Here is a 55177-nt window from a genome sequence, read left to right as displayed (position 1 = left end):
CACGACCACCGCGACCGGCGTACCGACGAGCTCGGGTGCGCCCTCGGCGGGACCGTCCGACATGGCGATCTGCTTGGCCGCCTGGGCAGCGTCCTTGGGCCCGAGCTCGGCCAGCGCACGGACGCCGCTGCGGCTTCCGTTCGCGGCGATCACGACGTCGGCGCTGGTGCACTCGGTCGCGTACGCGGTCCGCAGTTCGCGCATGGTCGGCTCCACTGCGGTCGAGCCGATCACCCGGAGCTGGCCCGACGAGCAGTCGTCCGGCGGCTTCAGCACGTCGACGAGGAAGAACGCGACCAGTGCTCCGACCAGGACGAGCGACAGCGCGCCGAACAGCAACGTACGACGACCCGGGCCGCGCGGGCGTGGTTCGTGATAGACCCCGCCACCGGTCGAGCCGCCGGCCAGGTAGCCCGAGTGGCTGACGCCGGTTCCGGTACCGGACAGCACGAGCAGGAACTTGAAGTGGTCGCCGCGGTTGATCGCGATCCGCGGCAGGACGAGTTTGCTGGTGTCGACGAAGTTCGCCGGTGCCAGCCGCCGTTCGAGCATCTCGCCCAGCGACTGCGGGTAGGCCTCGGTCACCTTCAGCCCGACGATCTTGCGATCGGGGAACGCGAAGGCGACCTTCTCGTGCATGTCGTGCGGATCGATGTCCATCCCGCCGGCGTTGTCCAGCCGGAGCAGCACGATGCTCGGATCGGGTACCACCGCGCCCTGGTGGCGGACCTCGACGTCCACCATCCGCTGGGTCTGGTCGGCCCGCGGGTAGACGCCGATCCGCGCGTCGACCTGGACGCGGTAGACGAGACGCTTGCGGCGGAGCAGGTAGCGGTCGACCAGCCAGGCGACCGCCGTACCGATCAGGGCGATGGCAGCGATGACGGTTTCGAGATTGACGGACGCGAAACCAGAGAAGTCGAACAACGTGCCCCCACTTCGATGAGTGCAGGACGCTAGTCCGTCGCGGTGAACGCCCGCTTACCGTCCGGTGACCGTCTCGGTGAGCACCGCCTCGAGGGGCGTTGCGGTGACGCCGAGGACGTCTGAGGTGTGAGTGGAGTCGAGTAGCAGCGGCCGCCGGGTGAGGTACTGCATCTCGATCAGCTCCGCCATGATGGGGTCCCGCTCCAGCTCTGCCACCGGCATCGCAGCGAGTTGCGGGTACGGCGCCCGAGCGGCCGCGGCCAATGCCGTGGTCAGCGCGCGGACCGGGAGCGTCGAGGTGGACGGGACGTGCCACCCGCGTCCCCACGCACCAGGATGCCGAGCGGCCGCGATCATCGTGCGCGCGGCATCGACGACGTACGTCCAACTGTGTTCGACGTCGAGATCGCCGGGATAGGCAGCCGCGAACCCCGCCAGGACGGCAGGCGGGACCAGCAGGTTGTACGCCGACATCGCGCCCGCGCCGAGGAAGTCGCTGGCCCGAACCTCGGTGACCCGGACGCCGCTCGCCGACGCGTCCAGCCACATCTGCGCCCGGACCGAGCCCTTCACCGTGGTCGGCGCCAACGGGTGATCCTCGGTCATCGGTCCGTCGACCGGTCCATAGCCGTAGACATTCCCGAGCATCACGTAGTCCGTGCCAGTGCGTTCAGCCGCGCCGAGCAGGGCGGCCGCGAGCGGTGGCCAGTCGGTGGGCCAGCGGTTGTACGGCGGCATCGCGCAGTTGTAGAGCGTGGTCGCGCCTTGAACCAGCTCGCTGAGCCGGTCGAGAACGGTGGCATCGGCGGCGACCCGTTCGATCCCGGCGTGCTCGGGTCCGGAGCCGCTGCGCGTGATGAGCCGGACGCGCTCGCCGCTGTCCGCGAGCAGCCGGGCCAAGGCCAGGCCGGTTGCTCCGGCGCCGACCACGGCAGAGAAGGTCATCTGCATCTCCCGAAAGGTTGTTGGAACTCGAACCTACGAAGACGGCAGCGCTCTGGGACATGGCCGCGACGCTCGGCACCATGTCCGAGCGTCTGGCATGCTGGCGTGGTGGACGTACTCAGCGACGTACTGACTGCCCTCCGCACCGGCCGTCCGCACGCTTCGCACACCCAGGAGCAGGCGCCGTGGGGGATTCGCTTTCCGGCGGGTGCTGGAGCCGGGTGCCATGTGCTGCTCAAGGGCTCCTGCTGGCTGCTTCCCGCGCGCGGCGAGCCGATCCGGCTGAGCGTGGGTGATGTGGTGTTCGTCCCGCACGGCGCGGGCTACGCGTTGGCCGATCATCCGGACAGTCCGCTGACCGAGTTCCGGTTCGACACCGCCGTACCGGCCGACGCGGTCACGGATCAGGACGCGCCGATCCAGCTGCTGTGCGCGGCCTACTACTTCGACCGGTCGAGCAGTCACCCGCTGCTCGAGGAGCTGCCCGACGTTGTGCATCTGTCCGGCCGGCAACCGGCTCTGGCCGCGGCGATCGAGCTGCTGGCCGCAGAGCTCAGCGATCCGCGCGCGGGTACGTCCGCGATCTTGTCCGGGCTGGTCGACATGCTCTTGCTGTTCGTGCTGCGCGCCTGGTTCGACGACGAGCGATCCACCCAAGGCTGGGCGACCGTGCTGGCAGACCCGGGGCTGATGGCCGCACTCCACGGCATCCACGGCACGCCTGAGCACCCGTGGACCGTCGCCGAGCTTGCTGGGCTGTCCGGGATGTCGCGCGCGACCTTCGCCAAGCGGTTCAACAGCGCGGTTGGGCGGACGCCGCTGGGCTACCTGACCTGGTGGCGGATGACGCTGGCGGCTCGCCGGTTGCACGATTCCGATGCGCCGCTGCGCGCGATCGCGGCGCGGACCGGATACGGGACCGAGTTCGCGCTGGCGAAGGCGTTCAAGCGTGCGTACGGCGTGGCTCCGGGGGAGTACCGTCGCCGACGCCTTACCGGCTGATGACGCGCCGGGGTGGGGCTTGGTCGGGGGGATGGGGTCTGAGAGATTGGCGCCATGGCTGAACAGGTTGACGTGGTCGTGATCGGGCTGGGTGTGGGCGGCGAGGAGGCCGCCGGGCGGCTGGCCGAGGCGGGGCTGAACGTGGTGGGGATCGAGCCGCGGCTCGTCGGCGGTGAGTGCCCGTACTACGGGTGCATCCCGAGCAAGATGATGATCCGCGCCGCGAACCTGATCGCCGAGACCCGCCGGGTCGACGGCATGGCCGGTACGGCGACGGTGCAGCCGGACTGGGCGCCCGTGGCCAAGCGCATCCGCGACGAGGCGACCGACAACTGGAACGACCAGGTAGCGGTCGACCGGCTGGTCAAGAAGGGCGTCACGTTCGTCCGCGAGCACGCGACGATCACCGGGCCGCGCAGCGTGAAGGCGGGCGACCGAGAGTTCGAGGCGTCGAAGGGCATCATCGTCGCGACCGGCACGGTGCCGCTGGTGCCGCCGATCGACGGCCTCGCGGGTACGCCGTTCTGGACGAACCAGGACGCGGTCCGGGTCGAGACGCTGCCGGCGTCGCTGATCGTGCTCGGCGGCGGCGCGATCGGTGTCGAGCTCACCCAGGTTTTCGCGCGCTTCGGTGTCGCGGTGACCGTGGTCGAGGGCGCGGAGCGGATCCTGTCGATGGAGGAGCCGGAGTCCGGCGACCTGGCCCGCGAGGCGCTCGAGCGGGACGGCGTGACCGTCAACACCGGCGTGCACGCGTCGAAGGTCGCGCACGACGGCAACAGCTTCACCGTCACGCTGGATGACGGCCGTTCGGTCTCGGCAGAGAAGTTGCTGGTGGCAACCGGTCGTCGGGTCGACATCAAGGGCCTCGGGCTTGACCAGGTCGGGCTCGACGCGGATGCCCGCCGGATCGAGGTGGACGAGCACGTCCGGGCCGCCGACGGCGTCTGGGCGGTCGGTGACGTGACCGGGGTCGGTGCGTTCACCCACACGGCCATGTACCAGGCGAACATCGCCGTACACGACATCCTGGGCACGCAGGACGCGCCGCTGGCGCGGTACCACGCGATGCCGCGGGTCACCTTCACCGATCCGGAGATCGGTGCGGTCGGGCTGACCGAGAAGCAGGCCCGGGAGCACGGTCTGAACATCGCGACCGGCGTGACGCAGATCCCGTCCTCGTCGCGCGGCTGGATCCACAAGGCCGGCAACGAGGGCTTCATCAAGCTCGTCGTCGACACGGATCGCGGCGTACTGGTCGGTGCGACGAGCGCTGGGCCGACCGGTGGTGAGGTGCTGAGCGCCCTCGCGATCGCGGTGCACGCCGCCGTACCTGTGCACTCTCTGCAACAGGTCATCTACGCATACCCGACGTTCCACCGGGCGATCGGTGATGCGCTCAAAGATTTGTTCTGAGTCAATTGTGACGGGCGCTGTTGCGATCCGGTCGCAACAGGATCAAGAATGTCCGCGTGCATGTTCCTGATGGCTTCTTCGACGCCCCGACGTCCATCGCCACCGGCCTGATCGCGGCCGGTGCGGTCGGCTTCAGCCTCCAGCGCGCGAACCGGGAGATCCGTGAGACGGGTCCCGCGCTGGCCGGGCTGACGGCGGCCTTCGTGTTCGCCGTACAGATGGTGAACTTCCCGGTCGGCGCCGGGACCAGCGGCCACCTGCTCGGCGGTGCGCTGGCAGCCGCGCTCGTCGGCCCGTGGACCGCCGTACTGGTGATGTCGACGGTGCTGCTCGTCCAGGGGTTGCTCTTCGCGGACGGCGGGCTGACCGCGATCGGTACGAACATCACGCTGATGGGCCTCGTCACGGTCCTGGTCGGGTACTTCATCACTCGCGCGCTGCTGCAGGTGCTGCCGCGCCGGACGGGCAGCGTCGTACCGGCGGCCACCGTTGGTGCCCTCGTCTCGGTGCCGGTTGCGGCGCTGTGCTTCACCGGCCTGTACGCGATCGGCGGCGCGGTCGACATCCCGCTCGGCAAGCTCGCCACCGCGATGGTCGGCTGGCACATCCTGGTCGGCATCGGTGAGGCGGTCATCACGGCCGCCGTGCTCGGTGCGGTCGTCGCGACCCGGCCCGACCTCGTGTACGCCGCTCGGCACCTGCAGCAGGATCTCGTCCTGGTCGATGCCGACGGCAACACATCCACGGTGTCCCCGGACAAGCCGATCGCGGCCAAGCCCGCCGGTCGTTCACTCGGGATCGCCGTCGCCGTCACGCTCGTCGTTGCCGGTGGCGTCAGTCTGTTCGCGAGCGCGCATCCGGATGGGCTCGAGTTCGTCGGCGCCAAGCTCGGGTTCGAGTCGGCGGCCAAGGGCTCCGCGGTCGCCGGGAGCCCGCTGGCCGATTACGGCGTGAGCGGGATCGGCAACGCTCAGGTGTCCGGTGCGCTCGCTGGGATCATCGGCGTACTGGTCACGATCGCTCTCGGCCTCGCGATCGCCAAGCTCGCCTCGCTGCGCAAGGCCTCGTGAGCGGCGACGGCCTGCTCGTCGCGGTGGACAGCAAGGTCCACCGGATACCGGCCCAGGTCAAGATCGTCGCCCTGTTCGTCTTCGTCTTGGCCGTCGTCTCCACCCCGGCCGCGCACTTCTGGGCCTTCGCCCTGTACGCCGCTCTGCTGGTCGGCGCGGTCATCGTGGCTCGGCTGCCACTGCCGGTGGTTTCCCGGCGGCTGGCGGTGGAGACGCCGTTCATCGTATTCGCGCTGCTGCTCCCGTTCGTCGCGACCGGGCCGACCGTCGACGTACTCGGCGTGCAGTTGTCGGAGTCCGGCGTACTGGGTGCTTGGAACGTGCTGGCCAAAGGCACGCTCGGGGTGATTGCCGCGATCTTGCTCTCGGCTACTACCGGGCCGCGCGAACTGCTTGCCGGGCTTGAGCGTCTGCGGTTGCCGTCGACGTTGGTGGCGATTCTGTCGTTCATGGTGCGCTATCTGAACGTCGTGTCCGACGACCTGCACCGGATGCGGATCGCACGCGAGTCTCGCGGGTACGTCGGCGGCCGAGCCGGGCATCTGAAGGCGATCGCCGGGGGAGTGGGTGCGCTGTTCGTCCGCAGCTTCGAGCGCGGTGAGCGGGTGCACCTCGCCATGCGGTCGCGCGGTTACAACGGCCGGATGCCGCTGCTGAGCGAGGTCGGCGCGAGTCGCTCCCAGTGGGTCGAGGGGCTGACGATCTCCCTGGCTGCGGTGGCCGTCGCGGTGGCCGCTAGGGTTGTCGGCTTGTGAGCGGACCAGCGATCCATGTCGAACGTCTCGTCTTCGCGTACCCGGACGGACGGCAGGCCCTGTACGGCGTGGACTTCACCGTCGAGCGTGGCGAGCGAGTCGCGTTGCTCGGGCCGAACGGGGCGGGCAAGACCACGCTCGTTCTGCATCTGAACGGGATTCTTGGTTCGGTCGCGGGCGGTTCCGGGAGCGGGCGGATCGAGGTCGGCGGGACCGGTCTGCATCGCGAGCATCTGCCGGTGATTCGGCGCAAGGTCGGGCTGGTCTTCCAGGATCCCGATGACCAGCTGTTCATGCCGACCGTGCGCGACGACGTCGCCTTCGGCCCGGCCAATCTCGGGCTGCGCGGCGCCGAGCTGGAGGACCGGGTGCGCGAAGCCCTGGTCCAGGTCGGCATGCAGGATCACGCGGACCTCGCGCCGCATCACCTCTCGTACGGGCAACGGCGTCGGGTTGCCGTCGCGACCGTGCTCGCGATGCGACCCGAAGTACTGGTCCTGGACGAGCCGTCGAGCAACCTCGACCCGGCCAGCCGGCGTGAGCTCGCCGACATCCTTACCGGACTCGACGTCACGCTGCTGATGATCACCCACGATCTGCCGTACGCGCTGCAGCTGTGCGAGCGCAGCCTGCTGATGGACAGCGGCCGGATCGTCGCGGACGGCCGGACCCGGGACCTGCTCGGCGATGCGGACCTGATGAGCGCGCACCGGCTGGAGCTGCCGTACGGGTTCGACCCGCTGTCGGTCCCCGGACCGGAAGGCCGCTGACCTACTCCAGAAATATGCCGTCAGTTTCTTACCAAGACCTTGTCTGTTACCCGCGAGTCGGCCATCGTGACTTTGAGTACTGCAGTCGCCACCCCTCGCACACAAGGCGGTCCGCCCATGAAGACCATCGCCAGTGTTCTGTCCGCCGCGGCCCTCGGCGCCGTGACGCTACTCAGCCCCGGCATCGCCCACGCCGCAGTCAACTACGTCGCCCTCGGTGACTCCTACGCCTCCGGAGTCGGTACCCGCACCTACATGGCTGACAGCGGCAACTGCCAGCGCTCCACCAAGGCCTACCCGTACCTCGACGCCGCCCGGCTCGGCGCCTCCCTGAAATTCGTCGCCTGCTCCGGCGCCCGCGTCGCCGACGTCACCGCCAACCAACTCAGCGCGGTGACGAGCGCGGCCAACCGCATCACCGTCCAGGTCGGCGGAAACGACGCCGGCTTCTCCTCGGTGATCACCGAATGCGCCAAACCCGCCTGGCTCGGCGACTGCGACACCGCGATCAACAACGCCCAAGCCACCATCAACAACGCGATCCCAGGCCGCCTGAACGGCCTCTACAGCTCGATCCGCAGCCGCGCCGCCTCGGCCAAAGTGATCGTCGTCGGCTACCCGCGCCTCTTCAACGGCACCGACTGCAACGCCGGCACCTTCTTCAGCCCCGCCGAAATGACCCGCCTCAACGCCACCGCCGACCTCCTCAACTCCAAGATCTCCACCGCCGCCGGCGCCGCCGGCTTCTCCTTCGTGAACCCCACCGCCGCCTTCACCGGCCACTCCGTCTGCGGCAACCCCGAATGGATCAACGGCCTCTCCAACCCCGTCAGCGAGTCCTACCACCCCAACACCACCGGCCAAGCCCAATACGCCAACCTGGTAGCCCCCGCCCTCAAATAACCTCCCGGTACGACGGCGCCGGTTCCCCGCCGATCGCATGCGGCCGACTCGGCCGCCCTGAGCCTCCGGCCTTTGGCTGCTGCGGGCGCTTGAACGACGCCGATCGCGAGATCCACGGGGATCTACTGCCGCTGGGTGGCAGCAGATCCCCGCAAACCCGCGTTTCTGCGCGCTGGCATGCGGCCGGCAGCCGATCACCTGCCACGACCGATCACCTGCCGCGATCCCGCTCCCCCAAACCGCAACAAGCAACTACGTGCCAGTAGATCCCCGGTGGAGCGAGTGAACGTGCCCCCGATTCCCGCCGCACCGGACAGGCCGGACACGAACGCGGTGGCTGGCCGCCGCGGCGGCCGTTTCACTGAAGCGCCAAGCGGGCGCCGCGCCGGCTGAGGGGGATGGTGCGGTCGGCGATCGCGTGTCCGTTGTCTGAGCTTCCGGGCTTCGGTTGCGGTCGGTGAGTTGAGGTCGCCTGAAAGTGCGGGTTGCGAGATGTGCGGGGATCTGCTGCCGCTCCGTGACAGTAGATCCGCGCAAAGGCGCAGCAAACGGGCGCGCTTGCCGGTTCACGGACTTCTGCTGCCACAGAGCGGCAGTGGGCGTCCGTGAATCGGGCGGAATGCGCCTGGGTGAACCGTTTTGGGGTGGGTGGGCGTGGACTTGGGACGGGTGTTGCGGAGGGTGGAGACGGATGTTGAATTACGGGCTTGAGTTGACGGGTACTGAGCGGGATGAGGCGGTGTGGGATCTGGTTGCTGAGGGGGCGGCACTGGATGAGGTGGTTGCGGGGGAGGCGGACTGGGATCAGTTGACGCCGGCGGCGGGGTGGACTGTCGCCCATCAGATCGCGCACCTGGCGGCGGCCGATCGGAACACGTTGCTGGCGGTGAAGTCGCCGGAGAGGTTCTCTGAGGTCATCGGGCGGTCGGCGGATCTGGATGCTGAGGCGGGGGCTGCGCTGCCGCGGGACACACTGCTGGAGCAGTGGCGGGCGGGGCGGGATGAGCTGGCTGGAGTGTTGAAGGATCTGCCGGCTGATTACGCGTTTCCCTGGTATGGCTCGGATCTGACTGCTCCGATGATGGCGCCGATGCGGGTGATGGAGACCTGGGCGCACGGGCAGGACATCTACGACACGCTCGGCGTGGAGCACCCGCCGAGCGATGCGTTGCGGCATGTGGCTGCGCTTGGCGTGGCTGGGCGGGCGCTCGGGTTCGTTGCCGGCGGGCTGCCCGTCCCGACCGAGGCGGTCCGGGTTGAGCTGACTGGTCCGGGTGCGGGCACCTGGGGGCCGGAGGATGCCGAGCAGCGGGTCGAGGGGAGTGCCCTCGACTTTGCGCTGCGCGTCACCCTCCGACGCTCCCGCAGTGAGACCGACCTGAAGGCGGTCGGCGAGGACGCGGAGCAGTGGCTCGACGTCGCCCGCGTCTTCCTCTGATCAAAAAGGCAGCCAGTACGACCGTCGAGCTGGCCTACTCGGTCGTGACGTACTCGCGGAGGTGTTCGGCGGTGAGGGTCGGGCTGCTTTCGACGAGGTCGGCCGGCGTACCGGTGAAGACGACCTGACCGCCGTCGTGGCCGGCGCCGGGGCCGATGTCGATCAGCCAGTCGGCGTGCGCCATCACCGCTTGGTGATGCTCGATGACGATCACCGTGTTGCCGTCCTCGACCAGCTTGTCGAGCATGGACAGCAGTTGGTCGACGTCGGCCAGGTGCAGTCCGGTCGTCGGCTCGTCGAGGATGTAGATCGAGCCGCTCTTGCCCATGTTGATGGCCAGCTTCAGCCGCTGCCGTTCACCACCGGATAGCGTGGTCAGCGGCTGCCCGAGCCCGATGTAACCCAGGCCGACAGTAGACAGCCGGTCCAGGATGTTGCGGGCCGGTCCCTTCACGAAGAACTCCCGGGCCTCGGTCACCGTCATCCGCAGTACCTCGCTGATGCTCTTCGCGCGCAGCTTGTACGCGAGCACCTCCTCGGTGAACCGCGCGCCGTTGCAGACCTCGCAGATCGAACCGACCTCGCCCATCATCGCGAGATCGGTGTAGACCAGCCCGATGCCCTTGCAGGACGGGCAGGCGCCAACCGAGTTCGCGCTGAACAGTCCCGGCTTCACGCCGTTCGCCTTCGCGAACTCGGCCCGGATGGGATCCAGCAGACCTGTGTACGTCGCTGGGTTGCTCCGCTTGGATCCTCGAATCGGCTCCTGTCCCGCCACGATCACGCCCGGCCGACCGGCCAATGAGCCGTGGATCAGCGAGCTCTTGCCAGACCCGGCCACACCCGTGACCACGGTCAGCACGCCCAGCGGGACCTCGACACTGACGTCACGCAGGTTGTGCAGGTTCGCGTTCTCGATGACGAGCTGCCCGGTCGGACGCCGTACGTCGTCTCGCACGGCGACCCGATGGTCGAGATAGCGACCGGTCAACGTGCCGGACCGCTTCAGCCCCTCGAGATCGCCCGCGTAGCAGAGCCGACCGCCCGACAGACCAGCGCCCGGACCGAGGTCGACCACATGGTCGGCGATCCGGATGGTCTCCGGCTTGTGCTCGACGACCAGAACGGTGTTGCCCTTGTCGCGGAGCTGGATCAACAGATCGTTCATCCGCTGAATGTCGTGCGGATGCAGCCCGACGGTCGGTTCGTCGAAGACGTAGGTGACATCACTCAGGCTGGAACCGAGGTGCCGGACGAGCTTCACCCGCTGCGCCTCGCCACCGGAGAGCGTGCCGGACTCGCGGTCAAGGCTCAGATAGCCCAGCCCGATAGTGACCATCGAGTCGAGGGTCTGCCGCAACCCGTCGAGCATCGGGCCAACACCCGGATGCTCGATCCCGGCCACGAACTTGGCCAGGTCGCTGATCTGCATCGACGAGCACTCACCGATCGTGCGCCCCTCCACGGTGACCTTGCGGGCGGCCTCGTTCAGTCGGACGCCACCGCATTCGGCGCAGACGTCCTGCCTGACCGCCCGCTCCGCGAAGGCGCGGGCCTGGCTCTGCATGGCGTCGATGTCCTTGCCGATGTACTGGCGCCGGATCTTCGCAGCGAGGCCCTCGAAGGTCATGCTGTGCTTCTCGACCTTCACCTTCGTCGGCTCCTGGTACAGGAACCGCTGCCAGTCCTCGGGGGAGTAGTCGCGCAGCGGAAGGTCGGGATCGAACAACCCGGTCCTCGCGTAGCCCATCCACCACCAGGTCTCGACGCCGTACCCGGGTGCCGTGATCGCACCCTGGTTCAGGCTGAGCGAGCGGTCGACGAGCTCGTCCACCACGAGTTCGGTGGTCCGGCCGAGGCCTTCGCAGGCCGGGCACATCCCCTCGGCGAGGTTGAAGCTGAAGGCGCCGGCGCCGCCGATGGACGGCGTACCGGCGCGGCTGAAGAGGACCCGCAGCATCGTGTGGGCGTCGGTCGCGGTGCCGACCGTGGAGCGCGAGTTGGCCCCGATCCGCTCCTGATCGACGACAATGGCAGCGGACAGGTTGCGGAGTGCGTCCACGTCCGGGCGGGCGACACTCGGCATGAAGTTCTGGACGAACGCGGTGTAGGTCTCGTTGATGAGTCGCTGGGACTCGGCGGCGATGGTGTCGAAGACGAGCGACGACTTCCCGGACCCGGAGACTCCGGTGAACACGGTCAGACGGCGTTTGGGGATGTCGAGCGAGACGCCGGCGAGGTTGTTCTCGCGGGCCCCGCGGACCTCGATCAGGTCGTGGCTGTCGGCGGCCGGGTGACCGGCTGGGGCGGTCGATTCGGTGGCAGGCATCCTTCAATCCTCCCATTGAACCGCCGTTGAAGACTTTGCCGCCGACGCCCTCGCTCAACCGGTGCGAGAAGTTTCGACACGACGTGAAGGATGTGACAATGTCCGGCATGCGAGCCACCGTGAAAGACGTCGCGAAACTGGCCGGGGTGTCCCCGAAGACGGTCTCCAATGTCATCAACGGTGTGGTGTTCGTCCGCCCGGAGACCCGGGCCCGGGTGGAGCAGGCGCTGAGCGAGCTCGACTACGTGCCGAACATGAGCGCCCGCGGGCTGCGCAACGGCCGGACCGGGATGATCGCCCTCGCGCTGCCCGACCTGCTCCGGCCGTACTCGGCCGAGATCGTCCACCTCGTCGTCGAGCTCGCCCACGAGCGCGGCTGGGGCGTGCAGATCGAGCAGACCGCGGCCGAGCCCAAGCGTGAGTTCGAGCTGCTGTCGAAGGCCCGCGCGTACCTGGTCGACGGCCTGATCCTGAACCCGGTGAACCTCGACGACAGCGCCGTCCTCTCGGCCGGCCCGTTGCCGCCGCTGGTCCTGATCGGTGACGTGGACCAGGATCTGGTCAGCCAGGTCGCGATCGACAACGTGGCCGCCGCTCGCGACATGACCCGGCACCTGATCGACAAGGGCTGCCGCCGGATCGCCGCGGTCGGTACGCCGGAGATCCCGCGCGGATCCAGTGGCGCGGGCGTGCTGGGTGGCGTCGCCCAAGCACCCGGTACGGCGGCCTCGCGGCTGCGGACCGCCGGATATCGCCAGGCGCTCGAAGAAGCGGGTATCCCGATCGATCCGGCCCTGGAGATCGGCCTGGACCGGTGGCGGCCCGAGGGCGCGGCCACGGTGGTCGGCAAGTATCTGGCCCACCACGAACTGCCCGACGCGTTCTTCTGCTTCACCGACACCCTCGCCTCGGGCGCGCTCTCCGCGCTCTGGACCGCGGGCATCGTCGTACCGGCTCAGACGCTGGTCGCCGGGTTCGACAACGTGCTGGACAGCCAGTTCACGATCCCGCCGCTGACCACGGTCGACTTCGACCGCCGGGCTTTCGTCGACGCGGCGCTCGAGCTCCTCGAGGAGCGGATGGCGGACCGGAACTCCGCGCCGCGCCGGGTGATCGTCCCGCACCGGATCATCGAGCGCGCGAGTACCACCACCGGCTGATTCGGACACTTTCCGGCAGAAACAAACACAAACACTTGTCAACGGATTCCAACGATGTAATCATCCAGGTGCCCTGTGAAGGAGACCTGAATGAGTGCGTTGGACCAGCATTTCTCCCGGCGCCGGTTGCTCGGGACGGCGGCAGCGATCGCCGGTGGCGGCGTGCTGCTGGGATGCTCACCCGGAGCGTCCCGGTCGGCCGCCGACCTCAGCTACTGGCACCTGATGACCGGTGGAGACGGGATCGTGATGGCCGGCCTGGTGGACGCCGTCAATGCCCAGAACCTCGGCTTCCATGCGACCCAGACGGTACTGGCCTGGGGCCCGCCGTACTACACCAAGCTGGCGATGGCCTCGGCCGGCGGCCGCGCCCCGGATCTCGCGATCATGCACGCGTCCCGGATCGCCGGCTACGCGCCCGGCGGGCTGCTGGAGCCCTGGGACCTCGACCTGCTCGCCGAGGTCGGGCTGCACGAGCGGGACTTCCCGCCGCTGGTCTGGCAGAAGGGCCTGTACGACGGGAAGCTCTACTCGATCGCGCTCGACACCCACCCGTTCGTGCTCTACTACAACACCGAGCACGCCGAGAAGGCCGGTGTCACCGACGACCTGCACACGCTGAAGTCCACCGAGGAATTCACCGAGGTCGCGCGCAAGCTCCAGAAGGTCACCGGCAAGCACGGCCTCTCGTACGGCTACCTCGGCGACGGCTCGCAGATGTGGCGGCTGTTCTACACGTTCTACCGCCAGCAGAACGCCGAGATGAAGCTCGTGCCCGGTCAGAAGGCGCAGGTCGACGAGGCCGCCGCGGTCAAGGCGCTCAAGTTCGTGCAGTCGTTGCTCGACGACACCATCGCCACGAAAGCCGGAGACGGCGGTACGGCGACCAGCGAGTTCCTGCACGGTGAGAGCGGGATGCTGTTCGGTGGTGTCTGGGAGCTGCCTCCGATCAAGGATGCGAAGCTGCCGTTCGACGCGATCCCCATTCCAACGTTGTTCGGCACCGACGCGGCATACGCGGACTCGCACACGTTCGTGCTGCCGCGGCAGTCGAAGGTCGATCCGGAACGGCGTCGGCACACGTACCAGCTGGTCGCCGAGATCCTCAAGCGCTCGGTGAAGTGGGCCGGCGCCGGCCACATCCCGGCGTACCAGCCAGTGATTCAGTCCTCGGAGTATCAGGAGCTGAAGCCGCAGTCGAACTACGCGGGGATCCCGGCGTACGTGAACTACGACCCGGACGCGTGGTTCGGCGGTGCGGGCAGTGACTTCCACCGGTACTTCGCCGAGAACGTCCAGAACGTCTATCTCGGCAGCGGGGATCCCGCGGCCGGGTTCGAAGGTTTCGTGAAGCGGCTGAACGTGCTGCTCGACCGTCCGCAGCCGCTGTGAAAGGGGCAGCGGCTGTGAAGGGAGAGGGGAAGATGTCGACCCGCCGTGGGGAGAGCCTCACCGGCTGGGCGTTCGCGGCGCCGTTCGCCGTCCTGTTCGCCCTCTTCCTCGTGGTGCCCGCGATCTACGGCCTCTACCTGAGCTTCACGGGGGAGACGCTGACCGGTTCCGGTGGTGAACTACTCGGCTTCGCGAACTATGCCGAGGCGCTGACCGATCCGGACATGTGGCGATCGCTCGGCAACACCTTGTGGTTCACGGTCCTGAGCACGATCCCGCTGGTCGTGCTGTCCTTGGCGTTCGCGTTGCTGGTGAACCTCGGCCTGCCAGGTCGTTGGCTGTGGCGGCTGTCGTTCTTCCTGCCGTACCTGCTCGCCTCGACGGTCGTGGTGATGTTCTGGTCCTGGATGTACAACCCCAAGCTGGGCCTGATCAACGGCGTACTGGCCGAGTTCGGGATCGGGCCGGTGGCGTGGCTGCAGGATCCGAAGGTCGCGATGATCTCGGTCGTGGTGACCACGTTGTGGTGGACGATCGGCTTCAACTTCCTGCTCTACCTGGCCGCGTTGCAGAACATTCCGGAGCAGCAGTTCGAGGCGGCCGCGATCGACGGTGCCGGGAAGTGGCGGCAGCTGTTCTCGATCGTGATCCCGCAGCTGGCGCCGACTACGACGTTGATCCTGACCTTGCAGGTGCTCGCGTCGCTGAAGGTCTTCGACCAGATCTACATGCTGACCAACGGCGGCCCGGCCGGTTCGACCCGCTCGATCGTGCAGTACATCTACGAGTCCGGCTTCACCGGCTACCGGTTCGGTTTCTCGTCAGCGATCTCGTACCTGTTCTTCGCGATCATCGTGCTGGCCTCGCTGGCGCAGTACAAACTGATCAACCGCAGGAGTGCCGTATGAGTACGCATACGTTGTCGCGAGGGATCAAGCAGGGGCACAAGCCTGGGGAGAACCCGTGGAGTGTGTCGCGGATGGTTGCCCTGCTGGTGCTGGCCTTTCTGGCCGCGACCTGGCTGGTCCCGTTCGCTTGGTCCGTGCTGACCTCACTGAAGAGTGAGGCGGACGCCGGTGCCTCATCGATCAGTGTGAATCCGCCGGACGGGTTGGGTTTCGACGCGTATCGAAAGGTTCTCGCGGCCGGCGACATCCCGGCCTGGGCGTGGAACAGCCTGCTGACCTCGGTCGCGATCACGTTGATCACCGTCGCCACCTCGGCGTTGGCGGGCTATGCGTTCTCGCGGGTCGCCTTCCGTGGCAGGCGCTGGCTGTACGCCGCGATCATCGCGGCGATCATCATTCCACCGCAGTTGCTGATCGTGCCGCTGTTCCGGCAGATGCTGGCCTTCAACCTGGTCGACACCTACTGGGGCATCATCCTGCCGCAGGCGTTCGCACCGGCGATGGTGCTGATCCTCAAACGTTTCTTCGACCAGATCCCGGTCGAGCTCGAGGACGCCGCGCGGGTCGACGGTGCGAACCGATTGCGGGTGTTCTGGTCGATCGTGTTGCCCTTGTCACGCCCGATCCTGGCCGCGGTCGCGATCTTCGTGTTCATCGGTGCGTGGAACAACTTCCTGTGGCCGTTCATCGTGACCACCGACGCGGATCTGATGACGCTGCCGGTCGGTCTGCAGACGGTGAAGAGCGCGTACGGCCTGCAGTACGCCCAGAACATGGCCTCGGCGATCCTCGCGGCGTTACCGCTCGTGGTGGTCTTCCTGTTCTTCCAGCGCCAGATCATCAAGGGCATCGCCACCACCGGATTCGGTGGCCAGTAACGAGTTGCGCAAGGTTTGCATGACAGGACAACGTCCGTACGAAACCTGGACAACGGTTCCGGAACCCGGGATTCCTGAACTCATCCCTTGAAAAGCTCGTCACTCTCAGCAAGGCTTCACGGATCACTTCCGCGTCGTATCCGGGAGCGGACAGGACGGGGGAGTGTGCGGTCGCGTGGAGACACGCGCCGCGCCATCCGCCACTCGGGGGTAGTAACGACAAGAAGGGGGACGCGTGTCAGCGATGACAAGGCTCGCCGATCAGTGCCGTGATGTGAGGAGTCACGGCAACGAAGGACTCGGCCGGGCTTCGATCCAACCGGCGGTCTGCACCGGCATCCACGAGGTGAACTCGTCGATCCCGTCGGTGAAGCCGCGACGCGTGGCGGTACTCAGGCTGAGTAGCGGCCTGACCACCACGCTGCGACTCGACGAAGGCGCGGTTGCGCCGGAGCGAGGCGCGACAGTGTTCGTCCGGGGAGGCCGGGGGATGGGCGATCAGCCTGCCTCAGGTGGGGTCATCCTCGCGTCGGCATCACCCAGCTGAACACACAAGTCCAGACCACTGGGCTGAATCAGTGACTCGCCGGTCTCAGGTCCCAACGCCGAGCTGAGGCCGGCAAGTCCCTGCCGAGGCCCAAAGGCCTGTCCAGTAACGATTTCCCAGACCAGTCGCTCAACTGGTCCCTCACCCGCGTCCACCAAGGCGCACTGGGGAGCCCTACCTACCCCGAACCGACCTGCCGAACTCCCCGAACTGGTTTGGGGTGCGCTGCCTGCCCGAATCGGTCTGTTGAGCTCCCCGAACTGGTTTGGGGTGCGCTGCCTGCCCGAATCGGCGTGCCGGACTCCCCGAACTGGTTTGGGGTGCGCTGCCTGCCCGAATCGGCGTGCCGGACTCCCCGAACTGGTTTGGGGTGCGCTGCCTGCCCGAATCGGCGTGCCGGACTCCCCAAACCGTTTTGGGGTGCGCTGCCTGCCCGAATCGGCCTGCCGGACTCCCCGAACTGGTTTGGGGTGCGCTGCCTGCCCGAATCGGCCTGCCGGACTCCCCGAACTGGTTTGGGGTGCGCTGCCTACCCGAAGTGGTCTGTTGAGCTCCCCGAACTCGTTTGGGGAGGGTCGGGGGGGTGGTGGAGTTACCAGGTTGGGCCGGCAGGGGCTTTGGTGATGGTGTTGAAGCGGTTGAACATATTGGTCAGGCCGATCATCAAGGTGATGGCGGCCAGCTGGGGCTCGTCGTAGTGGTTGGCGGCGGCCGACCAGGTCGCGTCGGAGACTGCCTCGGGGCGGTCGGCGATGCGGGTTGCCTCCTCGGTGAGGGCGAGGGCGGCGCGTTCGGCGTCGGTGAAGAGGTCGGATTCGCGCCAGGCGGCGACCTGGTGCAGGCGTTCGTCGGTCTCGCCGTTCTTCTGCGCCGACTTGATCCCGCCGTACACGCAGGCGGAGCAGCCGTTGATCTGGCTGGCCCGCAGGTGGACGAGCTCCAGTACCGGACCGGGCGCTCCGCCTTGGTGGACGGCCTTGAAGATGTTCTGGATGCCCTTCATGGCATCCGGCAGGAGCGCGGTCGGGTTGGACATACGAGCGGTCATGGGAGGTACTCCTGGTTTCCGTTGGGGTGTCTTCACTCCCTCGACGGATTCCGGACCCAGGATGTGACAGCGGTCTGAAGATCTTTTCGGACGCGTTCCTCGACAGATACGGACAGGTCCGAATACTGACCGGTCAGACAGATCGGGCCGTCGTACTGCGCTCGGACCAACGCCGCGTGAACCGCGTTCCAGTCGGACAAACCCTCGTCGGCCTGCCCGAAGTGGGTCTTCCAGCCGTCGGCGGTCTCGACGTACTTGGCGTTCTTGAGGTTGACGATGCCGAGCCGGTCGGCGCCGAGCTCGATCGTGACGGCCGGATCATCCCCGGCCAGCGCGTCGTGAGCCGCATCCCACACCAGCCTGAAGCGATCAGGAAGCGCTTCCAGCAGCTGCAGGACACCGAGTGTCGACGTGATGAACCGCCCGTGATGCGGCTGGACGCCGACCTGGACGCCATACCGCTCAGCCAGTACGACGGCCTCCTCCAGCAGCGCGCGATTCCGGCGTACCGCCGCCGCGTAGCTGTCGTCGCCCAGTGGCGCCATGATCCGGATCATCGGTACGCCGGCCTCGGCACAGGCCGCGAACACCGGCTCGGTCAGGTCCGAGGCTACGCTGATCGGCTCGATGCCCTCGTCGCGGAGCTGCTTGGTGAACGCCGGCAGCTCCGCTTCGACGGTCGCCGTCGTCACGTACGCCGTGTCCCGGACCGGGATCTCGGCACCGGCGAATCCCAGCCCGGCGATCAGCCGACCGAGTTCGGCGCCGGGCAGTCCTGCCCAAGGCTTGGTGAAGACGGACCAGAGATAGGTCATTTCAGCGGCCTCCCAGCCCACTCATGGTGATACCTCGGACAAACCAGCGCTGTGTCAGGAAGAACAACACGATCAGCGGGACGGTGGTGACGGTCGCGGCCATCAGGAGCAGATTCCACTGCGTACCGTTGGTGTCCTGGAACACCTGCAGCCCGACCGACGCCGTACGGGTCGCGTCGCTGTTCGAGATCACCAACGGCCAGAGCAGGTTGTTCCACTGCCCGATGAACTTGAAGACCGCCAGTGTCGCGATCGCGGGGACGGCCAGGGGCACGATCACCCGGACGAATGCTTGCCAGCGGTTCGCGCCGTCCAGACGAGCGGCCTCCTCGTAGTCGCGCGGGATGCCGAGGAAGAACTGACGCAGCAGGAACACGCCGATCGCGGTGAACGCGTGCGGCAGGATCATTCCCGGCCAGGTGTCGATCCCGTGCAGCTTCGCCACCAGCACGAACTGCGGGATCAGCGTCACCTGCGACGGGATCATCAGGGTCGCCAGGTAGATGCCGAACAGCCAGCTGCGACCGGGGAAGTTCAGCCGCGCGAACGCGTACGCCGCCAGGGCCGCGGTCACGGTCTCGAGCAGGGTGGTGCCGGCGGCGAAGTAGACGGTGTTCAGCAGATACTTGCCGAGTGGCACGAGTTCGAAGGCGCGGGTCAGGTTCTCCGGGTGCCAGCTGCTCGGCCAGAACGACGGCTTGGCCGCCATCGACTCGGCATCGGACTGGAACGCGACCAGCACCATCATCACGACCGGAACCAGCGTGAAGGCGGTCGCGAGAAAGCAGACGAAGACGACCAACCGGCGCCGCAGCTCAGTTGTCATAGTGCACCAACCTCCGCTGAAACAGGAACTGTGTCACCGTGATCAGCACGATGAAGACGAAGAGCACCAGCGACTGCGCGGCGGCGTACCCCTGGTCGTAGTTCTCGAAGCCGGTCCGGTAGATGTACATGACCAGCGTGGTCGTGCGGGTGCCCGGACCGCCGTTCGTCATGATCAGCGCCTGGTCGAAGACCTGGAACGAACCGATGATCGACGTCACGATCACGAAGAACAGCGCCGGCGACAGCATCGGCAGGGTGATGTTACGGAAGCTCTGCCAGGTCGACGTACCGTCCACGCGGGCCGCTTCGTAGAGCTGCTGCGGGATCGCCTGCAGACCGGCCAGGAAGACGACCATGCCGAAGCCGAAGCTCTTCCAGACACTCATCAGGATCAGCGCGGGCATCGCCCAGTTGTCCGAGATCAGCCACTGCGGCCCGTCGATCCCGAACCACCCGAGCACGGCGTTCACCAGGCCGTCGTGCGGGATGTAGAGCCAGATCCAGACGAACGCGACCGCCACCGTGATCGTTGCGTACGGCAACAGGAGCAGGGATCGGAAGACCGAGATCCGTTTCAGGCCCTGGTTGAGCAGCAGGGCCAGGACGAGGCTGACCGCGATGGTCAGCGGGACGCTGACGAACGTGAAGTACGCCGTGTTGCCGAGCGCGGACCAGAACGTCGGATCGGGCCCGAGCCGGGCGAAGTTGCGCAGACCGGCCCACTTCGGGGGACTGAACAGGTTCCAGTCGAGGAGCGAGATGACTCCGGCCGCGACCACGGGGCCGGCGGTGAAGATCAGGAAGCCGATCAGGCTGGGCAGGATGAACAGCCAGGCCGTGAGTGACTCGCGGTTGCGCCAGCGCGGGGTCGGTTTCGTCCCGGTCGGGGTCGTCGTTCGCGGTGGGGCCGCGGGCGAGGCGGTGTCGACGGCCATCGTTCACCCCTTCCGGGCGGCGGATTGGCGGACGGTGTCCTGGTGCTGACGCATCAGGATGTCGAGGCGTGGGGTGAGGCCGGCGATCGCGTCGGTGACGCTCACCTGACCGAGGAACGTGCGGGGGAGATCCTGGCCGAGGAGTTGCTTGACCTGGTTCCAGTTCGTGGTGACGTCGAACGAGTGCCCGCCGGCGAGCTTGCCGGCCAGGATGTCCTGGACGATGCCGAGGTTGTCCGGTGGCTTCTGGAACGCGCTGCCTGCGCTGAGCCGGGCCGGGTTGTTGCGGCCCGCCTTCGCGTAGATGTCCAGGGCACCGGTGCTGGTGAGCGTCTTGAGCAGCTTCCACGCGAGGTCGAGCTCCGCTCCTTCGCGCACCCCCGATGGAATTCCGAAGCTGGATCCGGAGACTCGCGGCGTGCTCCCGGCAGCGCCGGCCGGGAACGGGATCACGTCCCAGTCGAACTTCGCCTTGCGCACGTTGACGACCTGCCACGGGCCGTTCTGCATGAAGGCGACGTTGCCCTGGATGAAGTTGGACAGCGAGCTCTCGGTGACCAGGTTCTTGATCGGTGGCGTGACCTTGTCCTTGACGAACAGGTCGATCACGAACTGGATCGCCTGCATCGCCTCCGGTGCGTTGAGCGTGCTCCGGTCGGCGGCGTCGTTCATCACGTTGCCGCCGGCGCAGTAGATCCAGGAGACGAGATCGTCGATCGCCGGCGCGCAGGTGAAGCCGTACTGGTCCTTGCCGGTCAGCTCCTTCGCCAGGTCCCGGAACGTTGCCCAGGGCATCGGCTCGGTCCGGGACGGGAGAGCGATTCCCTGTTTCTGCAGCAGGGTCTTGTTGTAGTAGAGGACGGTCGGGGCGACGTCGAAGCCGATCGCGTAGGTCTTGCCGTTGAAGCTCGAGATCCGTTGGCTGGTCGGGTAGAAGTCGTCGAGGTCGAAGTCCGGATCCGCCTTGATCAGGTCGTCGAGCGGTCGGTGCGCTCCACGGGCCGCGTACGTCGGGATCAGGGTGCCGTTGATCGCGGTGACCAGGCTCGCGGTGCCGCTGACGAGTTGCAGGTCGAGTTTGGTCGGGTAGCCGCTCGACGGTGTCAGAGTCGGGACCGACTTCACGCCGAGCTGCTGCTCGACGTACTGGCTGAAGTCTTCCCAGACCTTCTTCTCCGCGGCGCTGCTCGACCACATCGCCCAGGTCGCGGCGCCGCTGGGCGGACCGGTTGAGCATCCGGTGACGGCCGCCCCCAGGCCGGCCAGTCCGGTGAGTTCGAGAAAGCTGCGGCGGGACAGCTTGGCCGGCATGGCTCTCCTCTCGATTTTGCGGTTCTTCAGTTGAAGGCGAGGTCGATGGACTCGGCGCGGATGCGCTCTTCGTCGACCTGTATGCCCAGGCCTGGGGCGGTCGGGACCGTTGCGACGACTCCTTTGAATACCTTCCCCGCCCCACCGCCCCAGTCGGTGATCGTGAGTCCTTCGACATACAGGTCGGAGAGCAGCTCCGGCCCGTTGAGTTCCGCGGGGAGCGCGAGCTCGAGCTGGCTGAAGACGTGCAGCGCGGCAGCGAACGCGATCCCGCAGTCGGTGAGCCCGCTGGCGAGGATCTCGAGACCGCCGGAGAGCGCTGTCTGAGCGGTCTTGAGGGCATTGCGCAGGCCGCCGGACTTGCAGACCTTGATCACGACGAGGTCGGCCGCCTCCAGCCGGATCGCGCGGGCCAGGTCCTGGGCGGAGAAGCTGCCTTCGTCGATCGCGACCGGGAGATCGATCATGGTTCGCAGGCGCTGCATGGCGAGGGTGTCGGTGCTGGGGACCGGTTGCTCGACGCAGTGGATGGTGCGGATGTCGCGGGTGCGGTCGAGGAGTTGTTTGAGGGCGCTCGGGCGGTAGGACTGGTTGGCGTCCAGCCAGAGCGGTTTGCCGCCGGCGACCTCGGCCACGGTCCGGATCGCTGCCGCGTCGGCGTCCAGGTCGCCGCCGATCTTCACCTTGTACGCCGCGTAGTCGGAGGACTGGATGGCATGGTCGCGAACCGTGTCCTGGTCGCCGACGCCGATCGCGGAGCAGAGGGGGATCTCGTCGTGGAGCTTGCCGCCGAGGAGAGCGTGTACTGGGATGCCCGCGAGTTTGCCGGCCGCGTCATGCATGGCCACGTCGATGGCGGCCCGGGCGAAGGGGAAGCCGTTGGAGACCGCGGGGCTCAGCCGCTTGGCCGCGCGTTGGTGGAAGAGCTCGACGTCGAAAGGGGTGAGGTCGAGCAGGATCGGCGTGAGATGGCGGCGGATGATCACCGCCATGGTCTCTGCGGTCTCGTAGCTCCAGCTGGGGAGCGCTCTCTGCTCTCCCCAGCCGACCACGCCGTCCTCGGTGGTCAGCTTCACGAAGATCACCGCGGTCGACTGATCCGGCTTGGCTCCCGGCGCCCCGACCGCGCCACTACCCAGCACGAACTTCCGCGCGAAGGGAACGGCGACGGGGAAGACCTCGACCGACCGGATGCGCGCCCCGGACCCGATCCGAGCCGGACTCGGCTGTTGGTTGCTCATCGCGTTTCCCCTTACGCCGCGATCGACCAGGTGGCCGGGTCGACGAAGCTTGGGCCTCGCGTGCCGTGGTCAAGCCAGTTGAGCGCGTCCTTGAGCACGTAGCCCGCCAGGGCGAGGTGGCCTTCGGCGGTGTCGCCTGCGATGTGCGGGCTGAGCAACAGGTTCCGGGCCTGGAGAACGCTCTCTGTGAAGCTCGGTGGCTCGGGGTCGTAGACGTCCAGTGCCGCGTACAGGCGGCCGTCGAGGACGTGGTCGAGGAGAGCGTTCTGGTCGATCGCGGGTCCGCGCGAGGAGTTGACCACGACTGAGCCGTCCGGGATCCGGCTGATCAGCTCGCGGGTGATCATGCCCTTGGTCTCCGGCACGTTCGGGACGTGGATCGTCAAGAAAGCGCTCTCTACGGTCTCTCCGAGTTCGGCCGTGCGCACGCCGAGCTGGGCAGCGCGCTCGGCATTCAGGTAGGGGTCGTAGACGACGATGTCGCAGCCGAAGGGCTTGAGCAGGGTGATCAGCGCGCGGGCGGTGCTGCTCGCCCCGACGATGCCGACCTTGGCGCCGGCCAGTTCGTGTCCGCGGAAGCCGGTCTGCTTCCAGCCGCCGGTCCGGATCGCGCCGTCGAATCGGGGGAGCCGCCGAGCCAGCGTCAGCATCGCCGCGAGACAGTACTCGCCGACCGACCATGCGATCCGCGGTCCCGCCGAGAACACGGTGACGCCCTGATCCAAGATCGCCGGGTCGATGAGGTTCTTGACGGTTCCGGCTGCGTGCGCGACCACCTTCGGTCCGGTCCCGTCGGACCACAGTTCCTTGCTGAGCGACGGCGTACCCCAGCTGGTCAGTACGACGTCCGCTCCGGCTACGAGGTCCGGTACGGCGGCCGGGTCGAGTGCGGCCGGCTTGGCCGCGTCGTCCGGACCGGCCAGGTGCTGCTCGGTGGCCCAAACCACCTCGAACCGCTCGTCGAGCAGGCGCCGCGTCGCCGCGTCCACCACATCGGCGGCCCGCGCGGGTGACATCAGCGCAGCAAGTCTCAGCACAGGAGGCACTCCCTCAAAGTTCGTCGGTACGACGACGGTAGGCGCTTTCCGTTATGCAGGTCCAAGCCCGATTTCGCATGAACCGATACCGTGCCGGTATGGATCTCTCGCTCCAGCAGCTCCGTGGGTTTGTCGCAGTGGCCGAGGAAATGCACTACGGTCGCGCCGCCCAGCGCCTGAACCTCACCCAGCCCCCGCTCACCCGGCAGATCCAGGGCCTGGAGCGCTCTCTCGATGTCCGGCTCTTCGATCGAACCGGGCGCGGAGTCCGGCTCACCGCGGCCGGCGATGCGTTCCTGGATCACGCCCGCCGGGTCCTCGCGCTCCTCGAGGTCGCTCCCGAGGCCGCGCGCCGGGCCGCGGACGGTCACACCGGCACACTGCGCATCGCATTCACTGCGATCGGCGCGTACGCCGTACTGGCTGACTTCCTGACCACGGTCGCCAAGCACGCGCCGGCTGTGACGGCGGAGCTGACTGAGCTGGTCAGTCCGGATCAGTTCGAGGCTCTGGCAGATCTGAAGATCGACATCGGCCTCGTGCGGCCGCCGATCCCGGCTCAGTTCACCTCGGTACTCGTCCACTCCGAGGACCTGGTGCTCGCCGTACCGGCTTCGCATCCGCTGGCGGTCGGCGATTCGACGGTGACGCTGGCCGATGTCACCGAGGAGTACATCGGGTACAGCCCGGAGGGCTCGCAGTACCTGCATGACATCTGTGCGGCGATGATCGGCATGGACCGGTACGCCGTCAGCCAACTGGCCTCGCAGGTACCGACGATGCTGGCGTTGGTGCGGGCCGGGTTGGGGTGCGCGCTGATCCCGCGATCGATCATGGCGATGCGCGTGGAAGGTGTCAGCTACCGTGAGCTGGATGCGGCGGACGCGCACTCGGTGACGCTGCACGCCTGCTGGAGTCCGGACAATCCGAATCCGGCACTGCAACGGCTGACGGCAAGCTTGACTTCGAGCGCGCTCTAGCTCGTAGGCTCGCAGCATGACTGGACAGCACGCGATCGGCTCGGGATTCGGGCACGACAGCACCGCGGACGAGGTTCTCGACGGCATCGATCTGACCGGCAAGCTCGCGGTCGTCACCGGGGGATACTCCGGCCTCGGCCTCGAGACCACCCGCGCCCTGGCGAAGGCCGGCGCGCACGTAGTGGTCCCGGCTCGCCGACCGGACGCAGCCAAGGAGGCTCTCTCTGGAATCTCCGGTGTAGAGATCGACGAGCTGGATCTCGGCGATCTGGACAGTGTTCGGGCCTTCGCGGACCGGTTCCTCGCGTCGGGTCGCAGTATCGATCTGATGATCGACAACGCGGCGATCATGGCCGCGCCGGAGACCCGGGTCGGGCCCGGCTGGGAGGCGCAGTTCGCGACCAACCACCTCGGCCACTTCACGCTCGTGAACCGGCTCTGGCCGGCGATCGTCGCTGACGGCGGCGCGCGGGTGGTGTCGGTGTCGTCGAGCGGGCACCGGCGTTCGGACATCCGCTGGGACGACCTGCAGTTCGAGCAGGGCTACGAGAAGTGGGCGGCCTACGGCCAGGCGAAGACCGCGAACGCGCTCTTCGCGGTGCAGCTCGATGCCCTCGGCAAGGATTCCGGCGTGCGCACGTTCGCGCTGCACCCGGGCGGCATCCTGACCCCGCTGCAGCGGCACCTGGAACGCGAGGAGATGGTCGGGTTCGGCTGGATCGATGCCGAGGGCAACCCGCTGAACCCGGGCTTCAAGTCACCCGAGCAGGGCGCCGCGACGCAGGTCTGGGCGGCGACCTCGCCGAAGCTCGAAGGGCTCGGCGGACTGTTCTGCGAGGACTGCGAGATCGCGGAACTCTCCACCGACGACAGCCCGGGTGTCCGTCCGTATGCCGTTGACCCGGCCTCGGCGGCGCGGTTGTGGACGATCTCGGCGGAGCTGACCGGAGAGAACGCGTTCCGGTAGTCTCCGACGGAGTGTCTGTTCCCACTTCGTCCGCCGACCTCGTCAGCCGCCTACGCGCGGCCGGATGTGTGTTCGCCGAGGACGAGGCCGCGCTGATCACCGAGACCGCGCGCGACGCCACCGAGCTCGAGGCGATGACGGTACGCCGGGTCTCCGGCGTACCGCTGGAGTACGTGGTCGGCTGGGCGTGGTTCCGCGGGCTGCGGATCGCGGTCGATCCTGGCGTGTTCATCCCACGTCGGCGGACCGAGTTCTTGGTCGCGGAGGCGCTGCGGGTGACCGCGCCGGGTGCCGTTGTCGTCGACCTGTGCTGCGGCGCGGGGGCGCTCGGAGCGGCCGTCGCTTCCGAGCGAGAGGTGTCGCTGTACGCCGCGGACATCGAGCCGGCCGCCGTGCGGTGTGCCGAGCGCAACCTCGCGCCGTGGCAGGGAGCGCTCTCTCAAGGAGATCTGTACGACGCGCTGCCCGCCCAGATCCGCGGGCGGATCGACGTACTGCTGGCGAACGTGCCCTACGTACCGACCGACGAGATCCGCCTGCTCCCACCAGAGGCCCGGCTGTACGAGCCGCGGGTGACGCTCGACGGCGGACCGGACGGGTTGAGCACGCTCCGGCGAGTCGCGGCGGGTGCCACCGACTGGCTCGCGCCGGGTGGGCATCTGTTCGTCGAGGTCAGCGACCATCAGGCACCGGTGGCTCAGGCCGTGTTCACCGAATACGGCCTGACCGCCGACCTCACAGTCGACGAGGAGCTCGGCGCGAACGTTGTCCACGGCATCTATCTGCCCGTAGGGGCAAATCCGGTCGCGTAGCCTGCCGCCGGATCGAGATGATGGATGGGTTATGGGTAAACACATCGCGTTCCTCACCATCCCCGCCGCGGGCCACATCAATCCGACTCTGCCGCTGGTCGCCGAGCTTGTCCGGCGCGGTCACCGCGTCAGCTACGCGACCGGACCGACGTACCGGAGTGCCGTCGAGGCGGCCGGGGCCACGCTGATCGATCTCGGCTGGGTTCCTAAGCAGTGGAAGGTGTCTCCGGGCGGACAGACGACGGCTGATCTCAGCGCGATGCTGACCGGATCCGTGCGCGCCTCGCGCCCGGTGATGGCGATCATCGAGCAGGCGTTGCGCGACGACCGGCCGGATCTGTTCTGCTACGACATGCTGACCTTCACCGGCTCGATGGTCGCGGACCGGCTCGGCCTGCGGGCGGCGACCACGGTGGCGAACCTCGCGACGAACGAGCACTACGACACCAGCGCGATGTTCGTGCCGGCGGACTTCGATCCGTCGCATCCGGCGTTCCAGGAGTTCCTGGCTGAGCGGGCGGCGTTCGCGGCGGACTTCGACGTACCGGTGGACAAGGTCGCGGCGGCGGGTGCGGTCGCGCCGCTCAACCTGGTGTTCATCCCGCGCGAGTTCCAGATCGCGGGGGAGACGTTCGACGAGAGGTTCCACTTCGTCGGTCCTGCGATCGGCGCCCGGGTGCCGACCTCCGGCTGGGAGCCGCCGTCGGATGGGGCGCCGCTGTTGTTCATCTCCCTCGGTACGGCGGTCAACCATCGGCCCGACTTCTTCGCAGCCTGCACCAAGGCCTTCGCCGGTACGCAGTGGCAGGTGGCGATGGCCATCGGCGACCAGGTCGACCTCGCCGAGCTCGGTGAGCTCCCGCCGAACTTCGACGTCCGGCCGTACTTCCCGCAGCCCGAGGTGCTCGCGCACGCCAGCGCCTTCCTCACGCATGCGGGCATGAACTCGGTGATGGAGTCGCTGCTCAATCGGGTGCCGATGGCTACTTTCCCGCAGACTGCGGAACAGCAGGCGAACGCCGGTCGGGTCGCGGAGCTCAACCTGGGTCGGCAGCTCGCTGACCTGGCGCCTGAGTCACTCCGATCGACGGTCGACGAGATCGCGGCCGATCCCGCTATCCGTGCGGCCCTTGCCGACATGTACACGCACCTCGAGGCAGCCGGCGGCCCGGTTCGAGCCGCCGACGCCGTGGAGGCCTACTTCTCGGACTGAGCGACGTACTCGTCGATGGCGGCGAGGTGTTCGGCGATGCGCGCCGGGTCGTCGAAGGACGCTCGGAAGCTGGCTCGGGCGAGCTCGGCGAGCGTTGCCTGGTCGAGGCCGAGGTGTTCGTGGATCGCTTCGTAGTTGTCGTTGATGTAGCCGCCGAAGTAGGGCGGGTCGTCGGAGTTCACGGTGACCACGACGCCTGCCTCGTGCAGCATCCGCAACGGGTGCTCGGCCATGGATGGCACGACTTGCAGGGCCACATTCGACAGCGGGCAGACGGTGAGCGGTATCCCTTCGTCGCGGAGGCGGGTCATCAGAGCCGGGTCGGTCGCCGCGGCGACGCCGTGATCGATGCGGTTGGGGCGGCAGACGTCCAGGGCTTCGCGGACGTAGTCGGCCGGTCCGTCCTCGCCGGCGTGGATCGTGGTCCGATAACCGCGGGCGCGCGCAGTCTCGTAGTACTCGGCGAACTTTCCCGGCGGGTTGCCGCGCTCAGCCGCGCCGAGACCGATGCCGATGATCTGGTCGCTCCATGGCGCGATCAGATCCAGTACTTCGAGGGCGGCGGCTTGTGAGCGGTGTCGCTGGCTGGTGACCATCAGCGCGCCGTCGATGCGGAGATCGCGGCGGGCGTCGGCGATCGCGGCGAGGGCGCTGTCGATCTGGTCGCCGATCGGTATGCCGGAGTCGAGGAACGACTGGACGCCGAGCGACATCTCGGTCCGACGCACACCGTCGGCGGCCGCGCGGGTCAGGTAGGCGTGGGTGAGGTCGTAGAAGTCCTGACTCCGGCGCAGCGCCGAGGCGCCCTTGAACAGCAGCGGCAGGAAGTGTTCGAGCCCGGTGAAGCGGTACGCCGCTCGCAACTCGTCGAGATCCGACCAGGGCAGCTCGATCTCGTTGCGCGCGGCAAGCATGAACAGCATCTCCGGCTCGAGCGTGCCTTCCAGATGGACATGCAGCTCGGCCTTGGGCAGCCCCGCGATGAATCCGTCGACCATCGGTCACCTTTCTCTCGGGTCCTGAATCTACAGGCGGCGCTGGACGTGGAGGAGGTAGTCGGGGCGGCTGAGGGGGTTGTGATCGGTGCGCGGACGGTCGGGCGGGGTGCCGTGGACGGGGTGGTAGTGGGAGAAGGCGGATTCGAGGACGCCTTCGCCGCGGGTGAGGCTGGGGAGTTGCTGTTCGAGTTGATAGATGGCGGCTGCGGGGATGGTGCCTTCGAGGACGGAGATCGTTGCGGCGAGAGCGGGTGCTTGGGGGATCGCGCGGAGGCGGGCGAGCGCGGCGAGGACTGCGCTGACGGACTCGGTCGGGACTTCTAGCTGGAATTGGTGCATCGGCTCGTGGACCGTCGTGGCGGCTTGTTGGAGCGCGGTCATCAGGACCAGGGGAGTGAGGTTGCGGAAGTCGCCGGCAGTGCTCGACATGCTCTTGTCGAAGACAGCGTGGGAGTGGCTCTGCCGTGGTGAGTATCCGGAATGCGTCAGGAACACTCGGGCATCCGGGATCGCCCAACCGTGCAGCCCTTGCGAGAGCGTTTCCCGGACGGTCTCCTCGATCGCCTTCATGAACGCGTACGGCATCGAGCCGAGCTCGACCTCCAGCTCGAACGCGACGCCCTCGTCGACCGGCGCCGGCTCGATCCGCAGGCCGATCGTGGCCAGGAACGGGTTGCCGTCCTTCTTGTTGAGCTCGTACGCCGCTCCGGTGCCGCGCAACCGCTCTATGCAGATCGTCGTGGTCTCCCGGAAGCCGACATCGATGCCGAACTCGGCCGCGAGCGTGGTCTGGATGACCTCCTTCTGCACCTCGCCGTACAGGGAGACCGCGATCTCCTGGCGCAGGTCGTCCTGGCGGACGTTGATCAGCGGATCCTGTTCGGCCAGTTGCGAGAGCGCTTCCCGCAGCTTTCCCTGATCGCTTTGCCGGGTCGGCGTCACGACGGTCTCGAGCGTCGGGGGAGCGAAGAAGCCGTTGGTCGATGACTTGGCGGGAACCTCGGTGCCGTTGAAGACGCGATCACCGATCTGTACGTCGGGCAGTCCCCAGGCCTGCGCGATCTGTCCGGCCACGACCTCATCCGTGAGCACGGCCGTGCCGTTCGCGAACACGCGCAGTCCGGTGACCTTCGCCTCGCGGTCGCCGTACTGGATGCGATCCCGAATCCGCAGGGCTCCGGAGAACATCCGGACGTAAGCGATCTTCTCGCCGGCTGCGCCGCGCTCGACCTTGAAGATCGCGCCGTGGAGCGCTCTCCCGTCCGTTCTCGCGTACGGCAGCAGCTCGCGGATGCCGTCGATCAGGGCGTCCGTGCCGGTCCCGGTGATCGCGGAGCCGAAGTAGACGGGATGCACCAGGGCGTCTGCGGTCTGCCGGGCGAGCGCGCTCCGGAGAAGATCACGAGAGAGCGCTTTCTCGTTCTCCACGAAGGTTCTGAGCAGGTCGTCGTCGTTCTCGGTGAGGACCTCGATCAGAGCGCCGTACGGGTCGGCGGTGGTGAAGGTTGCAGTGCGCGTGCCGAGGCCGGCGACCGTTCCCATCGGTACGACGGCCGGCGAGAGCTTGTCGGTGATCGCTTTCAGCACGCCGTCGTACTGCGCGCCTCGGCGGTCGATCTTGTTGACGAAGATCAGCGTCGGGATCCGCAACCGCTGCAGGGTCCGCATCAGCACCCGCGTCTGCGCCTGCACGCCTTCGACGGCGGACACCACGAGCACCGCGCCGTCGAGCACGCTCAGCGCCCGCTCGACCTCGGCGATGAAGTCCGGGTGGCCGGGAGTGTCGATCAGATTGACCGTCACCGGGTCGACGTCGCCGATCGTGAACGACACGACCGCCGACTTGATCGTGATCCCGCGCTGCCGTTCCAGCGCGAGTGAGTCGGTCTGGGTACTACCGTTGTCGACGCTACCGACCTCGTCGATGACTCCGGCGGCGTACAGCAGCCGCTCGGTCAGACTGGTCTTACCGGCGTCGACATGCGCCAGGATCCCTAGATTCAGTACTTTCACGCGGCCTCATGTCCTCAGAGCAGATGTCCATTCCTTCCACGACAGACATGAAGCGAGTTCGCACGATGTACTCCTTGACTAGGGTTCCGAACACCTCGAGTAGATCAATGACAGTGAAGTCCGTCCAAACGTTTTAGCCCCCGGCTAAAGGAGCCCTATGCAGACAGCTGAAGCCAGCGAGTACGCCGCCGCCGTCCTCGGACCGATCGAATCCGTCGAGCCCGTGCAGGGATTCGTCGGCAACCAGACGTTCCGCCTCCGTGCCGTCGACGGCACGGTCGCCTATCTGAAGACCGGCGCCACGATCGCCGCCGAGTCACACGCGATCGAGCAGGCCGCCACGGTCGGCGTAGCCGTCCCGGAGATTCTTACGACCAGCCTCGGCACTCCGCCGTACCTGATCCTGGCCGAGGTCGCGGGCACGCCGTCGGACGATCCCGATGTCCTGGTCCAGGCGGTGCAAGCGCTCCGCCGCCTGCACGGACTCCACAACGCCGAGGCCGACTGGGCCGGAACGCTGACTCCGCTGATCGACGAGTTGGAAAAGCTCGAGAGCGTTATCCCGGACGAGCTGGCCGACCGCCTCCGCGCGACCATGCCGCCGTTCATCGCGGAGGTCGCCGACGTTCGGCCGGCGTTGCTGCACGGCGACGTACACACTCGGCACCTGTACGCCGTCGACGGCAAACTGACCGCGATCCTCGACTGGGGCGACGCCTGCTACGGGGATCCGCTCTACGACCTCGCCCGCCTCACGATCACTGCCGACCCGTCGATCGTGCTCGGCGCCTACGGCCTGACGCCGACTGAGAGCCTGCAGAGAACACTCTCTCGTTATCGCATCCTCTGGTCGCTAGCTGCATTGCACGCCGAGCATGCGGCTGGCGGCGACTGGTTCGACCCCCATGTACGGCGGATCGCGGCCGAACTGCTCAGCTGATCAGGGTGCCGATGTGTTTGCCGCTGCTGATCGATGCGGCCGCCGCCGGGCGGTCGATGTCGAAGACGTGCAGCGGCAGACGGTGGTCGCGGGCCAGGATGAATGCCGCCTGGTCCATCACGCCGAGACCACGATCGATGACCTCTTCGTAGCTGAGGTGGTCGAAGCGGGTCGCGTCGGCGTGCTTGTTCGGGTCGGCGTCGTACACGCCGTCGGCGCCGTTCTTGGCGACCAGCAGGGCGTCGGCCTCGAGCTCGACGGCGCGCTGCACGGCCGGGTAGTCGGTCGTGGTGAACGGCTGACCGTTGCCTCCGGCAAGGACCACGATCGAGCCCTTCTCCAGGTGCCGCAGCGCCCGCATCCGGATGTACGGCTCGGCGATGTTGTTGATCGGGACCGCTGTCATCAGCCGGACCCCGTGCGCACCGAGCGCGGCGAGCCGGCCGCGCAGCAGGACCGCGTTGATGACGGTGCCGAGCATGCCGATGTTGTCGGCCTCGACCCGGTCGATGCCCCAGTCCTCGGCGCGGTTGCCGCGGAACACGTTCCCGCCGCCGACGATCACCGCGACCTGGACACCGGTGGCGCGCAGCGCGATCACCTCGGTGGCCAGGTGGGTGAGCCGGTCGCTGGCGAACCCGAACTCGTCACCTCCGGCGATTGCCTGGCCGGACAACTTGAGCACGAGCCGTCGGTACATGCTGCTCCGTTCCTTGCGATTGGCGGTGCTGGTCTTATATCACTCGAAACTGTCGGAGCCTGCGTCTAGCCTCCTCGCATGGACGTATTGACGGTGCAGGCGATCCAGGACGCCGGGCTGACCGACTGGAGCAAACTCGGCACGGCGCTGCACGCGCGGTTCCTGGTCGGGTCGTTCGCGGAGGCAGTCGCGTTCGCGCAGGAGGTGGCGGAGATCTCGGCCGGTCACGATCCTGAGGTTCGGATGACGGCGACGTTCGTCGACCTCAGGCTGCTCACTCCAGGCTCGGTGTATCGGCAGGAGGGTCGGCCCGACCGAATTTGGTCCTCCGTCACGCAACTCGACATCGACCTCGCTCGCGAGATCAGTGCGTTGGCCGCAGCGCGTGGTCTGCAAGCTGACCAGGAAGGCAACTTCGAGGCTGAGCTGGGCCTCGACACCGCCGATGCGGCGGAGATCGGCCCGTTCTGGGCGGCGTTGCTCACTGGGGACGCGGCCAACTACGACCATCCCGAGGTCGTCGATCCCACCGGCCGTGCGCCGAGTCTGTGGTTCCAGAAGACCTCGGCCCACGAGGCACCGCGGCAGCGCTTCCACTTCGACCTCTGGATGCCGATCGCGCTGGCTCCCGCCCGGATCAAAGCCGCCGTCGCCGCTGGCGGCACGGTCACCGACGACTCGGATCCGTCCTTCACCGTGCTCTCCGACGCCCAGGGCAACCGCGCCTGCATCTGCACAATCGAAGGCCGCTAACGAGACTCTCCTGCCCTCCGGCGGCACTGGGGAGCATTACCTCCCGAAAACGACCGGTAGAACTCCCCAACCCCACAACAACCCCGATCCGACGACTACAGCTCGCCTAGCCCAGCGACAAACCGCCGTACCCACAACGTCCGAAAGACGCGCCGGCCTGGTCTCCGCATCGTCGGACGTTAACCACCGCTCACGGCTAACGTCCGACGAACCTGCACGCCTGGTCTCCGGATCTTCGGACGTTGTGGTGGGCAGACGGCCGCCGAGCAAGGGGGGAGCCTGGCTGGTTCAGAGGTCGTAGCCGCCTGAGGCCTCGAGGGTCTGGGCGGTCACCCAGCGAGCCTCGGGGGAGAGGAGGAACGTGATCACGGCTGCGACGTCTTCGGATTCGCCGATACGACCGAGTGCGGTGTTGTCGGCGATCGGCGGAATCAACTCCGGGTACTGCGCGAACGCGTCGCCGCCGAGGCGGGTCCGGGTGACGCCGGGAGCGACGGCGTTCACCCGGATGCTGCGGGCGCTCAGCTCCTTGGCGAGGTAGCGGGTGAGGACGACCTGGGCGCCCTTCACGCTGCCGTACACCGAGTAGCCGTTCGAGGGCCGCGAGCTCAGCAGGCCCGACGTGCTGGTCGTGAACACCACGGCCCCGCCGTCGGCGATCAAGGGCAGCAGGGTCTGGGTGAGGAAGTACGGGCCTTTGAAGTGGACGCCGATCATCTGGTCGAACAGTTCTTCGGTGGTCTCCTCGAACGGCACCGGCTGCTGCCCGACCCCGGCGTTGTTCACCAGGAAGTCGAACGTGTCCCGCCCCCAGCGCTCCCGCAGCGCCTCCGAGACCGCGTCCCGGAAACCGGAGAGCGCTCCCTGGCTGCTCACGTCGAGCCGCAGGGCGACCGCCGTACCGCCGTCTTCCTCGATCTGCTGGGCCGTCTCCAGCCCGCGCTCGGCGCTGCCGTGGTAGGTGAGGATGACGCCGATGCCGCGCTTCGCGACCTCGACGGCCGTGGCCTGGCCGATTCCGGAGCTTCCGCCGGTGATGACAGCAATTTGCATGATCGCGCCTATCTCCTACAACGTCATGGTTGGTTACCTCTCCAGTGAACATTGTGGGACAGGGGTTTCCGTAGACCATTGCTCGCCATCATTTGCACGATCCTGTCAGGACGGCGGATGCGCGACGAACCCTGTCTTCTCACCCATGTCGAAGCCGCAGGCCCGGTAGTACGCGTGGGTCGACTCGCGTTTCGACCCGGTCAGGAGCATCACCTTGTAGCAACCGGCGTCCCAGGCTGCCTGGAGGGTGCCGGCCATGATCGCCTTGCCGATCCCGGTCCCACGGCGTGCCGAGTCGACGATCACGTTCTCGACTACCCCGTACGGCGCGGCTCCGCGACTGAGGTTCGGCATCAGGTTGAGGTAGGTGGAAGCGATCACCGCGCCTTCGTCCTCGAGGACGAACAGGTGCATGCCCGGGGTGCGCAGGATCTCGTCGTACGTCGCCGCTGCGCGGTCCTGCGGGACGATCGGGTCGTTGGGATGCAGTTGCTCGTAGAGCCGCATCACGCCGGCAAAGTCCGTGGCCTCAGCCTCACGAAACATGGCTCGACCCTACTCAACGCCCGAGCCTATTCAACGCCCGAGTCCATTCAACGCACAGGCGGCTCTCGGTGATCAGGGGTTCCCAGCCGGCCGCCGTACGGTGGTGTGACGCGGTCAGGTGCAGGACGGCTTCGTTGCGTGCAGCAACATGTTGGACGACCGGCCAGCCGAGGGGCGACGTGTCTTCGGCGGTCATGTCGGCCGGGTCCATCCAGGCGACCTCGCTGATCCGCGCCTCGGTCGTGCGCAACTCGACAGCTGACTGCGGCGTCGCCTCGTAGTACAGGATGTCGACCCTGCGGCCGCGCCAGCGGTGCCGGCAGTCGGCGACGATCCGGCCCGGTGTGACCAGCACGCCTGTCTCCTCGGCGGTCTCGCGAGCTGCCGCCTCGGCGGCCGTTTCCCCGGGTTCGACGTGGCCGCCGGGGACCTCCCAGCGGACCACGCCCAGTCGTTCATGCCGGACCATCAGGATCCGCCCGCGCGAATCCACCGTGCAGGTGAACGCCGTGAGGCGCAGCGGCAGGTCGATTGTCTTGCTCACGGCACCCCCACCAGTAGACAGAACGGATGCCCGGCCGGGTCGGCCAGGACATACAGAGGTTCGGACTCTGCCCCGGTCCGGTCCAGCAGAACCTGAGCTCCGAGCTCCTCTGCCCGCCGCCGATGCAGGTGCAGTTCCTCGACCGTCGGTACGGCGAAGTCCATGTGCATCTGCATCGGCACCTCAGGCGACGGCCAGGTCGGCCGCGCCAGGACCTGCACCTCCTGAACGGCGAGCTGCCGGCGACCGTCGTCGTCAACCAGCACCAGCCAGTCCGCTTCGTCCGGCGTACCGTCGGTGGGTGGTTCGTCGCCTGGCCGGTACCGCAAGCCGAGGAGCTGCCGATAGAACTCGGCCAGCTTTCGCGCGTCCAACGCATCAACTGCGGTGTGCATCCGCTGTGGATAGCCGCTCTCGTCGCCCATTCCTCCATCCTCGCAAATCTGTAGGGGCGGCAGGTTCCGGACAGCTGGCGGTGTGAGCGGGTGTGGATTCCTAGGCTGCTGGAATGGATGTCAGGGCTCGAGACAAGGCCAGTGCGCTGACCGAGAAGGTCTGGGCGACGTACTCCGACATCATCGCGACGCCCACCACCGGCCTGAGTACGCGGCGCCCGGTCCTCTTCACGCGCTTCATGCGGCAGGCCTCGAAAGCGGCGGGCGCGTTGTTCCGGATCATCCACACCGACCTGGACGACCCCGCGCCCCGGATCGCCTACGGCCAGATTCTGATGACGCAGGCGAAGCTCTACTCGGCTGGTCGGGGTTCCGGCGGCATCGTCATGACCCAGGCCATCGGGTGTTCGCGGGCGGCGCTCTGGGCCCTGTACGGCGCGGAGCTCGGCGGCGGTGTCAGCGCGTTGACCGCACTCTCGGCCGAGGCGCCGGTCTCCTTGAGCATCGGTGGGGACGACCGCCTCATCACCGCACGCGAGCGCCTGGGCTACGCCGCGACCGCCCGCCTGCGCCTCGCCGAGGGCCTGGCCGCGAACCAACCGGGCAAGCTGAAGTACCCCTGCACGCCCGCCCACGTACACGACTTCCTCAGGTCCGCCGACAAGCTCCACTTCGGCGACGCCGACCAGCCCTCGAGATGCCAACTCGAATCATGCTGGGACTACGACTCGGCCAGCGAGGCCGAAGTACTGACCGCCGAGGCCAACAGAATCTTCGAGTTCCGCGGCCCCCTGGAAACCTGAGCCAGGCGCGGCCGGTGTCGTGGGCGGTGGTTGCTCGCCGCTGCGGCCGATTTACAGAGGCGGGTGGCCGGCCAGGTCTTGGGCTGAGGGGGATGGCGAGCTCGGTGACCGCGTACCCGCCGCTTGAGCTCCCGGGCTCCGGTTGCGATGCAAGAAACGAGGGGATCTCCCCGCAAGTTGCTGGTTCTCCCCTCAAAATATGAGCAGAGAACGGTCAACCTGAACGGATATCCGCCGAAATTCCGCAGGGCCGCAGCGGCGACCAGCCACCGCCTACCCCACCGGCCGAAGACCCCAGCGACCACGACCGACCACCTGTCGCGATACCGCTCTCGACGGTCTGCTCACGTCCGTGTAAGGATCTTGGGTATGGCGGGGAAAAGTGCTGAGGAGCAGCGGCTGGAGGATCTGGTCCGGTTGCGGCGGGTGCGGGACCGGATCGACCGGGAGTACGCGCAGCCGCTCGATGTCGACGCCCTGGCTCGGGGTGCGGGCATGTCCTCGGGGCACCTGAGCCGCGAGTTCAAGCGGGCCTACGGGGAGTCGCCGTACAGCTACTTGATGACGCGGCGGGTGGAGCGGGCGATGGCCCTGCTGCGGCACGGGGAGATGAGCGTGACCGACGTGTGCTTCGCGGTGGGCGGTTCGTCGCTCGGCACGTTCAGTACGCGGTTCACCGAGCTGGTGGGGATGTCGCCGAGTGTGTACAAGCGGGAGGTGAGCCAGGCCGCGGCCGGGTTGCCGTCGTGTGTCGCCAAACGCGTGACCAGACCGATCAGGAATCAAGAAGCAGATCAGGCCGCGACCCACCTACTGTGATGGTCATGAGCACAGCAGACATCAAGATTCAGAGCAGCTTCCTTCCGCACACCGATCCGGACGCCTCCGTGGCCTTCTTCCGGGACCTGCTCGGGTTCGAGGTGCGGATGGACGTCGGCGGCGGCACGATGCGGTGGATCACCGTGGGGCCGGCCGGTCAGCCGGACACCGCGGTCGTGCTGACCCCGCCGTTCGCGGACCCGGGCATCACCGAGGACGAGCGCAGGACCATCACCGAGATGATGGCCAAGGGCACCTACGCGACGCTGGTGCTGTCGAGCCCGAACCTGGACGAGGTCTTCGAGAAGATGGTTGCCGGTGGCGCCGAAGTGATCCAGGAGCCGACCGACCAGCCGTACGGCGTGCGCGATGCCGCGTTCCGTGACCCGGCGGGCAACCACATCCGCATCAATCAGCAGGCCTGACCCCGACACACGCCCCCGCCTGAGACGGCACTGACCTGGAGAACCGCGAATGACCGAGCATGTTGCCGACAGCCACGATCTGATCCGGGTCGTCGGCGCCCGCGAGAACAACCTGAAGGACATCAGCGTCGAGATCCCGAAGCGCCGGCTGACGGTGTTCACCGGGGTGTCGGGCTCGGGCAAGAGCTCGCTGGTCTTCAGCACGATCGCCGCGGAGTCGCAGCGCCTGATCAACGAGACGTACAGCGCGTTCCTGCAAGGGTTCATGGCCAACCAGTCCCGCCCGGACGTCGACGTACTGGACGGGCTGACCACCGCGATCATCGTCGACCAGGAGCGGATGGGCGCGAACCCGCGCTCCACGGTCGGTACGGCGACCGACGCGAACGCGATGCTCCGGATCCTGTTCAGCCGGATCGCGAAACCGCCCGCGGGGCCGCCGACGGCGTACTCGTTCAACGTGCCGCGGCGGGTCGCGACCGGCTCGATGGTCGCCGACAAGGGCGCCGGGGTGAAGCAGGTCGTCCGCGAGGCCGTGTACGCCGGCGGCATGTGCGCGCGGTGTGAGGGGATGGGCGCGGTCACCGACTTCGACCTGACCGCCCTGTACGACGACAGCAAGTCCCTGAACGAGGGCGCGCTGACCATCCCGGGCTACAGCATGGAGGGCTGGTACGGGCGGATCTTCCGTGGCTCCGGCTACTTCAACCCGGACAAGCCGATCAGGAAGTTCACCAAGAAGGAACTGCACGACCTGCTGCACCGGGAGCCGACCAAGATCAAGGTCGAGGGCATCAACCTCACCTACAGCGGGATCATCCCGCAGATCCAGAAGTCGTTCCTGAGCAAGGACGTCGAGGCGATGCAGCCGCACATCCGCGCGTTCGTGGAGCGGGCGGTGACGTTCACGACCTGCCCGGACTGCGGTGGTACGCGGCTCAGCCAGGAGGCGCTGGGATCGAAGATCAGCGGCAAGAACATCGCCGACCTGTGCTCCATGCAGATCAGCGACCTGGCCGACTGGATCCGCAAGCTGAAGGCGCCGTCGGTGGCTCCGCTGCTGAACGCGTTGGGGGACACGCTCGACTCGTTCGTGTCGATCGGTCTCGGATACCTGTCGCTGGACCGGCCGGCCGGCACGTTGTCCGGTGGTGAGGCGCAGCGGACCAAGATGATCAGGCACCTCGGGTCGTCGCTGACCGATGTCACCTATGTCTTTGACGAGCCGTCGATCGGCCTGCACCCGCACGACATCCAGCGGATGAACGAGCTGCTCCTGCAGCTGCGCAACAAGGGCAACACCGTGCTGGTGGTCGAGCACAAGCCGGAGATGATCGCGATCGCCGACCACGTCATCGATCTCGGCCCGCGCGCCGGTAGCGAGGGCGGCGAGGTGGTGTTCGAGGGCACGGTCGACAAACTGCGCGCCAGCGACACGTTGACCGGGCGACACCTCGACGACCGCGCCAAGCTCAAGAGCGAGCTGCGGACGGCGAACGGCGTACTGGAGGTTCGGGGCGCGGACGCGAACAACCTGCAGAAGGTCGACGTCGACGTACCGCTCGGGGTGCTCGCGGTGGTGACCGGAGTGGCCGGGTCGGGGAAGAGCTCGCTGATCCATGGGTCGATCGCGGATCGCGAGGGTGTGGTGACGGTCGACCAGAGCGCGATCAAGGGCTCCCGGCGGAGCAACCCGGCGACGTACACGGGGATGCTCGAGCCGATCCGGAAGGCGTTCGCGAAGGAGAACGGCGTCAAGCCGGCGCTGTTCAGCGCGAACTCCGAGGGCGCCTGCCCGGCGTGCAACGGGGCCGGCGTGATCTACACCGACCTCGGGGTGATGGCGACCTTCGAGGCGACGTGTGAGGAGTGCGGCGGGAAGCGGTTCCAGGCGGCCGTGCTCGAGTACACGCTCGGCGGGCGGAACATCTCCGAGGTGCTGGGGATGTCGGTGGCCGAGGCCGTCGTGCTCTTCGCCGAGGGTGCGGCCAAGGTGCCGGCCGCGCACAAGATCCTGGATCGGCTGGCGGATGTCGGGCTGGGGTATCTGAAGCTGGGGCAGCCGCTGACGACGCTGTCCGGTGGTGAGCGGCAGCGGCTGAAGCTGGCCACGCAGATGGCCGACAAGGGCGAGGTCTACATCCTCGACGAGCCGACGACCGGGCTGCACCTGGCCGACGTCGACAACCTGCTCGGGCTGCTCGACCGGCTGGTCGACTCGGGGAAGTCGGTGATCGTGATCGAGCATCACCAGGCCGTGATGGCGCATGCGGACTGGATCATCGATCTGGGTCCTGGGGCTGGTCATGACGGCGGTAAGGTCGTCTTCGAGGGCACCCCGGCGGCGCTGGTGAAGGCTGCCAAGACACTGACCGGAAAGCATCTGAAGGAGTACGTTGCCACTCACTAATCCCTGGCTGAACGGCCCGACTCCGTCGGGTGAGCTGCCGCGGGAGTCGTTGGAGGAGCGGATCCTCAACCTGCTGTCGACGCAGAACCTCGCGGTTGTGGCCACGGTGAACCGGGATGGTTCCCCGTCGGCCACACCGGTGCGGTACTACAGCCTCGGCTTCGAGATCTTCTACACCTCGTGGGACAGCTCGGTGAAGTCGCGCAACCTGCGCCGCGATCCACGGGTGTCGGCGGGCATCGTCGTACCGTATGTCGGCCTGGCGTCGAGCCGAGGCGCTCAGCTGTTCGGGACCGCGCGGACGTTGGCGCCGGATGATGCGGGTGCGTACTGGGAGGCGTTTCGGTGGCAGTCCGAGTACGCCGAACGCGGGCGGGCGCTGGATGAGGCGCCGACCGATCCGCTCACGGTGATCACGCCTTCGCGGATCCTCTATACCGACCACTGGTTGCGTCGGTCGGGCCACGCGCCGCGCCAGACGTGGCGGCCGTTAGACGGGTCGGCGGCCGAAGGCGTCGAGTAGCTTCAGCTGGGCGGGGGCGTCGGAGGGGACCTTGCCGCTCGGGCCGTCGCCGTACGAGCCGAAGGCAAGCATCTCGGGCAGCTTTGGTTCGATAACTCGCCAGACCGCCTCGGTGAGTCGGGCGTCCACTGTCTCGTCCAGCCGCGCGGTCCACAACAGGTCCCACGCGTGCACGACGAGATCGACCAGCCGGTAGCGCAGAAACGCTTCCGCCGGAATGTCTCCGTTGGGGTGATGGACAACCTGGTCCTCAGCCGCGGCCTCGAACGCCGCCAGCTGCGCGGCCGCCGACTCCTGCACCACCTTGAGCTCCGGCCCGAATCCCTGGGCACGGGTGATCTCCCAAGCCTCCGCCGCGCTCACCCCCGACAGGGCCGCTACGGCGAACCGGTTGCCGCCCACGACGTGCTCGACAAGCTCGTGCACGTCCACCTCGCATGGTGTCGGGAGGTGCCAGCTTTCGTCAGGCAGCTCCTGCACCACGCGCTCGAACTCGGCCGACGCCGCAACCAGCAGTTCCACATCCATGCGGACACAGTACGGCGTCGGTAGCGACATGGAGTGGGGTTTTTTTTCGGGCTGCCGGGCGACGGTGCTGAGCGTGGCGGGTCGCCGGCTTCTGGACTTCTACGTGTCGTTGGCGACGACTTCGTCGAGGGCGGACAGGAATTCGGCGAACTGGGAGTACCAGATGGTGTGGTCGGCGTCGGGGATCGCGCGGACGTCGAAGCCGAGGGTGCGGAGTTCGGCGGCTCGGGTGGGGGTGACGTAGCGGCTGGGGGCGGCGTGGATCAGGACGTCGGGGGTGAACGGCGGGTGTTCGGTGTAGGCCAGCTCTAGGGCGACTGCGGTGGGGATGTCGAACTGCTTGGCGGCTGCTGCTTCGACTTCACGGTCGGTGTCTGACCAGGTCGGCTTCGTTCTGCGGAGGGCTTCGACTGTCCGGCCGGCTCGGGCTGCGGCGAACTTCGCGGTCAGGTCTGCTGCGGTCTGGGGTGAGCTGGCGGGTGCGGTGAGTGGGATGTCTACGTAGACGGCTCTGGCTGGTTGCAGGGCGGGGAGGGCTGCGGCCAGTACGACGCCGCCCAGCGACTGACCGATCGCCAGTGCCGGGTTGGCGGGGACTGATGCGGCGACGGCAACGGCCCAGGTGGCGAGGTCGGACTCGGCGGTGGGGGAGTTGCCGTGGCCGGGGAGGTCGACGCCGATGGCTCGGTAGCCGCGGTCGGCGAGGGCCGGTCCGACGCGGTGGTACTGCTGGGCCGAGCCCATCATCCCGTGCAGCAGTACGGCGATGCGGTCGCCTTCGCCCCAGGTCGTCGTACGGAGAGGGTTCATCTCTGCTTGGACGCGTTGTGCGACCGGGGAGTTGATAGGCAAGTGGTTACTTGCCTATAGTGGGGGCGTGGTCACGGTGTTCCGGGCGTTGGACGACGAGACGCGGCGGGTGATTCTCGACGAGCTGGCGGCGCGTGACGGCCAGACGTTGTTCGAGATCTGCTCGACGCTGTCGACGCGGCATGGGCTGGCGTCGACCCGGCAGGCGATCTCGCAGCATCTGGGGGTGCTGGAGGCGGCCGGGCTGGTCGTGACGGAGAAGCGTGGACGCTCGAAGTTCCACTATTTCAATCCCGCGCCACTCGCGGAGATCGCGCGCCGGTGGCCGGTCGGAGAGAGGACCGCCGAATGAGAATCAACATGGTGAGTGTGTTCGTGGACGATCAGCGGGCGGCGCTGGCGTTCTACACCGATGTGCTCGGCTTCACGAAGAAGCACGACATCCCGCTCGGCGAGGCCTCGTGGCTGACCGTCGTTTCACCGGAGGCGCCGGACGGTGCGGAGCTGTTGCTGGAGCCTGCGGGTCACCCGGCGGTCAAGCCGTACCGCGATGCGCTCGTCGAGGACGGGATTCCGCTGGTGCAGTTCGCCGTGGATGACGTCGAGGCCGAGCACGCTCGGCTGACCGGGCTCGGGGTTGTGTTCACGCAGCCGCCGACCGATGCGGGCACGGTGATGATGGCTGTCCTCGACGACACCTGCGGGAACCTGGTGCAGATCGTCTCGCCGAAGTCAGCCGGCTAGGACGACGAACTCGTTGCCGTCGGGGTCGGTCAGGGTGTTTCCCTCGCCGGGCGTCGCGCCGAGTTCGACGAGACGGTCGACCTCTTCCTGACGGTTGCCGTCGGCAACCAGCGTGAACTGCAGGCGGTTCACGCCGAGTTTGGGGTTCACGGGCGGGCCGCCCCAGGCGATCTTGGTCCCGCCGTACGGCGCTTGGATCGCGGTCTCCTCGTCCTCGTCCCAGACGAGCGGCCAGTCGAGCGCCTTGCTCCAGAAGTAGCCGACGGCCTGGCTGCCGTCCGAGGAGAGCGCGCCGATCAGGGCGGTGTTGGCGAGGAAGTTGTTGGTCGGCTCGATCACACAGAACTCGTTGCCTTCCGGATCAGCCAGTACGACGTGCGGGATGTCCGGCAGCTGTCCGATGTCGAGGTGCTGGCCACCGAGTTCGAGAGCGCGGTCGACCTGCTGCTGCTGGTCGTCGGGCGACGTACTGGTCACGTCGAAGTGCATCTGGTTCGGGCCGAGCTTGGGGGCGTCGCTGGCGACGAACCGCAACTTGAAGGCCCGGTCGTCGGCAGGTGCGACGACGACGTCGTCGGACAGCTCGAAGCCGAAGAATCCGGCCCAGAAGCGCGCCAGCTTGGCAGGGTCCTTCGCTGCGTAGGTCAGTTCCTGCAGACGAACGCCCATCGGTACCCACATCCCAACTCGTAGCCGGTTCGACACGAGCACCTTAGACCGGCTCCCGCCCCGGAGCACCCGAATATCGCACCAGGGCGGGCAGTTTGTTCGACTACTGGGACACGCGGAGATGCTTCCGCTCGGCAAGCTCCTCGGCGCTGACCACTGTGAGGATCGGCGTTCCCGGCGGCGCGAGCATGGTCACCACGAACTGCGTCTCGGTGTCGCTGAGGTTGTTCGCACCCTGCAGATGGATGACGTCACCGCCCGGCTCGGCCAGGGCGTCACCGGCCCGGAGGATCCGCGGCGCCTGCCCCTCCAGCTCGAACAGCACCTCACCCTGAATCACATACCCGAACACCGGGCCCGGATGCCGGTGCGGCGGCGCCCCCGGGTCGCCCGGAGCCAGCGTGATCCGAATCGTGCGGGCCTCCGCCCCAGCCGGAATCGCGAACGCCGTCCCAGGAACCGTCGAGATGACCTCGACCCCGGGCGGTAGCTGCTCACTCATGTAGTCCTCCGTCATTGGTTGTCACTGGGGTAGACCGAGCGCCGTCGCTGTTTGTGACAACGTCTAATGGCGGTGCGCGAACCGACCGGGGTGGGGCATCATCGGGCCGGTGAGCGACGAACCGTATGTTCGGATCCAGGTCGAGTACCGCGGACGCCTCGGCGTCGAGGTCGGGCTGTTCGTCGCCGTCGACCATCTGCGTCGCGAAGGCCGGCTGTCGGCCGAACATGAAGCCCGCTGGCTTGACCTCGACGACTGGTTCCTCGCGAACCTGCCCAATCCGGATTTCTATGCCGACGGCAACAGCATCGGAGCGGTCACCTGGTTCAAGCTGCCGATCCGTCCCGAGATGGAGCGCCTGGTCGACGAGGTGAGCGGCATCCTGACCGCGTACGGCGTCGCGCATCAGCGAGTCACGTCCAGCGACCCGGGCACGATCGTCTACGAGGACGAGTTTCAGGTCGGCGTCGTGCCGTACCAGCGCGGTGAGCAGACACCGCTGCCCGAAGGAGTCGTCATGGCGCCGTCCTCACCTGGGTCGAAGCGCGCTGTAGCGGCCTCACCGATTCGGCATGTTCTGCTGGATGCGGATGGGGTGCTGCAGGAGTTGCCGGGTGGGTGGTATCTGGCGATGGAGCCGTATCTGGGAGAGCGCTCTCGGGAGTTTCTGCATCGGACGTGGAAGGACGAGCTGCCGATGCTGGCTGGGCAGGGGGACTACCTGCCGGTGCTGGCGGCCACGTTGCGCGAGTTCGGCGTGGAGGTGCCGGTCGGTGAGGTGTACGACGCGGTGTGGAAGAACATCGTGGTCGTCGAGGAATCGCTCGAGGTTGTCCGGCGGCTGCGGCGGAACGGGTACGGGGTGCACCTGGGGACCAACCAGGAGGCGTACCGCGGCGGGCACATGCGGAGTGCGCTCGGGTACGACGAGTTGTTCGACGTGAGCTGTTATTCGCACGACCTCGGGGTGGCGAAGCCTGATCCGGGGTTCTTCACCGAGGCGGCTCGGCGGATCGGGGCCGACGTACAGACTGTGCTGTTCGTCGATGACACGGCTCGGAATGTCGAAGGCGCGCGGGCGGCCGGGATGCTGGCTGAGCAGTGGGATCTCACGCAGGGGCACGACGTGTTGGTCGAGCTCCTGGCGAAGCATGGGGTTTCAGCGGGTTAGATCTCCCAGCGGGCGCCGTCGTCGGGGATGAGGTGGCCGGCCTTCTCGACGGCGCTGCGTTCTGGTGAGTCGGGGTCGAGCACCGGGTTGGTGTTGTTGAGGTGGGTGAAGGCCAGCGGTACGTCGAGCTGCTCGATGGTCGTGGTGATCGGGAGATGGCCCATGACGGTTTGACCGGGCATCTCGTCGGCGCTGTGGAACGTTCCGTCGAGCAGCACGTACGTCGCGCCGTCGGCGAACTGTTCGAAGCCGTCGGGAAGTTGCGCGACGCAGGGCGCGTAGACGAACGAGCGGCCGTGGTGCTCGAAGCGGTACGCGATCACCCACGGTCCGGGAGCGGGATCGTCGGCGTACCGGGGTCGCTTGTCACTGACCGCCAGGGTCTTGATCGTGATCCCGTCCAGCTCAGCCGGCACCGGGGACCAGGTCCAGGCGTGATAGCGATCGGTGATGTCGCGGAAACGGGAGAGCGCGTTCAGCACCGCTGGCGGAGCGTGCACGGCCAGCGTCTCCGCTTCGCGCAGCAGGAGTAGGCCGAGCGTGTGATCGAGCTCGGCGTCGGTCAGCAGAACGCCACGGATCGGGGTGTCCCGGAGACCGGGGCCGGCGCGGAGTTCCGGGGTCGCGAGGATCTGGGCGCGGAGATCGGGGGAAGCGTTCACCAGGTACCAGTTGTTGCCGTCGGCACTGATCGCGAGGCCGTCCTGGGTCCGCGGTTCGAGGTCGGGGTTGCGGCAGGTCGGGCAGGCACAGTTCCACTGCGGGAAGCCGCCGCCGGCCGCCGTACCGAGCACGATCACCTTCATCGGGTCTGGCTCCGCATCACGAAACCGGTACGCCGGGGTTCGGCCAGGATCATGTCGACGACGCCGCGGTCCGGCGACTTGTGGCAGACCGGGTCGGTGGCCGCCGCGTCACCAGTCAGCAGGAAGGCCTGGCAGCGACAACCACCGAAGTCTCGCGCGCGGTGCTCGCAACTGCGGCAGGTGTCGCTCATCCAGTCCTCACCGCGGTAGGCGTTGAACGAGCTGGACTCGTACCAGATCTCTGCCAGAGAGCGCTCCCTGACGTTCTCGAGTTGCAGCGTGCTGATCGCGCCGGCCGCTGGGCACGGCAGGACCGTGCCGTCCGGTGCGACGGTGATCTGGCGAGCGCCCCAGCCGTACGTACAGGGCTTGGGGTACTTCTCCGGGTAGTCGGCGATCACGTAGACGATCTGCATCTTGCCCTTGAGCCGGACCAGCGCGTCCTGGACGATCGGTTCGGCCGCGGCGAGCTGCTCCGCGGTCGGCATCAGCTGAGAGCGGTTGCGCAGCGCCCAGCCGTAGTACTGCGTGTTGGCGAGTTCGAGCCGGTCGGCGCCGAGCTCTTCGGCGAAGTCGATGAGCGCTGCGAGCTGATCGTGGTTCTCCCGATGCAGGACGACGTTCACGCTCAACGGCAGGCCGGTACGGCGGACGAGTTCGGCAGCGATGAGCTTGTGATGGTGTGCTCGGGTACCGGCGATCCGATCACCCGTTGCCGCGTCCGCGCCCTGGACAGACAGCTGAACGTGGTTGAGGCCGGCGTCGACCAGACTCTGCAGGCGGGCCTCGGTGAGACCGAGACCGCTGGTGACGAGATTGACGTACGCGCCGAGCCCGGCGGTGTGCTCGATCAGCTCGGCCAGGTCCTTGCGGCCGAGTGGCTCCCCGCCGGAGAAGTGCACCTGCAGTACGCCGAGTGCGTGCGCCTGGGTGAGGATGTCGCGCCAGTCGGAGGTGGTGAGCTCGCTGTCGCGGCCGAGGAGTTCGAGCGGGTTGGAGCAATACGGGCAATGCAGTGGGCAGCGGTGCGTGAGTTCCGCGGTCAGGCTCAACGGCGGTACGACGCCCTCGGGGGTCGGGTTGGTCATGTCCACTCCACCACCTGTTTGTCGGCGAGCCGGTCCAGCAGGCTGCGGATCTGTTCGGGCCGGACCTCGTCGTACCGGTCGGCCAGCAGGCTCGTGATCTCGGTGAGAGAGCGCTCCCCGTCGCACAGCTCCAGGACGGCGGTCGCGGTGGCGTTCAGGATCAGGACGCCTTCGGGATGCAGGACGACCGGGGTGTTCCGCACCGAGTCGTGGCTCAGGCGGACGCCGCGGCGGATCCGCGGCCGGATCTGCGGGGTCGCCGTACCGGAGAGCGCTCCCTCGGGTTCCGCGGTCATTTCTTGCTCGCGGCGTGATCGATTGCGTCGAGCAACGACCAGAGCACGTCGCACTTGAAGGAGAGCGCGGCGACGGCGGCGTCCTGCTGGGCACGCGTGCGGCAGTGTTCGACGACCAGGTCGAGGGTGGCTTGGCCTTCGCCGGCGACGGCGTCGATCCGGTTCGTGAAGTAGGCGAGGTCGTCGGGCCGGATCCAGTCGTACTGCGCGAGCATGTCGGCGACCCGGGCCTTCATCAGGTGGCCGGAGAACATCTCGGTCAGCCCGGACGCGACCGCCTCGACCCACGGTTTGGTGCGCGCGAATCCGACGTACGCGTCGACGGCGAAGCGGGCGCCGGGGGCGACGTGCCGTTCGTCGAGGACCTCTTCGCGGTTGAGCCCGACGGCTTCGCAGAGGCGGAGCCAGCGTTCCATTCCGCCCTCACCGGGTGCGGTGCCGTCGTGGTAGACGATGCGGGGCAGCCATTGGCGCCGTACCTCGGGGAGGGGACAGTTGCTGATGATCGCGGCGTCCTTGCGGGGGATCGCGCTCTGGTAGTACCAGCGGTTGGCGGCCCAGACCTGGAGCTCCGGCTGGGACAGCTCACCGGCGTGCATCCGGTGGTGGAACGGATGCGTTCCCCAGTAGCGATGAGAAAGGCCGCGGAGTGCCGCGGTGAATTCGTCCGCGCTCATCGGATGCATAGAAACCTCCCGAGTCACCTGCGATTCATGGAACAATTTCCAGGCTTCGCCCACAGGGTGGAACTCAGGGGAATTACGCGCTCGCTGTTCCGGTCCGCGGCACGGTGCCGCGGGCCGGAACAGGGTGATCACTGAACTAGGGGCGGAAGTTCTATGATCACTTTGCTGTACAGGGGATACGGGTGGTGATCAGTTCACTCGGCCGGCGTATCCGGTGACCTCGGTGGGAGTCTCGAACTCGGTGAAATCCGGGGCGATCCAGGCTTCCCGGGCAGTGTTTTCCACCATTATTTGTCTCCTTGCGATCGTGGCGGGGGGGCGCCGTCCTCGATTCCCGGTCCCAATGGTCCGGGAATCAGCACCCTAGAGTCTCGGAGAGGGCTTTCCAAGGGGTGTCCCGCGATTCGAGCATTTCCGGTAGCGTCCTCGGGGTGACACCAGACGAAGCCCGCGCCCGCTTGGCGGCGTACGCAACCGGCCGCGGCGAGTGGCTCGCGAGCACGGTCGCGACCCTCCAGGCCGCGGCTGTTTGGCTGGTCGGCTCACTCGCTGCGGACGCCGGGGATGAGTGGAGCGATGTCGACCTGCTCGTGGTCGACGGCTCACCACAACTCGCCGGAAGCCTGCTGACCATCGAGATGCCGGCCAACGGCCCGGCCGGTGGTGGCTACCTCGGCGCCTTGTACGACGTCGCCGGCCTACCGCTGTGGGTCGACTGGTACCTGTGGCCGCGAGACGCGGTCATCCCTCGGGAAGCTCGGTTGCTGACCGGCACGGGAGAGCGTGGTGCTCTCGATCTCGGCGGGACTCTTGATCAGCTCGGCCGAGGTGAGCCGGGAACGCCTCCGGCCCCAGAGCTGTTCGCGCTGGCCATGCTGCCGCTGGCGGCGAAGCACCTTGCCCGGGGCAACCTTGAGACCGCCGGATCGATCGCCACCATGCTCGGTGCGCCGATCGAGAACGGCATCGGCGCCGCGCTGGCCGACGTACTGGCGAAGCTCGGTGCTGGTCATCCGGCGGCAGCTCTGGTCGAGCGTCACCTAGAGGTTGTCAGCGCGCTTCAATCGGAGCGGTGATGACATCGGCGGGGGTGTGCACGAGCTGGGACGCGGTCGTGACGTTGGCGGTCGCGTAGCTTCGCGCCCACTGGTAGCCGGCGGTGTAGCCGAACCACAGCGGGATCTCGGCGGAGTGGAAGAACCAGCGGCCGTCGTCGGCCGGGTCCTGGTCCAAGGCCTCGATGGCGAGGGTGAGGTGGCTGGGCTCGATCGGCTGGTGGGCAAACTCGGAGGCGACCCCGAGTACCTCTTCCTCGAAGAGCATGGCCAGGCCCTCGCTGACGATGCGTTCCCGCAGGCTCGAGCCGCAGCCGGGACCGCGCTCTCGGATCACGTGATGGAACTCGTGTACCAAGGTGGCCAGGAGACGGTCGGGCTGCGCCGGTACGGCGGGGTCCAGCGCGAGCAGGACTGAGTGCGGACCGTAGGTGTAGCCGCCGCAGCCCCAACCCGGGATGGTCTCGTCCGGCGCGTCGATTGCCGCGACATCGAGATCGCTCAACCCGATCAGGGGGACGGTCAGCTCAACGGCTCGGTCGAAGGCCGCGGTGATGATGGTCAGCGCGGCGGAGTCGAATCGTCCCGAGCCGGTCGGCAGGTGGAGCTCAGGTGCGCCCACCCGCTAGTGCCAGAATCCTGGGACCGGGCCGTTGTCGAAGTGCCCGGTGCTGAGCAAGGTCGGCAGATAGTCCGAACCGACGGACTGGCGGTAGGTGGTGGGGGCTTCCATGGGGTCCAGTAGTCCGAACGCCTCAGCCTCAGCCTTGCCGACGAGCCGGAATTTCGCCTTGCCCTCGACCGGGAAGTGGTCGAACGCGGCGCCGAACTTCCCATGCCTGTCGCTGTTGTCGAGCGGCCGCAGATACTTCACTGCGGGCTCGGGGAACAGATCCAGCAATTCCTCGCGGTGGTCGATGATCGGCCAGGTCTTGTCCGCGATCCGGTCGCCGTCCGAGATGATGGGGATGTACGCGGGTCGATGCTGCTGGACATCGCCCAACTGCGCCTCAGGGAACTCCCCGGCCAGGAGCCCGATCGCGATCTCCCCACGAGCCTGGTTCAGAAGCACCGCCAGGCGATAGCCCGAATCCTTCAACGGAATCGCCACCACGTCTCCTACGGCCGCCTTGAGACGTTTGGGCGCAACGACTCCGACTGTTGATACCGCGGCGCTGTCCACGTCGGCGAGCGGGACCGCGGCCGACCGCAGTAACTGGTGAATGTAGTCGGCCAGGTCGGCAGGCGAGGATTCTTTGCCGGTGGCGGCGCCGGCGCGCTCGACCAGGAACCCGAGCAGCTCGGCCGCTTCGTTGAAGGTGGTGTCGTTCAGGTCGTCGACCCGGTCGGACGCCTTCGGCTTGTACCAGCGGGTTCCGCCGACCTTCGCCCGGAGCGTCAGCGGGAACGGCGTGTCTCCCATCAGGCTGTTGCCGGTCGGCACGGACGACCCGAGGATCTCGAGCAGTTCGCCCAGGCTCGGCGTACCGTCCGCTTCCTCGTCGAATGCCTCCAGCACCTGACCGAGCAACACCGCTGCCTCGGCAAGATCCTGCTCGCTGAACACGTGCGACCCCAACTCATCCACCCCATATCGTCTCGACCCCGGATCATTCGACCCCTGGCATTGCATCATCCCGGGCGGGTCAATCCCGCGCGCTTCGGTGCTGGCCGAAAACCGGTTGAGGCGGTGGCGGGGGCGGGAGATGCTGGGATCGACGGCTGGAGGCTGTGGTGCGGCGACGTGATTTCGAGGGCTCCGGCGGCCTGGAACTGATGCAGGAATTGGTGCAGCGGACCTGGAGTCCGCGGTCGCGCCTGCACATCGGTGATGTGGCCTGGGAGCGGGCCGTGAACCTCGGTCGGAGTGGGGACACCTGGCGTACGGCGGTCTGGGACGAAGGCGACCAGGTGGTTGCGTGGGGCTGGGCGGAACCCGATCACCTGTCACTCGTCGTCGATCCGGAATGGGCGGAGGTCGCGGGCGACGTACTGGGGTGGTTTCAAGAGCGTGAGCCAGATGGCGTGGTGAGTGTGCTCGAGGCCGAGACGCACCTGATCGAGGCGCTCGAGAAGGCCGGCTATCACTCGGACGACGAGGCTCCGTTCTTCACCCATCACCGCATCTCGCTGAGCGACCTCCGTACGCCGGTCGTCCCGGAAGGATTCACGCTCCGGCATGTGCGGGCCGACGAGGTGAAGGAACGTGCCGCGGTTCACCGGGCAGCCTGGTCCGACTGGGGACCGTCGAAGGTGACCGACGAGGACCTGGCTGCGGTGATGTCCACCTGGCCGTACGAACCCGAGCTCGACTGGGTTGTCGAAGCCCCGAGTGGCAAGTTCGTGGCCAGCGCGCTGATCTGGCACGACAAGATCCACGGCGTCGGCCTGGTCGAGCCCGTCGGCTGCGACCCGTCGTACCGGCGCCAAGGCCTGGCTCAAGCAGTCAACCTCGCCGCCCTGCACGCCGTCCGCGACGCAGGCGCCACCGAGGCAATGGTCTGCCCACGCGGCGACAACGCCTACCCGCAGGCTCGCGCGCTCTATCAATCCATCGGCTTCCGGCCAGGCGCGCGCTCCAGGCTCTACGTGCGCGGGTAGCCGAACTGGCCGAGTTTGCCTTCCGGACCGGGATGCTGCTTATTGGGCAAAATCCTTTAGGACGAAGGGCGGGAATCGGTCGATGAATCCGCTGAGCAGCGGGACGGTCGCGAGGGTGTGTGGGACGGTCCACGGCTTGGGGGTGTAGGCGATCAGCAGGTCGCCGACCAACCGGAGGTCCTGAGGCGGGTGGGCCAGGAGCCACTCGATCATCCGGGGGTGCAGGATCGCGGAGGTGTAGCGCGGGTCGAGGCTGGCGGCGAAGTACCGCTGGTTGAAGGCGTCGCTCTCGGTGTCGCTCGTCTGCAGGACGGGTTCCAGTGGCGGCAGCGCGGGGTCGGCGACGCGGTCGCTGCTGATGCGGAGTTCGGGGAGAGCTGTAGGGAGCTCGATGGCGACGAGGTTGTTGACGGTCGTGGTCGGGATCCGGCCCGAGCTGACCGTGAGGAACTCGGCCATCCGGATCCGGCGGCCCTCGTACTCACCCACGAGCAGGTTGCGCAGCGTGCCGTCCTCGCCGAAGCACCGGCTCCCGGCCGCGGCCAGCCTGCCGTCGGCGTCATCCGCGGGGACCCACCCGTAGCGTTCGGCACCAGCTTGGAGTCGCTTCAGCTCAGCCGCTTCCCGATCGAGCGACGGGCCGGCCAGTCGCGTGATCAGCCAGCCGACGAGGAAGATGCCTCCGAGCACCAGCCCCACGCCTACCTGCATCCCGACGAGAGCATCCAGCCAGGTCGGTACGTCGAGATCGAACACCCCGAGAACCTAGCGGACCGGATGCCGGGCCTCACAGATATCGGGGGTGTCGCGTTGTAGGGGTATGACACGTCGATCGCTGCTCGCGCGGACCGCCGCTCATGCTGGGGACTATCTGGAAGGGCTGGCCACCGAGCCGGTAACGCCAACTGCGGGTCTGGAGGAGTTGCGGCAGGCTCTCGGGCGGTCGCTTCCGGAGTCGGGGATGGCTGCGGAGGACGTGATCGATGAGCTGGTGCGCGATGTGGACGGGGGTCTGCTCGGGAGTGGTGGGGGCCGGTTCTTCGGGTGGGTGATCGGCGGCGCGGTGCCTGCGGCCCTCGCGGCGGACTGGCTGACGGCGACGTGGGATCAGAACGCGGCGATGTATGCCTGTGGTCCGGCCGCGGCAGTCATCGAGGAGATCACCGGGGTCTGGCTCAAGGAGCTGCTCGGATTGCCGGCCTCGGCGTCGTTCGCGTTCACCACCGGCGCGCAGATGGCTCATGTCACCGCGCTGGCCGCCGCGCGGCATCGGCTGTTGGCGGACCGCGGCTGGGACGTTGAGCGGCAAGGGCTGTTCCAGGCACCGCCGATGCGGGTGCTGTGTGGCGGTGAGCAGCACGCCTCGATCGATCGCGCCGTCCGGATGCTCGGCCTCGGGACGGACGCGCTGATCGCGGTAGGCACCGGCCCCGACAGCCGCATCGACCTGACACGGCTCGAGCTGGAGGCCGACGTACCGACTGTGCTCTGTCTGCAGGCCGGCGAGATCAACACCGGTGGGTTCGATGCGTTCGCGGAGGCGTGCGAGCTGGCGCACCGGCATGGTGCCTGGGTGCATGTCGACGGTGCGTTCGGGCTGTGGGCGGCCGTCAGCCCGCGGTACGCCGAGCTGGTGCGGGGGCTTGAGCTGGCCGACTCGTGGACCACGGATGGGCACAAGTGGCTGAACGTGCCGTTCGACTCCGGGTTCGCCTTCGTGCGGGACGCCGCGGCGCACCGGGCCGCGATGACGATGTCGGCGAGCTACCTGATCACCGGCGGCACGGCGCGCGACCAGCTCGACTGGACTCCCGAATGGTCCCGCCGTGCCCGCGCCATCCCCGTGTACGCCGCGATCCGCGAACTCGGCCGGGACGGAATCCGCGCGATGATCGAGCGCTGCTGCGACCACGCCCGCGACCTGGTCCGCGGCATCGGCTCGCTCCCCGGCGCCGAGGTACTCGTCGAACCGGTCATCAACCAGGGGCTCGTCCGATTCCTGGCCGCCGACGGCGACCACGACCGCCGTACCGACGAGGTGATCGCCCGCGTCCAGGCCACCGGCGAGACCTGGTTCGGTGGGACCACCTGGAAAGGGATGCGCGCGATGCGGATCTCAGTCGTCAACTGGCAGACAACCAGCGACGACGTAGCTCGAGCGATCGCAGCCTGCGCCTTGAGCAGCGATGGATGATTCGGGCCCGAGCTCGACAGCATGAACGACAGCAGGTAGTTGCCGCGATCGTGGCACCTCTAGTCGGCGCAGGCGTGCAGACGGGTCTACGTAGACGACTACGTGCTGTCATTCGGCAGCTGTTGTCAGGCGAACGCGGTGAACAGTTTGGGCGGCGGATTGGCGGACTCGGGCCAACGGTGGACCATCGCATCGGACAGGTCCTGGGACCAGCGCGCGACATCGGGCAGGATCTGCGTTCGGCTGATGAGTTGGTTGAGTACGGCGATCTGCTGGACGAGCTGGGCGCGGCGGCGCCAACTGTCCTTGGGGGACTGATCGGAGCTGGCCAGCACGGGGAGGCGAGTCACTCTGGTGGTGAAGGCGACGGCTGCTCCGATGGCGAGCATGGTGTCGTACCCGGGGATTCGCGGGAGTTCGTTGCGGTAGGCATCGTCTGCTGCTTGGGTGATGTCCGCTGGGAGGACCGACCAGTTCGCGCTGTGGTGGGGGAATGGGTAGTGCAGGAACGAGGCGTCGAAGCCGATGTGCCCGAAATCGGAGCCCTCGAAGTCGACCAGCCGGACGCCTTCGTCGGTGATCAACGCGTTCGTCGGGTTGAGATCGTTGTGCACCAGAGCGGCGTACTGGCCGGGGTTTTCCAGGTGGGCGCGGATCAGCGCGATGTCGTCGCGGGCAATGCCGGCATCCGGGAAGCCCAGGTCGCGGCAAGCTTCCTCGACGACCTGCCAACGTAGGACTCTGGTGCCAGTGGTCACGTCTGCGGAGCCGAACTCCGCTAGGGCCTGATCGTGTTCGGTACGGCGGCCCATCGTGCCCGCGTGGAGACGCCCGACTGTCTGCGCGAAGTCCCGCATCGCGGCTGCGGCTCGGTCGGGGTCGTCGCCGTGCAGTACCTGCTCGAGCGTCGGCCAGGCGCCGAGGTCGGTCTGGACGACGACACCGGCTTGGTCGTCCGAGAGGATCACTTGGGCGGTGACTCCGGTGGACGCGGCCGTGCGCAGGCCTGCGACCTCCCGGCGTAGGTAGGCAGGTCCGCCGTGCCCCTCGCCGTCTACTCGGCGGGTCTTGACGATCGCCGATCGGCCGATACCGGGCAGGTCACGGTCGAAGACCAGCCGCGTGACCGGCGCCCACTCGTGCCCGACCTGCTCGGCCTCGACGACCGTCGGCCGTTGTCCACAGGCACGCTCCAACCCGTCCAGTACGGCGGTACGCCGCTGAGGCGTCAGGGGGTAGTGCATCACGAGTAGCGGGTGGTTAGTTGGGTGGCTTTGGTGTGGAGGGTGGTTCGGAGCCAGTCGGGGGAGAGGGCTTCGGCGTTGGTGGCTAGTTGCCAGAGGGCCCATTCGGCGTGGCGTTTGTCTTGGAAGGTGACTTCGAGGCGGAGCCAGCCGTCGGGCTCGGTGGCTTCGGTGCGGATGGTCAGGGCGGTGCGGGCCAGTTCGTCGCGGCGCGTGGGGTGGACTCGGGCCTGG

General features: G+C 67.6%; 60 protein-coding genes (2 of these 60 cut by a window edge). 29 read left to right on the top strand and 31 right to left on the bottom strand.

Features of this window, described 5'->3' with window-relative positions:
- Both OG474_RS39645 and OG474_RS39640 read right to left on the bottom strand, forming a co-directional pair.
- Positions 1 to 927, bottom strand: the 5' portion of a protein-coding gene (locus OG474_RS39645) for a PstS family phosphate ABC transporter substrate-binding protein (protein WP_405058805.1). It extends 582 nt beyond the left edge of the window; only the first 927 of its 1509 coding nucleotides appear in the window; its start codon is at positions 925 to 927; its stop codon lies off the left edge, out of view.
- A gap of 54 nt (positions 928 to 981) precedes the next feature.
- The gene (locus tag OG474_RS39640; protein ID WP_405058804.1) at positions 982 to 1872 is read right to left on the bottom strand and encodes an NAD-dependent epimerase/dehydratase family protein; all 891 of its coding nucleotides are present in this window, start codon (positions 1870 to 1872) and stop codon (positions 982 to 984) included.
- A gap of 108 nt (positions 1873 to 1980) precedes the next feature.
- On the opposite strand from OG474_RS39640, the gene OG474_RS39635 reads away from it, so the two are divergent.
- The 7 genes from OG474_RS39635 (at position 1981) to OG474_RS39605 (ending at position 9226) form a co-directional block, all read left to right on the top strand.
- Entirely contained in the window at positions 1981 to 2874 is an 894-nt protein-coding gene (locus OG474_RS39635; protein ID WP_405058803.1) for an AraC family transcriptional regulator, read from the top strand.
- Positions 2875 to 2928: 54 nt separating this feature from the next.
- Positions 2929 to 4290 (top strand): dihydrolipoyl dehydrogenase family protein, encoded by a 1362-nt coding sequence (locus OG474_RS39630; protein WP_405058802.1) that lies wholly within the window; start codon positions 2929 to 2931, stop codon positions 4288 to 4290.
- A 56-nt stretch (positions 4291 to 4346) separates the two neighbouring features.
- A complete protein-coding gene (locus tag OG474_RS39625; RefSeq protein ID WP_405058801.1) occupies positions 4347 to 5360 on the top strand; it encodes an energy-coupling factor ABC transporter permease in 1014 nt (337 codons plus the stop codon).
- The gene (gene cbiQ / locus OG474_RS39620) at positions 5357 to 6115 is read left to right on the top strand and encodes a cobalt ECF transporter T component CbiQ (RefSeq protein ID WP_405058800.1); all 759 of its coding nucleotides are present in this window, start codon (positions 5357 to 5359) and stop codon (positions 6113 to 6115) included. The genes OG474_RS39625 and cbiQ overlap by 4 nt, the downstream gene beginning before the upstream one ends.
- Positions 6112 to 6885 carry an energy-coupling factor ABC transporter ATP-binding protein gene (locus tag OG474_RS39615; protein WP_405058799.1) on the top strand — a complete coding sequence of 258 codons (774 nt, stop codon included), beginning with the start codon at positions 6112 to 6114 and terminating at the stop codon, positions 6883 to 6885. Before cbiQ ends, OG474_RS39615 begins: the two co-directional genes overlap by 4 nt.
- A 117-nt stretch (positions 6886 to 7002) precedes the next feature.
- Positions 7003 to 7788, top strand: a complete 786-nt coding sequence (locus tag OG474_RS39610; protein ID WP_405058798.1) for an SGNH/GDSL hydrolase family protein — start codon at positions 7003 to 7005, stop codon at positions 7786 to 7788.
- 691 nt (positions 7789 to 8479) lie between these two features.
- Entirely contained in the window at positions 8480 to 9226 is a 747-nt protein-coding gene (locus OG474_RS39605) for a maleylpyruvate isomerase family mycothiol-dependent enzyme (protein WP_405058797.1), read from the top strand.
- Between the two features lie 34 nt (positions 9227 to 9260).
- Here the strand turns inward: OG474_RS39605 and OG474_RS39600 are convergent, their stop codons facing one another.
- Positions 9261 to 11555 carry an ATP-binding cassette domain-containing protein gene (locus tag OG474_RS39600; RefSeq protein WP_405058796.1) on the bottom strand — a complete coding sequence of 765 codons (2295 nt, stop codon included), beginning with the start codon at positions 11553 to 11555 and terminating at the stop codon, positions 9261 to 9263.
- Positions 11556 to 11662: 107 nt separating this feature from the next.
- Between OG474_RS39600 and OG474_RS39595 the strand changes: the two genes are divergently transcribed.
- The 5 genes from OG474_RS39595 (at position 11663) to OG474_RS39575 (ending at position 16440) form a co-directional block, all read left to right on the top strand.
- Positions 11663 to 12715, top strand: coding sequence for a LacI family DNA-binding transcriptional regulator (locus tag OG474_RS39595; protein WP_405058795.1), 1053 nt, complete (start codon positions 11663 to 11665; stop codon positions 12713 to 12715).
- A gap of 90 nt (positions 12716 to 12805) precedes the next feature.
- A complete protein-coding gene (locus tag OG474_RS39590) occupies positions 12806 to 14107 on the top strand; it encodes an extracellular solute-binding protein (RefSeq protein WP_405058794.1) in 1302 nt (433 codons plus the stop codon).
- A gap of 32 nt (positions 14108 to 14139) precedes the next feature.
- Complete coding sequence (locus OG474_RS39585) at positions 14140 to 15015, top strand: carbohydrate ABC transporter permease (RefSeq protein WP_405058793.1); 876 nt, start codon at positions 14140 to 14142, stop codon at positions 15013 to 15015.
- Positions 15012 to 15893 (top strand): carbohydrate ABC transporter permease, encoded by an 882-nt coding sequence (locus OG474_RS39580; protein WP_405058792.1) that lies wholly within the window; start codon positions 15012 to 15014, stop codon positions 15891 to 15893. Before OG474_RS39585 ends, OG474_RS39580 begins: the two co-directional genes overlap by 4 nt.
- 235 nt (positions 15894 to 16128) lie before the next feature.
- Entirely contained in the window at positions 16129 to 16440 is a 312-nt protein-coding gene (locus OG474_RS39575) for a hypothetical protein (protein ID WP_405058791.1), read from the top strand.
- A 592-nt stretch (positions 16441 to 17032) separates the two neighbouring features.
- Here the strand turns inward: OG474_RS39575 and OG474_RS39570 are convergent.
- The 7 genes from OG474_RS39570 to OG474_RS39540 are packed head-to-tail and all read right to left on the bottom strand — an operon-like array spanning position 17033 to position 23655.
- Positions 17033 to 17488 (bottom strand): carboxymuconolactone decarboxylase family protein, encoded by a 456-nt coding sequence (locus OG474_RS39570; protein ID WP_405058790.1) that lies wholly within the window; start codon positions 17486 to 17488, stop codon positions 17033 to 17035.
- Between the two features lie 32 nt (positions 17489 to 17520).
- Positions 17521 to 18303 (bottom strand): sugar phosphate isomerase/epimerase family protein, encoded by a 783-nt coding sequence (locus tag OG474_RS39565; RefSeq protein ID WP_405058789.1) that lies wholly within the window; start codon positions 18301 to 18303, stop codon positions 17521 to 17523.
- Between the two features lies 1 nt (position 18304).
- Entirely contained in the window at positions 18305 to 19129 is an 825-nt protein-coding gene (locus OG474_RS39560; RefSeq protein ID WP_405058788.1) for a carbohydrate ABC transporter permease, read from the bottom strand.
- Entirely contained in the window at positions 19119 to 20066 is a 948-nt protein-coding gene (locus OG474_RS39555; protein ID WP_405058786.1) for a carbohydrate ABC transporter permease, read from the bottom strand. Before OG474_RS39555 ends, OG474_RS39560 begins: the two co-directional genes overlap by 11 nt.
- 3 nt (positions 20067 to 20069) lie before the next feature.
- Positions 20070 to 21377: an ABC transporter substrate-binding protein gene (locus OG474_RS39550; protein WP_405058785.1), complete on the bottom strand. Its 1308-nt coding sequence runs from the start codon at positions 21375 to 21377 to the stop codon at positions 20070 to 20072.
- Between the two features lie 26 nt (positions 21378 to 21403).
- Positions 21404 to 22618 (bottom strand): mandelate racemase/muconate lactonizing enzyme family protein, encoded by a 1215-nt coding sequence (locus tag OG474_RS39545; RefSeq protein ID WP_405058784.1) that lies wholly within the window; start codon positions 22616 to 22618, stop codon positions 21404 to 21406.
- A gap of 11 nt (positions 22619 to 22629) precedes the next feature.
- Positions 22630 to 23655, bottom strand: a complete 1026-nt coding sequence (locus tag OG474_RS39540) for a hydroxyacid dehydrogenase (RefSeq protein ID WP_405058783.1) — start codon at positions 23653 to 23655, stop codon at positions 22630 to 22632.
- Between the two features lie 98 nt (positions 23656 to 23753).
- Here OG474_RS39540 and OG474_RS39535 point away from each other — a divergent pair, with 98 nt between their 5' ends.
- Genes OG474_RS39535 through OG474_RS39520 form a run of 4 tightly spaced genes read left to right on the top strand, consistent with a single transcriptional unit; the run spans position 23754 to position 27627 of the window.
- Positions 23754 to 24635, top strand: coding sequence for a LysR substrate-binding domain-containing protein (locus OG474_RS39535; protein ID WP_405058782.1), 882 nt, complete (start codon positions 23754 to 23756; stop codon positions 24633 to 24635).
- 16 nt (positions 24636 to 24651) lie between these two features.
- Complete coding sequence (locus OG474_RS39530; RefSeq protein WP_405058781.1) at positions 24652 to 25602, top strand: SDR family NAD(P)-dependent oxidoreductase; 951 nt, start codon at positions 24652 to 24654, stop codon at positions 25600 to 25602.
- Between the two features lie 11 nt (positions 25603 to 25613).
- Entirely contained in the window at positions 25614 to 26414 is an 801-nt protein-coding gene (locus OG474_RS39525) for a putative protein N(5)-glutamine methyltransferase (protein WP_405058780.1), read from the top strand.
- A gap of 31 nt (positions 26415 to 26445) precedes the next feature.
- Entirely contained in the window at positions 26446 to 27627 is a 1182-nt protein-coding gene (locus OG474_RS39520; protein ID WP_405058779.1) for a macrolide family glycosyltransferase, read from the top strand.
- Here OG474_RS39520 and add read toward each other — a convergent pair.
- Positions 27612 to 28625, bottom strand: coding sequence for an adenosine deaminase (add, locus tag OG474_RS39515; RefSeq protein WP_405058778.1), 1014 nt, complete (start codon positions 28623 to 28625; stop codon positions 27612 to 27614). The two genes, OG474_RS39520 and add, sit on opposite strands and share 16 nt — an antisense overlap.
- A 27-nt stretch (positions 28626 to 28652) precedes the next feature.
- The gene (locus tag OG474_RS39510) at positions 28653 to 30638 is read right to left on the bottom strand and encodes a GTP-binding protein (RefSeq protein ID WP_405058777.1); all 1986 of its coding nucleotides are present in this window, start codon (positions 30636 to 30638) and stop codon (positions 28653 to 28655) included.
- A 157-nt stretch (positions 30639 to 30795) separates the two neighbouring features.
- Here OG474_RS39510 and OG474_RS39505 point away from each other — a divergent pair, with 157 nt between their 5' ends.
- Positions 30796 to 31578, top strand: a complete 783-nt coding sequence (locus OG474_RS39505; protein WP_405058776.1) for a phosphotransferase family protein — start codon at positions 30796 to 30798, stop codon at positions 31576 to 31578.
- Here OG474_RS39505 and pyrH read toward each other — a convergent pair.
- Complete coding sequence (pyrH, locus tag OG474_RS39500; RefSeq protein WP_405058775.1) at positions 31571 to 32278, bottom strand: UMP kinase; 708 nt, start codon at positions 32276 to 32278, stop codon at positions 31571 to 31573. The two genes, OG474_RS39505 and pyrH, sit on opposite strands and share 8 nt — an antisense overlap.
- 78 nt (positions 32279 to 32356) lie before the next feature.
- On the opposite strand from pyrH, the gene OG474_RS39495 reads away from it, so the two are divergent.
- Positions 32357 to 33031 (top strand): VOC family protein, encoded by a 675-nt coding sequence (locus OG474_RS39495; protein WP_405058774.1) that lies wholly within the window; start codon positions 32357 to 32359, stop codon positions 33029 to 33031.
- A 288-nt stretch (positions 33032 to 33319) separates the two neighbouring features.
- Here the strand turns inward: OG474_RS39495 and OG474_RS39490 are convergent, their stop codons facing one another.
- The 4 genes from OG474_RS39490 to OG474_RS39475 all read right to left on the bottom strand — a co-directional run bounded on the left by OG474_RS39490 (position 33320) and on the right by OG474_RS39475 (position 35599).
- The gene (locus OG474_RS39490; protein ID WP_405058773.1) at positions 33320 to 34084 is read right to left on the bottom strand and encodes an SDR family NAD(P)-dependent oxidoreductase; all 765 of its coding nucleotides are present in this window, start codon (positions 34082 to 34084) and stop codon (positions 33320 to 33322) included.
- 105 nt (positions 34085 to 34189) lie between these two features.
- Positions 34190 to 34630, bottom strand: a complete 441-nt coding sequence (locus OG474_RS39485) for a GNAT family N-acetyltransferase (protein WP_405058772.1) — start codon at positions 34628 to 34630, stop codon at positions 34190 to 34192.
- Between the two features lie 13 nt (positions 34631 to 34643).
- Positions 34644 to 35174: an NUDIX hydrolase gene (locus tag OG474_RS39480; RefSeq protein ID WP_405058771.1), complete on the bottom strand. Its 531-nt coding sequence runs from the start codon at positions 35172 to 35174 to the stop codon at positions 34644 to 34646.
- Entirely contained in the window at positions 35171 to 35599 is a 429-nt protein-coding gene (locus tag OG474_RS39475) for a VOC family protein (protein ID WP_405058770.1), read from the bottom strand. The genes OG474_RS39480 and OG474_RS39475 overlap by 4 nt, the downstream gene beginning before the upstream one ends.
- A gap of 83 nt (positions 35600 to 35682) precedes the next feature.
- Between OG474_RS39475 and OG474_RS39470 the strand changes: the two genes are divergently transcribed.
- From OG474_RS39470 to OG474_RS39450, 5 genes are all read left to right on the top strand, one after another.
- Entirely contained in the window at positions 35683 to 36372 is a 690-nt protein-coding gene (locus OG474_RS39470; protein WP_405058769.1) for a hypothetical protein, read from the top strand.
- A gap of 369 nt (positions 36373 to 36741) precedes the next feature.
- On the top strand, positions 36742 to 37191 hold the full coding sequence (locus OG474_RS39465; RefSeq protein ID WP_405058768.1) for a helix-turn-helix transcriptional regulator: 450 nt from the start codon (positions 36742 to 36744) through the stop codon (positions 37189 to 37191).
- A 5-nt stretch (positions 37192 to 37196) separates the two neighbouring features.
- Positions 37197 to 37616, top strand: a complete 420-nt coding sequence (locus OG474_RS39460; protein ID WP_405058767.1) for a VOC family protein — start codon at positions 37197 to 37199, stop codon at positions 37614 to 37616.
- A gap of 49 nt (positions 37617 to 37665) precedes the next feature.
- Complete coding sequence (locus OG474_RS39455; RefSeq protein WP_405058766.1) at positions 37666 to 40026, top strand: ATP-binding cassette domain-containing protein; 2361 nt, start codon at positions 37666 to 37668, stop codon at positions 40024 to 40026.
- Positions 40013 to 40549, top strand: coding sequence for a pyridoxamine 5'-phosphate oxidase family protein (locus tag OG474_RS39450; protein ID WP_405058765.1), 537 nt, complete (start codon positions 40013 to 40015; stop codon positions 40547 to 40549). Before OG474_RS39455 ends, OG474_RS39450 begins: the two co-directional genes overlap by 14 nt.
- Here OG474_RS39450 and OG474_RS39445 read toward each other — a convergent pair.
- Both OG474_RS39445 and OG474_RS39440 read right to left on the bottom strand, forming a co-directional pair.
- Positions 40517 to 41077 carry a TIGR03086 family metal-binding protein gene (locus OG474_RS39445; RefSeq protein WP_405058764.1) on the bottom strand — a complete coding sequence of 187 codons (561 nt, stop codon included), beginning with the start codon at positions 41075 to 41077 and terminating at the stop codon, positions 40517 to 40519. The two genes, OG474_RS39450 and OG474_RS39445, sit on opposite strands and share 33 nt — an antisense overlap.
- 99 nt (positions 41078 to 41176) lie before the next feature.
- Positions 41177 to 41887: an alpha/beta fold hydrolase gene (locus tag OG474_RS39440; protein ID WP_405058763.1), complete on the bottom strand. Its 711-nt coding sequence runs from the start codon at positions 41885 to 41887 to the stop codon at positions 41177 to 41179.
- A gap of 67 nt (positions 41888 to 41954) precedes the next feature.
- Here OG474_RS39440 and OG474_RS39435 point away from each other — a divergent pair, with 67 nt between their 5' ends.
- Positions 41955 to 42239 (top strand): ArsR/SmtB family transcription factor, encoded by a 285-nt coding sequence (locus OG474_RS39435; RefSeq protein WP_405058762.1) that lies wholly within the window; start codon positions 41955 to 41957, stop codon positions 42237 to 42239.
- Positions 42236 to 42631 carry a VOC family protein gene (locus OG474_RS39430; protein ID WP_405058761.1) on the top strand — a complete coding sequence of 132 codons (396 nt, stop codon included), beginning with the start codon at positions 42236 to 42238 and terminating at the stop codon, positions 42629 to 42631. The genes OG474_RS39435 and OG474_RS39430 overlap by 4 nt, the downstream gene beginning before the upstream one ends.
- Here the strand turns inward: OG474_RS39430 and OG474_RS39425 are convergent.
- Both OG474_RS39425 and OG474_RS39420 read right to left on the bottom strand, forming a co-directional pair.
- Positions 42620 to 43300 carry a VOC family protein gene (locus tag OG474_RS39425; protein WP_405058760.1) on the bottom strand — a complete coding sequence of 227 codons (681 nt, stop codon included), beginning with the start codon at positions 43298 to 43300 and terminating at the stop codon, positions 42620 to 42622. The two genes, OG474_RS39430 and OG474_RS39425, sit on opposite strands and share 12 nt — an antisense overlap.
- Positions 43301 to 43403: 103 nt before the next feature.
- Positions 43404 to 43802, bottom strand: a complete 399-nt coding sequence (locus OG474_RS39420; protein WP_405058759.1) for a cupin domain-containing protein — start codon at positions 43800 to 43802, stop codon at positions 43404 to 43406.
- 109 nt (positions 43803 to 43911) lie between these two features.
- Here OG474_RS39420 and OG474_RS39415 point away from each other — a divergent pair, with 109 nt between their 5' ends.
- Positions 43912 to 44973: an HAD family hydrolase gene (locus tag OG474_RS39415; protein WP_405058758.1), complete on the top strand. Its 1062-nt coding sequence runs from the start codon at positions 43912 to 43914 to the stop codon at positions 44971 to 44973.
- Here OG474_RS39415 and pqqB read toward each other — a convergent pair.
- From pqqB to pqqA, 5 genes are all read right to left on the bottom strand, one after another.
- Positions 44970 to 45779, bottom strand: a complete 810-nt coding sequence (pqqB, locus tag OG474_RS39410) for a pyrroloquinoline quinone biosynthesis protein PqqB (protein WP_405058757.1) — start codon at positions 45777 to 45779, stop codon at positions 44970 to 44972. The genes OG474_RS39415 and pqqB overlap by 4 nt on opposite strands.
- The gene (gene pqqE, locus OG474_RS39405; RefSeq protein ID WP_405058756.1) at positions 45776 to 46867 is read right to left on the bottom strand and encodes a pyrroloquinoline quinone biosynthesis protein PqqE; all 1092 of its coding nucleotides are present in this window, start codon (positions 46865 to 46867) and stop codon (positions 45776 to 45778) included. Before pqqE ends, pqqB begins: the two co-directional genes overlap by 4 nt.
- Positions 46864 to 47163 (bottom strand): pyrroloquinoline quinone biosynthesis peptide chaperone PqqD, encoded by a 300-nt coding sequence (pqqD, locus tag OG474_RS39400; RefSeq protein ID WP_405058755.1) that lies wholly within the window; start codon positions 47161 to 47163, stop codon positions 46864 to 46866. Before pqqD ends, pqqE begins: the two co-directional genes overlap by 4 nt.
- Positions 47160 to 47840 carry a pyrroloquinoline-quinone synthase PqqC gene (gene pqqC, locus OG474_RS39395; RefSeq protein ID WP_405058754.1) on the bottom strand — a complete coding sequence of 227 codons (681 nt, stop codon included), beginning with the start codon at positions 47838 to 47840 and terminating at the stop codon, positions 47160 to 47162. Before pqqC ends, pqqD begins: the two co-directional genes overlap by 4 nt.
- 198 nt (positions 47841 to 48038) lie before the next feature.
- A complete protein-coding gene (pqqA, locus tag OG474_RS39390; RefSeq protein WP_405058753.1) occupies positions 48039 to 48137 on the bottom strand; it encodes a pyrroloquinoline quinone precursor peptide PqqA in 99 nt (32 codons plus the stop codon).
- Positions 48138 to 48280: 143 nt separating this feature from the next.
- Between pqqA and OG474_RS39385 the strand changes: the two genes are divergently transcribed.
- The gene (locus OG474_RS39385) at positions 48281 to 48925 is read left to right on the top strand and encodes a hypothetical protein (protein ID WP_405058752.1); all 645 of its coding nucleotides are present in this window, start codon (positions 48281 to 48283) and stop codon (positions 48923 to 48925) included.
- Here OG474_RS39385 and OG474_RS39380 read toward each other — a convergent pair.
- Both OG474_RS39380 and OG474_RS39375 read right to left on the bottom strand, forming a co-directional pair.
- The gene (locus OG474_RS39380; protein WP_405058751.1) at positions 48900 to 49526 is read right to left on the bottom strand and encodes a DUF2268 domain-containing putative Zn-dependent protease; all 627 of its coding nucleotides are present in this window, start codon (positions 49524 to 49526) and stop codon (positions 48900 to 48902) included. The genes OG474_RS39385 and OG474_RS39380 overlap by 26 nt on opposite strands.
- Before the next feature lie 3 nt (positions 49527 to 49529).
- Positions 49530 to 50492 (bottom strand): hypothetical protein, encoded by a 963-nt coding sequence (locus OG474_RS39375; RefSeq protein ID WP_405058750.1) that lies wholly within the window; start codon positions 50490 to 50492, stop codon positions 49530 to 49532.
- Positions 50493 to 50638: 146 nt separating this feature from the next.
- Here OG474_RS39375 and OG474_RS39370 point away from each other — a divergent pair, with 146 nt between their 5' ends.
- On the top strand, positions 50639 to 51505 hold the full coding sequence (locus OG474_RS39370) for a GNAT family N-acetyltransferase (protein ID WP_405058749.1): 867 nt from the start codon (positions 50639 to 50641) through the stop codon (positions 51503 to 51505).
- Positions 51506 to 51544: 39 nt separating this feature from the next.
- On the opposite strand, the gene OG474_RS39365 is transcribed toward OG474_RS39370, so the two are convergent.
- The gene (locus OG474_RS39365; protein WP_405058748.1) at positions 51545 to 52261 is read right to left on the bottom strand and encodes a hypothetical protein; all 717 of its coding nucleotides are present in this window, start codon (positions 52259 to 52261) and stop codon (positions 51545 to 51547) included.
- A gap of 64 nt (positions 52262 to 52325) precedes the next feature.
- Here OG474_RS39365 and OG474_RS39360 point away from each other — a divergent pair, with 64 nt between their 5' ends.
- Positions 52326 to 53699 (top strand): pyridoxal phosphate-dependent decarboxylase family protein, encoded by a 1374-nt coding sequence (locus tag OG474_RS39360; RefSeq protein WP_405058747.1) that lies wholly within the window; start codon positions 52326 to 52328, stop codon positions 53697 to 53699.
- Between the two features lie 125 nt (positions 53700 to 53824).
- On the opposite strand, the gene OG474_RS39355 is transcribed toward OG474_RS39360, so the two are convergent.
- Both OG474_RS39355 and OG474_RS39350 read right to left on the bottom strand, forming a co-directional pair.
- The gene (locus tag OG474_RS39355; protein WP_405058746.1) at positions 53825 to 54943 is read right to left on the bottom strand and encodes a phosphotransferase; all 1119 of its coding nucleotides are present in this window, start codon (positions 54941 to 54943) and stop codon (positions 53825 to 53827) included.
- Positions 54943 to 55177 carry the final stretch of a helix-turn-helix transcriptional regulator gene (locus OG474_RS39350; RefSeq protein WP_405058745.1) on the bottom strand. The gene runs 731 nt beyond the window's last position, so the window shows 235 of its 966 coding nt (coding positions 732-966); its start codon lies beyond the right edge, outside the window; its stop codon occupies positions 54943 to 54945. The genes OG474_RS39355 and OG474_RS39350 overlap by 1 nt, the downstream gene beginning before the upstream one ends.

The sequence above is a fragment of the Kribbella sp. NBC_01505 genome (assembly GCF_045040285.1).
Taxonomy (GTDB): Bacteria; Actinomycetota; Actinomycetes; order Propionibacteriales; family Kribbellaceae; genus Kribbella.
The sequence above is the reverse complement of the archived record's forward strand: the minus strand, read 5'-3'. Positions and strand labels throughout refer to the sequence as shown.

Excerpts from the sequence above, each read along its gene's own strand:
- OG474_RS39640 (WP_405058804.1), bottom strand. The coding sequence starts at position 1,872 with ATGACCTTCTCTGCCGTGGTCGGCGCCGGAGCAACCGGCCTGGCCTTG.
- OG474_RS39630 (WP_405058802.1), top strand. The coding sequence starts at position 2,929 with ATGGCTGAACAGGTTGACGTGGTCGTGATCGGGCTGGGTGTGGGCGGC.
- OG474_RS39610 (WP_405058798.1), top strand. The coding sequence starts at position 7,003 with ATGAAGACCATCGCCAGTGTTCTGTCCGCCGCGGCCCTCGGCGCCGTG.
- OG474_RS39605 (WP_405058797.1), top strand. The coding sequence starts at position 8,480 with ATGTTGAATTACGGGCTTGAGTTGACGGGTACTGAGCGGGATGAGGCG.
- OG474_RS39600 (WP_405058796.1), bottom strand. The coding sequence starts at position 11,555 with ATGCCTGCCACCGAATCGACCGCCCCAGCCGGTCACCCGGCCGCCGAC.
- OG474_RS39595 (WP_405058795.1), top strand. The coding sequence starts at position 11,663 with ATGCGAGCCACCGTGAAAGACGTCGCGAAACTGGCCGGGGTGTCCCCG.
- OG474_RS39590 (WP_405058794.1), top strand. The coding sequence starts at position 12,806 with ATGAGTGCGTTGGACCAGCATTTCTCCCGGCGCCGGTTGCTCGGGACG.
- OG474_RS39585 (WP_405058793.1), top strand. The coding sequence starts at position 14,140 with ATGTCGACCCGCCGTGGGGAGAGCCTCACCGGCTGGGCGTTCGCGGCG.
- OG474_RS39580 (WP_405058792.1), top strand. The coding sequence starts at position 15,012 with ATGAGTACGCATACGTTGTCGCGAGGGATCAAGCAGGGGCACAAGCCT.
- OG474_RS39570 (WP_405058790.1), bottom strand. The coding sequence starts at position 17,488 with ATGACCGCTCGTATGTCCAACCCGACCGCGCTCCTGCCGGATGCCATG.
- OG474_RS39565 (WP_405058789.1), bottom strand. The coding sequence starts at position 18,303 with ATGACCTATCTCTGGTCCGTCTTCACCAAGCCTTGGGCAGGACTGCCC.
- OG474_RS39560 (WP_405058788.1), bottom strand. The coding sequence starts at position 19,129 with ATGACAACTGAGCTGCGGCGCCGGTTGGTCGTCTTCGTCTGCTTTCTC.
- OG474_RS39555 (WP_405058786.1), bottom strand. The coding sequence starts at position 20,066 with ATGGCCGTCGACACCGCCTCGCCCGCGGCCCCACCGCGAACGACGACC.
- OG474_RS39550 (WP_405058785.1), bottom strand. The coding sequence starts at position 21,377 with ATGCCGGCCAAGCTGTCCCGCCGCAGCTTTCTCGAACTCACCGGACTG.
- OG474_RS39545 (WP_405058784.1), bottom strand. The coding sequence starts at position 22,618 with ATGAGCAACCAACAGCCGAGTCCGGCTCGGATCGGGTCCGGGGCGCGC.
- OG474_RS39535 (WP_405058782.1), top strand. The coding sequence starts at position 23,754 with ATGGATCTCTCGCTCCAGCAGCTCCGTGGGTTTGTCGCAGTGGCCGAG.
- OG474_RS39530 (WP_405058781.1), top strand. The coding sequence starts at position 24,652 with ATGACTGGACAGCACGCGATCGGCTCGGGATTCGGGCACGACAGCACC.
- OG474_RS39520 (WP_405058779.1), top strand. The coding sequence starts at position 26,446 with ATGGGTAAACACATCGCGTTCCTCACCATCCCCGCCGCGGGCCACATC.
- add (WP_405058778.1), bottom strand. The coding sequence starts at position 28,625 with ATGGTCGACGGATTCATCGCGGGGCTGCCCAAGGCCGAGCTGCATGTC.
- OG474_RS39505 (WP_405058776.1), top strand. The coding sequence starts at position 30,796 with ATGCAGACAGCTGAAGCCAGCGAGTACGCCGCCGCCGTCCTCGGACCG.
- pyrH (WP_405058775.1), bottom strand. The coding sequence starts at position 32,278 with ATGTACCGACGGCTCGTGCTCAAGTTGTCCGGCCAGGCAATCGCCGGA.
- OG474_RS39495 (WP_405058774.1), top strand. The coding sequence starts at position 32,357 with ATGGACGTATTGACGGTGCAGGCGATCCAGGACGCCGGGCTGACCGAC.
- OG474_RS39490 (WP_405058773.1), bottom strand. The coding sequence starts at position 34,084 with ATGCAAATTGCTGTCATCACCGGCGGAAGCTCCGGAATCGGCCAGGCC.
- OG474_RS39485 (WP_405058772.1), bottom strand. The coding sequence starts at position 34,630 with ATGTTTCGTGAGGCTGAGGCCACGGACTTTGCCGGCGTGATGCGGCTC.
- OG474_RS39475 (WP_405058770.1), bottom strand. The coding sequence starts at position 35,599 with ATGGGCGACGAGAGCGGCTATCCACAGCGGATGCACACCGCAGTTGAT.
- OG474_RS39470 (WP_405058769.1), top strand. The coding sequence starts at position 35,683 with ATGGATGTCAGGGCTCGAGACAAGGCCAGTGCGCTGACCGAGAAGGTC.
- OG474_RS39465 (WP_405058768.1), top strand. The coding sequence starts at position 36,742 with ATGGCGGGGAAAAGTGCTGAGGAGCAGCGGCTGGAGGATCTGGTCCGG.
- OG474_RS39460 (WP_405058767.1), top strand. The coding sequence starts at position 37,197 with ATGAGCACAGCAGACATCAAGATTCAGAGCAGCTTCCTTCCGCACACC.
- OG474_RS39455 (WP_405058766.1), top strand. The coding sequence starts at position 37,666 with ATGACCGAGCATGTTGCCGACAGCCACGATCTGATCCGGGTCGTCGGC.
- OG474_RS39445 (WP_405058764.1), bottom strand. The coding sequence starts at position 41,077 with ATGGATGTGGAACTGCTGGTTGCGGCGTCGGCCGAGTTCGAGCGCGTG.
- OG474_RS39440 (WP_405058763.1), bottom strand. The coding sequence starts at position 41,887 with ATGAACCCTCTCCGTACGACGACCTGGGGCGAAGGCGACCGCATCGCC.
- OG474_RS39430 (WP_405058761.1), top strand. The coding sequence starts at position 42,236 with ATGAGAATCAACATGGTGAGTGTGTTCGTGGACGATCAGCGGGCGGCG.
- OG474_RS39425 (WP_405058760.1), bottom strand. The coding sequence starts at position 43,300 with ATGGGCGTTCGTCTGCAGGAACTGACCTACGCAGCGAAGGACCCTGCC.
- OG474_RS39420 (WP_405058759.1), bottom strand. The coding sequence starts at position 43,802 with ATGAGTGAGCAGCTACCGCCCGGGGTCGAGGTCATCTCGACGGTTCCT.
- pqqB (WP_405058757.1), bottom strand. The coding sequence starts at position 45,779 with ATGAAGGTGATCGTGCTCGGTACGGCGGCCGGCGGCGGCTTCCCGCAG.
- pqqE (WP_405058756.1), bottom strand. The coding sequence starts at position 46,867 with ATGACCAACCCGACCCCCGAGGGCGTCGTACCGCCGTTGAGCCTGACC.
- pqqD (WP_405058755.1), bottom strand. The coding sequence starts at position 47,163 with ATGACCGCGGAACCCGAGGGAGCGCTCTCCGGTACGGCGACCCCGCAG.
- pqqC (WP_405058754.1), bottom strand. The coding sequence starts at position 47,840 with ATGAGCGCGGACGAATTCACCGCGGCACTCCGCGGCCTTTCTCATCGC.
- pqqA (WP_405058753.1), bottom strand. The coding sequence starts at position 48,137 with ATGGTGGAAAACACTGCCCGGGAAGCCTGGATCGCCCCGGATTTCACC.
- OG474_RS39360 (WP_405058747.1), top strand. The coding sequence starts at position 52,326 with ATGACACGTCGATCGCTGCTCGCGCGGACCGCCGCTCATGCTGGGGAC.
- OG474_RS39355 (WP_405058746.1), bottom strand. The coding sequence starts at position 54,943 with ATGCACTACCCCCTGACGCCTCAGCGGCGTACCGCCGTACTGGACGGG.